Genomic DNA, 57,671 nt, shown 5'->3' with positions numbered 1-57,671 from the left:
TTTAATCCGCCAGTAATATTGCCTTTTAAAGATAAATAATATTAGATTTAAACTTATAAAATACATAATTTAAGAAATTAAAATAAGGTTATTTTTATTTCTTAAATTATGCTTTAAAAATTATTATTAATTTTTTCCTCCTAACATCATAAGCTCATTAACAGCTATTTCTGTTATGTACCTTTTTTCGCCTTCTTTTGTATTGTAAGATCTGTTTGTCAATTTACCTTCAACCATTATTTCTTGGCCCTTTTTAATGTAATTTTCTACTACATTAACCAAACCTCCTTTTATTACAATATTATGCCAATAAGCACGCTCTACTTTATTGCCATCTTTGTCTTTATAACTATCATCTGTAGCCATAGAAAATTTGGCTATTTTATTACCATCTCTAAAAGTTATTATTTCTGGCTCTTGCCCCAATCTACCAATTAATTGTACTTTGTTTCTTAACGTATTCATAAGATAAGTTTTTAAGTTATTTTTATTTTTTGTCAATTCATTTTGACACTGCAAAATTGTAACATAAATTAACTTTTATTCGGTTACAAAGCAATTACTTTCGGTTGTAATTATTTGTAGTCGTTTGTAAACGAATAATTATACTTATATTTACTTTATGGAAGTAAAAAAATGCTTAGAATGTAAAGAGCCTGTAAAAGGTAGGATTGATAAGAAATTTTGTTCTGATTATTGCAGAAATGCCTATAATAATCGTATTAATAAAGACAGTAAAAACCTCATCAGAAATATTAATAATCGACTTAGAAAAAATCATAAGATTTTATCAGAATTAAATACATCGGGTAAAACTAAGGTAACAAGAACAAAATTATATGATAAAGGTTTCGATTTTCAATTTTTTACATCTATTTATAAAACAAAAAGTGGTAATACCTATTTTTATATTTATGACGAAGGTTATTTAGCTCTAGATAATGATATGTTTTTATTAATAAAAAGAGATTAATTGTCTTTTAAAATAAGTTTTTTAAGAACCTATATTTATGAATAAAGACTTAAACATTTTTATAATACCAATATTAATTATTTTTTTTGTAATACTTATAATTACTGTAAGTTACTATTTTAGTAGCAAACAAATTATAATTAGAAAACTAGCAAAACTACCTATTAAACAAGTTGGACGTTTAAAATCTGATGAATTTGCAAGATTTACAGGAAAAGCTTTAGATATAAAAGAACCTTTAGTAGCGCCTTTAAGTAATAAAAAATGTGTTTTCTATAAGATTAAAATAGAAGTTATTGGAAAACGTTGATAAACGATGAAAAAATTCAATCTTTCTTTTTAGAAAAAAATGGTGAATTTGCCATTGTAAAACCTACTAAAACTCCTAAAAACTACACAAGTTATTTGGTGGTTGATAAAAAAATAAAAACTAGTCACTTTAATAAGCCTTCATTAGAAATTAAAAGACTTTTAGATTATTATAATATAGAAAATAAAAGTTTTTTAGGCTTAAATAAATCTTTACGTTATTCTGAAGCACTTATAGAAATACGAGAACAAATTACTGTTGCAGGAGTTGCAAAATGGACTAATTTAAAAGAACCAATAGCTGGCTATTCTTACTCTAAAATAGCCGAACTACAAAGTTCTGATAATCAAAAAATAATTATCACAGATTTACCAAATATTAGATCTAAAAAAAGGCTATAATAAAACTACCACGTTGTTCCTTTTATACTAATTGCTGCTTTAAGTACATCTTTTTGGCTAATTTGTCCTATTAACTTTCCTTTTTCTACAACAGGAAACCTTCTTCTATGCGAACTAATAAACTTAAAAGCAGCATCAAAAATATTCATGTTTTTATCAATTGTATCTACATCTGTAACCATATACTTTCCTACAGTATTATTAACATCAGAAGGCATATTATAATATTTACTTTCAGATATATGTTTTATACAATCTGTTTCAGAAATAATACCAATTAGTTCGTTTTTATCATTAACAACAGGTCCTCCAGAAATTTTATTTGTAATTAACTGTGCAATTACATAATCTAAAGAATCTTCTGCTCTAAAAGTTATCAATTTTTTTGACATATAATCAGAAACTAAAATTTGTGATTCTTCTTTTGTTTGACTTACATCTCGTTTACCTTGAAAGTTTATAATCCCCATAATTAATATATTTTTAGTTGCTTTTAAATTTACTTATAATTATCTTATTTACAATATTTATGTTAAGTTTTTTTTAAGTTTATACATAAACAAACCAATACATATCATAAAAAAAATTATAACTGACATATATTGCCATATTAATAAATAGTGTTTTTTTAAAAATTTTCTATTCTAAAATTATAGGGTCAAAAAAAGAGACTATCTAAAAGATAGTCTCTTGTTAATATAGTGTGTAAGATTTTTTAATCTATTGCAGAAACTCTTAAAGTATTAACCATACCTTGTGCCTCTACTGGCATAGAAGTTAAATTTATCATTAAATCTCCTTCTTTAACAAAACCTTTTTCTTTTGTTATTTTATTTATTTCTACAACTGTATCATCCGTACTTAGTTGCTTATCATAATAAAAAGCTTTAACACCCCATAGTAAGTTTAGTTTTCCTAAAATTCTTTTTTCTGGTGAAAATGCTAATATTTTTGCTTGTGGTCTCCATGCTGAAATTTGAAATGCCGTATAACCACTTCTAGTAAATGTAGAAATTGCTCTTGCATCTATATTATTAGCCATTAAAGCTGCATGATGACAAACTGATTTTGTTATAAATCTATTTGTTCTAATATGCGGTGCTTCATGTGGTACTTTAATCATTCTAGAGTTTTCTACAGCCCCAATAATTTCTGCCATTTTTTTAATTACTCTTAATGGGTGTTTACCAACAGATGTTTCTCCAGAAAGCATTACTGCATCTGCACCATCCATAATAGAATTAGCAACATCATTTACTTCTGCTCTAGTTGGTACAGAATTGTCAATCATTGTTTCCATCATTTGCGTTGCAATAATTACAGGTATTCTTGCTTTCTTTGCACGTCTTACTAATTTTTTCTGAATTAAAGGAACATCTTGCATTGGTATTTCTACTCCTAAATCTCCACGAGCAACCATTAATCCGTCACAATAAGGAATTAAAGTATCAATATTAGCAACTGCTTCTGGTTTTTCTATTTTAGCAATAACAGGTACTCTATATTCTGAATGTTCATCAATTAAATCTCTTAACATTCTTAAGTCTTCTGGTGTTCTCACAAAAGAAAGTGCTATCCAATCTACATCTAAGCTTAAAGCAAAAACAGCATCTTCTTTATCTTTTTCTGTTAATGCTGGTAAAGATATTGCTGTATTAGGTAAGTTTACACCTTTTTTAGACTTTAAAGGTCCACCAACAATTACTTTAACAACTACTTCTTTGTCTTTATCTGTAGATAGTACTTCAAATAACAATTTACCGTCATCTACCATAATATGTTCTCCTGCTTTTACGTCTTTAGGAAAACGTTGGTAAGTCATAAATGCTTTTTCTTTAGTACCTATACATTTTTCTGTTGTAAATATAAATTTGTCGCCATCTTTTAAAATTACATCTTCTTCCATAACTCCAACACGTAATTTTGGACCCTGTAAGTCGGCTAAAATTGCAACATTAAAACCTTGTTCTTCATTAATTTCTCTTATTCTTTGTACGTTTGTTTTAACAACATCGTAATCTGCATGAGAAAAATTAATTCTAAAGACATTAACACCTGCTACGGCTAAGTCTTTCATCTTTTCTTTGGTATCTATTGCAGGACCTAAGGTTGCAACTATTTTTGTTTTTTTGTAGTCAGTCATGTTTAAAATATTAAAAAGTCTTTAGATTTTAATGTATTTTTATCTATTGAATATGCTGTAATTACATAATCAATATTTTTAATTTTATTTATTGTTTTCATCACAAATTCATACTCTAAATCTCCACTAATTTTTAAAAAAAAATCTACTTTTTTCTTTTCTGGAATTAAGTGAATTTTTGTTTCTGAATTTAGTAATAAATTTTTTGATATTGCTTGGTTTTTACTAATAAAACTGTTAGATATTAAAAAGTACTCTAAATCGTACGTTGCGTTCTCATAATTAAATAAAGAATACGTAATTTTATCTTTCTCTTTTACAAACTCTAAATCTTTTTCTGATTTACAAAAGCGTGTATCTAAAGTTTTATTAAGTAAATATGCTAATTTGTAGTCTTCTAATGTAGAATGGATGCCTATTAAAGAATATTCATCTTCACATAAATCCTTTATATCCAAAGCATAAACCTGCATAATTTATAACTAATAATAGTTCTTATGAGTTAGCTAATTTACTAAATAGTTTGTTGTTTTTGTGTTAATTTAACGAAAACGTTATCGTTATTTCAAATTAATTAATTTGATTTTGAAATGCAAAATAAACTCTTTTAGAAGCTTGCTCTTCTGCTTTTTTCTTAGATGTAGCTCTTCCTTTGGCTATTTGCTCTCCATCTATGCTAATTTTTACACTAAAATGCTTTATTGGCTCGTTACCAGTATCTTCATAAGTATCAAAACTATATTTCTTTTTACTTTTTTGACACCATTCTATAATCAATCCTTTGTAACTGGTAATTTTACCTTCTAGCTTAGCAATATCTACATAAGGCATAACTACTTTTTCGTAAATAAACTTTTGACAGTAATTATAGCCTCTATCTAAATATATAGCGCCAATTAAAGCTTCAAAAATATTTCCGTGAATATTATCGCCAACATTTGCTTGATCTATATTACTCTTAACAAAACGAATTAAATCTAGGTCTTTACCAAGCTCATTTAAATGTTCTCTACTAACAATTTTAGATCGCATTTGGGTTAAATAACCCTCGGTACCTTCTGGTACTTTTTTGTATAAATATGCTGCAATTACAGAACCTAAAATAGAATCTCCTAAAAATTCTAGCCTTTCATAATTAATAGGCATTCCCTTTTCATCTAACATTTGCACAGATCTGTGTGTAAATGCTTTTTTGTATTTATGAATTTTTCTAGGAGAAAAGCTAAGTAATGTTTTTAATTCGTTATATAATTGTTTATCCTCTTCATTATGAGGTTTAACTATTTTACGAATAAAACTCATATACTATTAATCATCTAATTTTTTAAATGCAACACAAGCATTATGCCCTCCAAAACCAAAAGTATTACTCATAGCTACTTTAATATCTCTTTTTTGAGGTTTATTTAAAGTTAAGTTTAACTCTGGGTTAATGTTTTCATCTATATTTTCATGATTAATTGTTGGCGGAACAATACCATGTTGCATTGCTAGAATAGAAGCAATAGACTCTATAGCTCCTGCAGCTCCTAACAAATGACCTGTCATAGATTTTGTAGAATTAATATTGATGTTTTTGGCATGATCACCAAAAACTTCTGAAATTGCTTTTAATTCTGCAACATCTCCTAAAGGTGTAGATGTACCGTGTGTATTAATATGATCTACATCTTCTGGATTGATACCTGCATTTTCTAAACAATTTTTCATTACCGCAATAACACCTATTCCTTCTGGGTGAGGCGCTGTCATATGGTAAGCATCAGAAGACATACCGCCTCCAATAACTTCTGCATAAATTTTTGCTCCTCTGGCTTTTGCATGTTCATATTCTTCAAGAACAATTGCACCTGCTCCTTCTCCTAACACAAAACCATCACGTTGTGCATCAAAAGGTCTAGAGGCTGTTGCAGCGCTATCATTTCTTTCAGATAAAGCTTTCATTGCGTTAAAACCACCAACACCTGCTTCTGTAACAGCAGCTTCAGAACCACCTGTTACAATAACATCACAAGTACCTAAACGAATGTAGTTTAAGGCATCTATCATTGCGTTAGCAGAAGATGCACATGCAGAAACTGTAGTATAATTTGGCCCCATAAATCCATTTTTAATAGAAATGTGTCCTGGAGCAATATCTGCAATCATTTTTGGAATAAAGAATGGGTTAAATCTTGGTGTACCATCTCCGGCACCAAAATTCATAGCTTCGTTTTGAAAAGTTTCTAAACCTCCAATACCAGCTCCCCAAATTACACCAACTCGTAATTTGTTAATTTTTTCTAGGTCTAAATTAGAGTCTGCAATTGCCTCATCAGAAGCAACTATTGCATACTGCGTAAACCTATCCATTCTTCGAGCTTCTTTTCTGTCAATAAAATCATTGACCTTGAAGTTCTTTAATTCACATGCAAAACGAGTTTTGAACTTGGCAGCATCAAAACATTCTATAGGTGCTGCCCCGCTAACTCCGTTAACTAAAGCTTTCCAATATTCTTCAATATTATTACCAATTGGCGTTAATGCGCCAAGTCCAGTGACTACAACTCGTTTTAACTGCATATAAATATTACTTTTTTGCTTCTTCTATATAGCTAACTGCTTGACCTACTGTACCGATGTTTTCAGCTTGATCATCTGGAATTTGAATATCGAATTCTTTTTCGAATTCCATAATTAACTCAACAGTATCCAAAGAATCTGCTCCTAAATCATTTGTGAAGCTAGCTTCAGTTGTTACTTCATTATCGTCTACTCCTAATTTATCAACGATAATAGCTTTTACTCTAGATGCAATATCTGACATAATTTCTGTTTTTTAAAATTTAAATCTGGGCAAAAATACGAATCTTAACAATTAAAACTAATTTTTGTCCAAAAAATGATTACTAAAAGTAAAGAAAAAATTTATTCTTCCTTTAAAAATAATCAAATTGTTAATAATTATTCTTTTTTTTGTACTCTAGATTGTTAGATATGAAGCGTATTATTGTTTTTGCTTCTGGTTCTGGTACGAACGCAGAAAATATTATTAAGTTTTTTAATCACACTAAAACTGCTAAGGTTACTAATGTATTGTGTAACAATGAGCATGCCAAAGTTTTTGACAGATGCAAAAAGCTAAATACCAATAGTTTACACTTTAAAAAAGATGATTTTTTTAAAGAAGACACTGTTTTAAACTTTTTAAAAGAACAAGCAGATTTTATTGTTTTAGCTGGCTTTTTATGGAAAATTCCTGAAAAAATTATTGATGCTTTTCCTAATAAAATCATTAATATACATCCGGCTTTGTTACCAAAATATGGAGGAAAAGGAATGTACGGAATGAATGTTCATAAAGCAGTAAAAGAGAATAAAGAAACAGAAACAGGCATTACAATTCACTACGTAAATGCTAATTATGATGAGGGTGCCATCATTTTTCAGGCAAAAACTGCTTTAAATGAAGAAGATTCTCCAGAAAAAATTGCAGAAAAAATTCATATTTTAGAACAACAATACTTTCCTAGAGTTATTGAAGATGTAATTTTAGAAATAAATGAGTAAAAAAAAGTTTTATGTTGTTTGGAACGGACGTAAAAAAGGAGTTTTTACTTCTTGGAAAGTCTGTAAAGCTCAAATAGATGGTTTTGAAGGAGCTCAATATAAATCTTTTGCTAGCTTAGACGAAGCCGAAAAAGCATCTGAAGGGAAATATGATGATTATAAAGGTAAAAATACCAAAAAACCAACATTGTCATCATCAGAAAAAGAAAAGTTTGGCAAACCTATTTTAGAAAGTATTTCTGTAGATGCTGCTTGTGCTGGTAATCCTGGTAAAATGGAATACAGAGGTGTTTTTACACACAGTAAAAAAGAAATTTTTAGAAAAGGACCTTACCAAAAAGGGACAAATAATATTGGTGAGTTTTTAGCTTTAGTACACGGTATTGCTCTACTAAAAAGTAAAAACAAAGAAAATATCCCTATTTATTCTGATTCTAGAATAGCCATGAGTTGGATAAAACAAAAAAAATGTAAAACTAATTTACATTTTGATGCTACTAATAAAGATTTATTAGAATTGATAAAAAGAGCCGAAAAATGGCTAAAAGAAAACACCTATAAAAATCCTATTTTAAAATGGGAAACCAAAGCTTGGGGAGAAATTCCTGCAGATTTTGGACGAAAGTAAAATACAAGCCCATCCCAACCTTCCCTAAGGGAAGGAGTTAGCGTGTTTGTAAAAATTATTTGTTGATAACATAAAAATAAATATTATCTAATTTATCTCTCCAATCAGAAATGATAAAACTGAACGTAGCCAAAAATATACGCACAAAAACACCCAACTTGTCATTTCTACCTTGTGGAGAAATCTCATCAAAAGGATAACTAAAAAACTAAAAAGCATTTTGAAATTTCTCCTAAAAAGTCGAAATGACAAAATTGTGCAAAAAAATTACAAATTATACCCAATACTAAACATTACAATTCTTGGTAAAATAAAAGTTTTACGGTCTGATATTAAATAATCGGAAAAACTATTGCTTTGTTTAAATTGTGCATCAAATAAATTTTGAACACTTATTTTGTAAGACCATGCAGAATCTTCATTCTTATAAGAAAGTGTTGTATTTGCAATTTCGTACACATTTTTTTGATTCAATGTTTTATTCTGATAATTGCTGCGTTTATAATCGAAATTGAAAATAAAACCTTTTAAAAAATCATAATCTACGGTTACAAAAGGCTCTGTAGTAATAAATTTAGAGGTAGAATTGCTAGATATAAATTTACCAATATCTCTACTTACACCAACTTCTATAGTAGGGAAATTATCGAACATAGTTTCGAAACCAACTTCGTAATTGTAATTATTATTTTTATTGGTTTGTAAAACAGCTTCTATTTCTTGAATGTAACTTGAGCTGTTAAAACCAACATCAAACTTATATTTTATGTTTTTTATACTTTTTTCTAAATGCATACTTCCTCTAATATCTTCGGATGGATTGTCGAACATTTTTACAGTTAAAAATTGATTTACATCATTAAAATCTACGGTGTTTCTAACTCCTTTTATCTGTTTACTATAGTTAAAATTTGCAAAAAACATTAAACCTCTGTACAAACTAAAACGGCTGTAATAAATACGCGCTGCGTGATACAGATTATTTTCTAACTGTTCATTTCCTCTAAAAACGGAATTATAAGATTGTAGATAAAAACGATTGGCAAGTTTTTCTACATCAGAAAAAGAGGTTTTTAAATTATAATTAATGGTGATTTTTTTAGATTTATTAAACTCAATTTTTGCTAAAAAATCGGGTAAAACAATCCATTTGTTGTTTTCTAATTGAGTTTGTTTGTTTAAATTCCATTTGTAATTGTGCAATTCAACACCTTGTTTTAGGGTGAAAATTCCTGCTCTAAATTTATAATGCATTCCTACAAAGAAATCGTTTAGCTTTAAATTTAAATCGTTGCCAAAATCATCTGAAGAAAAATTATTTATAGTTCCGTTATCTAAGGTCTGAAAATCATCACTTAAAAAATCTTCGTTTAAAAATTTATTACCCAACGTTGTGTAAATATGATTGCTGTTGTTAATTTCCCAGAAATGCTTAAAAACCACATCTATATTTTGTTCTTGGGTATTTTTTAGTTGATGAATTCTTAACAAATCTTGATCTGCATCTGCAGGTATTAAGCCTTGTAAAATAGCATCTTGCGTTTGCCAATAATTTGTTTTATCACTTTTATCTAACACATAATTAAAAACCGAAGAAAAGGTGTGTTTATCATTTTGTCTTTTGTGCCATTCTATATTTTGATTGATGTACGTTGCTGTTAAATCTCTATCGGTTACAATGGTATTGGTATTAGCATTTATTAAAGAGGCAACTGTATTTGTGTTGGTATTATTGGTTCTTTTTACTTGGGTTCTTGCATACCATTTTTCTTTATTGTTTGGTGTGTATTCTATATTTAAATTACCAATACCTAATAAATTATCTGTAGCCGTTTTGTTGGTTTTTTGTTCTGTAAACGTGGTATATTCGTTTTGGTTTTCTACAAAACTACTGGTATTTGTATTAGAAAAAATAGCATAACCTGCAATATCTAAAGTTGATGTTGCCGTTTTTGTAATATTTAATGCGCCAAATTTTTGCTTGCTGGATAGCAAATCTCTACTTTCCATAAACTGAGAAAAATCGCCACCTTTAAAATTAAAATTACTACTAAAAATAGCATTTACGCCACCAGAAAAACTCATATAATCTCTAAACGTAAATGTTTTTTCACCAATATTATTTATGTTACCAATAAAATTAACATTGGTTTTAGGCGAATAATAAAATAAATTGGCGCTGGTTTTATAAAACTCTTTATTGCCTTTACCAGCTTCTATATCACCAAAAACAAAACGTTTTCTATCTTCTTTTAACTGAATATTCATGGCAGTTTCATCAGAATCTGTAAGTCCTTTTAAAAAAGCAACTTCGTTATAATTGTCAATTACTTGTACATTGCCTACTGCATTTGCAGGTATGTTTTCTACAGCTAATTTAGAATTACCGCCAAAAAATTTTTTACCATCTACCAAAACTGGAGTAATCTTTTTACCCTGTACTGTAATTCCTCCGTTTTTATCAACCTCTACTCCTGGTAATTTTTTTAAAACGTCTTTTAATTTGCGTTCTGTTCCGTTTACAAATTTATCGGTTTTATAAGTGGTTGTATCTCCTCTTACAGTAACAGGCATTTCTATAACTACTTCATCTAATTGTTCTGAAGATTGTTGTAAAACAAAATCTTTTTTAGCGGATTTTAAAGCGATAAATTGATAGTTTAAAGGCTTATACCCTAAATAAGAAATACTAATAGTAATGGTATCTCCTTTTTCTAATAACAACTTATAATAACCTTCGTTATCTGTAATGGCAAATTGTAAGTTTTTAGAAACATCTTTGGGTTTTGCAATTACATTTGCATACGGCATTGGTGTTTGTAAACTGTCTTTTACAGAACCTGAAAGGGTTACTTTTTGCGAAAAACAAAAAGTTGTAACACTAAATAGTAATAGAAATAAGAGTTTGTTTTTCATATAACTTTTTTATTTTTAATTTCTCGGTTTACCGTTTCTTTCATAAAATAGTTTTTAGTCATTAATTTAAACTCAACATCTAACTGTTTTCTTTTTTTTATCTTTTAATATTATCTATGCCTTGTAAAATTTTATCAAACTCTTCTTCTGACACTAATGTTTAAAAATTTTTTGCTCTTATTTCCATAATTTTATCATCATATTGTTTTTTAGACAAGATCTCTCCTTTTGTAGGTTTTTCAATATTTGATTGTCCCTTTAGAAAATTAACTTTCGTTAATCTTAAAATAAGAATGTTATTATTTTTGACCTCTACAACTAATCCAGGAAATCCACCGTATCCCATTGGTCCAAAAGGTACTGGAATATCTGGGGTAAACCAAACTTCTTCTGCAACAGAACAAGATTTACAAATTCTTATCGCTTTAAAACATAGTAGTTTTCCTATTTTTTTTTGCTCATTAGTTATCCTCCATTCATTTTCTTTTTTTAATTTACTTTTAATTAAAAAGTCTTTTCCAAATGTTTGCTTTTCTAACAAACTTATATTCTCTTTCTTATTTTGATAATAAACACCTGTACCAATAAAAGAATTTGCGATACCTAATACATAGGTATTTTCTTTATCATTATTCATTTTTTTTTCTTTCAAAAAAATACTCTCATTTTCATTAAATCTTAATGAGTACGTAAATTTTTTCGAAATTTCTAGTGCTTGTTTTAGTATTTTTTTTGAGTCTTTACTTGTTGTAGTTTCGTCTCTCTTTTCTTTAAGTGAATCCTGAATCTCAGCAACTTGATATAAACAAATTGTATTTGTTTGTGAAAAACTAAATTGGATTATAAAGTAAAAAATTAAAAATGTTCTCATTGTATATTATTTTTATCTTTTAATATTATCTATGCCTTGTAAAATTTTACCTCCCTCTGATTCTAAATTTTCTATTAAATTATAATTAGATTCTTTGTCTTTTAAAGATAATTGATATTTTATTTTACTCTTACTTTGCTTTAAGTTTGTATTGAACTTGTTAATTATATTTTGATCTACTTCATTTTGTTTTTTAAAGCTAATTTTTATAAAATTCTGAATAAGCTTCTTTAGTTATTTTAATCCCTTTAATAGTATCAAAAACTATTTTATCTTTTGGGTTTAAAGTAATTTCTTTAGCTTTAAAAATTACTGCAGCTTCTTCTAGCTCTAAAATTAAACCAGGTAAACCAAAATATTGCTTAGGCCCAAAACTCACTGGTATTATCGGAGTAAACCAAACCACAGGTTTCAATTTATTATTTCTTAAAAATTAACCTCTAATTTTTCGATATTTTTTAGTTGCGTCAATTGCCAAATCTCTAAACTCTTCAAGTGTAATACTTTTACCCTTTTTAGGTTTATCAACTTTAACAAATTTCTTTGGGTTAAATTCTATATTTGTTACGTAATAAACTATCTTATTTTTTTTTAACTCTAAAATTAAACCTGGTAAGTTAGAATAACCTATTGGACCATATTGTATATTAATTTCAGGTGTGTACCAAGCTGTTATTTTATAGTTAATAAAACCATTATCAGTTTTTATTTTTTCTACAGCAGTAGCTTTATATGCTAAATATTTACCTATTTTTTTTGACTCTTTTGATAATGTCCATTTCGTATAGTCAACTGGGTATTTTACTGAAAAAATATCACCAAAAGTTTCAACTACTTTTATTCTTTCAGTTTTAGAATTATAATACACTCCTTTACCAAAAGGTAAAAGAGCCAAATTTTTTAATCTATTATTTGGCGTATCCATAAAACTATTTACTTTAAAAACTGCTTTATTAGCATTATATTTTAATGTAAACGAGAGTGAATTTGATACTTTTTCAGCTTCTTTTTCAAGTGCAGCAAACCTATCAAACTTTTTTTTACCTATTTTTTTTTTCTTTTCATCAGTAAAAGTTTTTTTTGTTTTTGTTTTTTTATAAGTTACAATTGCAGAATTAGTCTGTGCGTTTAAATTGAAAAAAACAAAAAATAAAAAACTTAATTTAAGTATTTGTTTCATATTAAATTTTTATAAAACTGTTTAAAAATTATTATTTTTAAACAGTTTCGATTAATTTCTATTCTACTTCCGATAATTCATTTTTATAAGAGCCATCTTCACTACAATGTAATTCAAAATATTGATTAGTATATTCATATTCTAACGTTGGGTTACCTTCGCCTTCTTGAGTACCATATTCCCATGCATCAGATGTACAATCTTCAAAAAAGATAATTTCTTCTCTAATTGAATTAATTACACTTGCATTCATTATTGTTCCTGTAGCAAAAACAAAAACCATTGCTAAAATTAATTTTTTCATAATATAAAATTTGTAACCTATTTTTTTTAGGTTCATTGATTTAAAAATATTTAGAGTTTTATATGAATTAACAAGTTTAAAATTCTCTAAAAACTTGTAGAAAAAGGGTTACTTTTTAGATTCCTCTTCGTTCTTCTTTTCGGAATGACACTCTTTATTTTTAGTAGGGTTTAGAGCTATTAATCCCTTTTTTTATCAATTTTTCTAAACATGTTAGAAAATTCTTCTTCAGAAATTATCTTCCCTTTTTGGGGTGGATTAATAACAATATTTTTTTTATTATTTAATTCTATTTTTTCTACATAATAAACAACTCCTCCTTGTTCTAACTCCAAAATTAAACCTGGTAAATTACCATAACCCTTAGGACCAAAATTTGCTGGTATTTCTGGTGTATACCAAACTTGAGTAATAAAATTACTTTTTTTGTTATTAAATCCTTTTGTTTCCTTTTCTAAAAAAGCTTTAAAACAATTATATTTCCCTATTTTCTTTGTTTGTTGTGTTAATTTCCAATCTTCTTTAAATTTGCTATTTACTAGAAAAAAATCTCCAAAAACATCAATTTTTTTTATTTTTAGGTTCTTATTTTTGTTTGTATAAATTTCTTCTTTTCCACCCGTGTAGAGTTTTGCAAAATCTATTCCTTTGTCAGTGTCAGGGTTTAGCTTTTTAATTAGTTTATAATAAGAACTATTATTATTAAATATTAATTCATAAGATATTTGGTCTTTATTATTTTCAAGATTTTTATTGAAGTTGTTAAAAACGGATTTTGCGTTCTCACTTTCTTTTTCACTTTTAAAAACCTGTTGTTTAACTCTGTACTTATAAATAACCTTCCCTGAAATTTTTTTTTGTGAAAAAGAAAAGAAAGGAATTATAAAAAAAAATAAGAATACTTTTTGAATCTTCATCTTTTAAATTATTATAATTATGTAAAACATACATCAAACCCAACAAATTACTAGGTTTGATGTATTTTAGTTATTTTGTTTAATTAATTATTTCTATCTCGTCTTCCATACAAGCATTTTCTGAAGCTATAGTTGCAGAAATACCTATGTATTCACTTCCTGACATTGAAGTTACCATATCTCTAACCGCATAATACAAATCTTCACAATCATTTTGTAAAACTTCTTTTTTATTTGATACACTTGCATTCATCATTGTTGTTCCTGTAGCAAAAACAAAAAGTTATGACACTCAACATTGATAGAAAAAAATATTCACAAGTTTTTAATTATTTTTTCCAAAAACTCTTTTCATCATTTTATTATATTCATTTAAAGTAACTTTTGTTCCTTTTTTAGGTTTTTCTAAATTTTTAAAAACTAAACTATTTAATTTAATTTTTTGAGCAAAAAATGATAAACTACCTTCCTGAAGTTCTATTATTAAACCCGGTAAACCGTGATAATCTTTTGGCCCTAAGCTTAACGGAATTTCTAATGTAAACCAAGCTGTTATTTTTTTTGTGAACACACCTTTACTATTTTCTCCTTTTTTTTCTGTAGTTGCCTTAAAACATGTATAACTACCTATTTTTTTCTTTTCTTGGGTAATTATCCATTCTATATTAGGCATAGAAATTAAAAATTCTTTTCCTAAAGAATGTTTTTGATGTAAAATATTCTGATGATTACTATAATAAACTCCATTACCTAATAAAACATCTGTTGTATTTAATAAATTACTATTAACACTCATCCTTTCTTCTTTAAAAAATAAAGATTGTCCATCTTTAAATATTAAAGAACAGTATACATCTTTTGATTCGTTAATTGATTTCAAAATCATAGATCTATATTTTTTAGGTATATCTTTTATATCTTTTATCTTATTTATCGATGCTCTATATAGAACCTCGCCTTCATAGTTCTTTTTATTCTGTGCATAAGAAATAGAGAAAATTAGCAATAGCAATAATGTTATTTTTTTCATATTATTTTTAAAAAAAACTCATATACTAAAATAATATATGAGTTTTATTATTAATTCTTTTATCTTTTACTCATGCATTTTTCAAAATATACGTTTGCTTCTTCATATGATAAGTCCAGCATTTCTGCGTATGCATTCGCATAACCATCACAATAAGCAACATCATCATTTAAAATAATTTTACTATTTATTTTTAAAGTAGTTTGTTTTTCTATCCCTGTATTCGCATTCATTATTGTTCCTGTAGCAAAAACAAAAACCATTGCTAAAATTAATTTTTTCATAATATAAAATTTGTAACCTATTTTTTTATTTAGGTTAATTGATTTAAAACATTTAGAGTTTTATATGAGTTAACAAGTTTAAAATTCTCTAAAAACTTGTAGAAAAAGGTTTACTTTTTAGATTCCTCAATCGTTCTTCTTTTCGGAATGATACCAAAAAAGATTTCTTAATTGCTTAAAAAATCTAATTTTGAAGTGACAAACCTCTATTATTAAAAATTGCTCCGTAACTATTCTTTATAAAGACCGTAAATTAAAGTGAAGAATTTTCCTTTTCATAACAATTTCCTTCTTCTCAAAGTTGGGTAATATTTTTCTGATTACCAAATAAATAGCTTTCCATTTTGGCATAGCCATTTATGGGGTTAATGCCCCCCCATTTTCAGGTATGCCAAAATGGAAGTTTTTAAAACAACAATTTTACTTACTTTTACCTATAAAAAAATTAGCTAATGAGAGAAAGAGAAAGAGAAAGAGAAAGAGAAAGAGAAAGAGAAAGAGAAAGAGAAAGAGAAAGAGAAAGAATACAAGTAACTTGCAAAAATATTTTAGAAAAATTAGAAGAAAGTAGAAAAACAAACAACCTTAGCAGGTTTGAATTGGCAAAATATTTAGGCCTAACAGAAAATGGTTATTTTAAAGTAATTAAAGGGCACACAAAACTAGATTTAGAGCGTTTATTACTTATTTTAAATAAATTAGATATTACACCCGCAGCATTTTTTAAAGATTTAAATTAAGTTTTTTTAATACTTTTCCATAAAGCCTTCATTTTTTCATTATACTTTTCTTCGGTAATTCTATCTCCTTTTATTAGTTTTTTTAATTCTATTTTTTCTTTTGGGTTTAAAACAATTTTAGAAGCGCTTATGGTTCTATTACTCATTTCTACCAAAATAACCAACCCAGGTAAACCATTATATTCTGATGGGCCAAAACTTACTGGTATTTGAGGTGTAAACCAAACTACAGGTTTCATTTTTGTATTTGTAGATTCTATATCAATAGCTTTAAAACAAATGTATTTACCTATCTGTTTAGATTCTTGAGTAATTTGCCATTTTTTCTCTTCTTTTTCAATCAATAGGTTTTCTCTTATATTTTCTTTTAAATACTCTTTTGTTTTGGTGTTTTTATAAACTTTGTTATTTCCACCAGCAAAAATTCTATTCATATTTAATATAGATTTTCCATCTAACTCCATTTTATCTTCTACATAATACATAGATTCTTCGTTAACAAAGTCTAAATAAGTATTTACATTGGGTGTATTTTTTAAAATATCATACATCCATTTTTTGCTTTTTACATTTTTAATTTTACTTTTTTTAGATATTGAATCTATCCTTTTATCAGAAATTGGAGTCATTGAAACAACATAAGTTACTTTACCACTTTTTATTTGTGTGTAAATTGCTAAAGAAAAGAATAACGTAATTAGTAATAGATTGTATTTCATAACTTTTATTTTAATATGATTTTTAATAATCAAAAAAAAATCTTAAAGTTATCATTATTTATAGTTTTTTTCTAAATAAAATATTACATCTTTTATTTAGTTATTTTTTTGGTTATCAGCAAATAGCATTCCTTTTATTAGGCCATGAAAATAGTTACTAAATTAAAATAGAAAAACCCAAAACGAAATTCGTTTTGGGTTTTTCTATTTTATATAGATTTCTCTATACTATTCTATCTTAAAATATATATGAAAATACGCTTTAAATAGACGCTTTCATTAACTCTCTATTCATACGTGCAATGTTGTCTAAAGAAATTCCTTTAGGGCATTCTACCTCACATGCACCAGTATTTGTACAGTTACCAAAACCTTCTAAATCCATTTGCGCAACCATGTTTTGTACACGGTCTGCAGCTTCTACTTGTCCTTGTGGTAATAAAGCATATTGAGATACTTTTGCACCTACAAATAACATTGCAGAAGAGTTTTTACAAGTTGCCACACAAGCACCACAACCAATACAAGTTGCAGCGTCCATAGCTTCATCTGCAGCATGTTTAGAAATAGGAATAGCATTTGCATCTTGTGTATTACCAGATGTATTTACAGATATATAACCACCTGCGTGTTGTATTCTATCAAAAGAAGTTCTATCTACAACTAAATCTTTAATTACAGGAAAAGCTGCTGCTCTAAATGGCTCTATAGTAATAGTATCACCATCGTTAAACATACGCATATGTAATTGGCAAGTTGTTATACCTCTATCTGGTCCATGAGCTTCTCCATTAATATACATAGAACACATACCACAAATACCTTCTCTACAATCATGATCAAAAGCAACTGGTTCTTCACCAGAATTTACTAATTGCTCATTCAAAACATCCATCATTTCTAAAAAAGACATATGTTCTGAAATTTCAGTCACTTTATAGTCTACCATTTGCCCCTTTGAGCTAGTGTCTTTTTGTCTCCAAATTTTAAGTGTTAAATTCATGCTGTCTTTTATTTGTATGAACGTTGTTTTAGTTCTATATCATTAAACTCTAATTCTTCTTTATGTAAAACGGCGTCTGCTGGTTCTCCTTTATATTCCCAAGCTGCAACATAAGCAAAGTTTTCGTCATCACGTTTTGCTTCACCTTTTTGTGGTCCGTCTTCTTCTGCAGATTCTTCTCTAAAGTGTCCTCCACAAGATTCTGCTCTCATTAAAGCATCTTTTGCAAATAACTCTCCTAACTCTAAGAAATCTGCAACTCTACCTGCTTTTTCTAATTCAGGATTCATTTCATCTTTACTACCAGGTACTTTTACATCTTTCCAGAATTCTTCTCTAATGGCTTTAATTTCTGCCATTGCTTCTTTTAAACCTGTTTCGTTTCTAGACATTCCTACTTTATCCCACATTACTTTCCCTAATTTCTTATGGAAATAATCTACAGATTTTGTTCCGTTATTATTGATAAAGAAATCTATTCTGTCTGTAACTTCTTTTTCTGCAGCTTCAAATTCTGGTAAGTCTGTAGATATTTTACCTGTTCTAATATCATCGGCTAAATAATCTCCAATTGTATAAGGTAAGACAAAGTAACCATCTGCTAAACCTTGCATTAATGCAGATGCACCTAATCTGTTTGCACCATGATCAGAAAAGTTAGCCTCACCAATACAGTAACAACCAGGTATTGTAGTCATTAAGTTATAATCTACCCAAACACCACCCATTGTGTAGTGTACTGCTGGATAAATCATCATTGGAGTTTCGTATGGATTTTGATCTACAATTTTCTCGTACATCTGAAATAAATTTCCATATTTTGCTTCAACAATTTTTTGCCCTAATTCGTAAATTTTAGCATCTGAAGGGTTTGTTATATTCTGAATTTTAGCTTGCTCTGTACCATATCTTGTAATTGCAGATGCAAAATCTAAATAAACAGCTTCTCCGGTAGCATTTACTCCGTAACCAGCATCACAACGCTCTTTTGCTGCTCTAGAAGCAACATCACGCGGTACTAAGTTACCAAATGCAGGGTAACGTCTTTCTAAATAGTAATCTCTTTCGTCTTCAGATAAATCTGTAGGTTTTTTCTTTCCTTCTCTAATTGCCAAAACATCTTCCATGTTTTTTGGCACCCAAATACGACCATCATTACGTAAAGACTCTGACATCAATGTTAATTTAGATTGATAATCTCCAGAACGTGGTATACATGTTGGGTGTATTTGTGTATAACAAGGGTTTGCAAAATAAGCTCCTTTTTTATGAATTTTCCAAGCAGCTGTTGCGTTAGAACCCATTGCGTTTGTAGATAAGAAATATACGTTACCGTAACCACCAGAACCAATTACAACAGCATGCGCAGAATGACGCTCAATTTCTCCTGTAATTAAATTTCTTGCAATAATTCCTCTTGCTTTACCATCAACAATAACAACATCTAACATTTCGTGTCTGTTAAACATTTCTATTTTACCACGAGCAATTTGTCTATTCATTGCAGAATAGGCTCCTAATAATAATTGTTGACCTGTTTGCCCTTTTGCATAAAAAGTTCTAGAAACTAAAACTCCACCAAAAGAACGGTTGTCTAATAACCCACCATAATCACGTGCAAAAGGTACACCTTGTGCCACACATTGGTCTATAATATTTGCAGAAACTTCTGCTAAACGATATACGTTTGCTTCACGAGAACGGTAATCTCCTCCTTTTACAGTATCATAAAATAATCTGTAAGTAGAGTCTCCGTCTCCTTGGTAATTTTTTGCAGCGTTAATACCTCCTTGTGCAGCAATTGAGTGCGCTCTTCTTGGAGAATCTTGGTATGCAAATGCTTTAACATTGTAGCCTAACTCTGCTAAAGTAGCACAAGCAGAACCACCTGCTAAACCTGTACCAACTACAATAACGTCTATATTACGTTTGTTTGCTGGGTTTACTAAATCTATATGATTTTTATAATCTGTCCATTTATCTTTAATTGGACCTTGAGGTACTTTTGAATCTAAAGCCATTGTTATTTAAGATTAATGGTTATTAAATAAGTGATGAAATAATGCAATAACTATAAATCCTAAAGGAATAGCTATTGAGTATATTTTACCAAAGTTTTGTAATGCTTTTTTGCGTCCTGCAGTAGAACCCATAGATTGAAATGCAGACGTAAAACCGTGTGCTAAGTGTAAACCTAAAAAAATAAAGGCAACAACATAAGCACCTACTCTTAATGGGTTATGAAATTTTTCTACCAACTCGTGGTAATATCTTAAACTACCATCGTGCATACCAGACATATCACCAAGTACATATTTTGTATTGATTTCTGGAATCCAGAAGTCTATAAAGTGTAATAAAATAAAAGCTAAAATAGCAATACCGCTATAAATCATATTTCTACTCATCCAAGTAGAATTTGCTGCTCCATTATTTTTAGCATAAGAAACTCCTTGTGCTTTTCTGTTTTTTAATTCTAAAATAAATCCCATCACAAAATGAAAAACAACACCAATAATTAAAACTGGTTGCAATGCAAATTGCACCACTGGATTTGTTCCCATAAAGTGAGAAGCCGTGTTAAATGCGTCTTCACTAAATAGCGATAGTAAATTAACTGATAAATGCATTATTAAGAAAAACATGAGGAAGAATGCAGAAAGCGCCATGGCTACCTTTCTCCCGATTGAAGATTTAAAAAAACCGCCCATTGTATAAAAGTATAAGTATGTTATAATTGATAATTACAAATGTACTATATAGATATTCTTTTATGAAATGAAACAGCTCTTTTTTAACTATTTAGAATCATTTTAATAAAGGATTTAAGTAGTTAAAAAAGAGCTGTTTATGCTTGTTTTTGCATTTAAAATGTTTAAATCACAACAGATTTCATAAAATTGGTTAACCAGAATAGAGCCAAAAAATAACAGTTTTTTTATCAGAAAATATTTTAATTATAAGGCCAAATCATTGGTATCATTACAATACTTACAATAAAAAATATTAGAAGTAAAAAGGCTCCACTTTTTAAATAATCTGTAAATTTATAGTTACCAGCATTCATTACCATAGTATTTGTTGGGGTACCAAAAGGTGTTAAAAATGCAGTAGAAGCACTTACTGCTAATGCCATCATAAAAGGTTGTGGAGAATAACCTAACTCTAAAGATGCTACCAAAACAATTGGTGCCATTAAAATTGCTGTTGCTGTATTACTCATTACCTGACTTAAAAAAGATGTTATTAAGAAAATACCAGCTAAAAAATAAGTTGGGTGTTGTTCTCCAACCATAGAAATCATAGAGTCTGCAATAAATTTTGCCCCACCTGTTTTTTGTAAAGCAACTCCCATTGGTATCATACCTGCCATAATGGTTATTACATTCCAGTTTATAGATCTATAAGATTGATTCATGTTTATACAACCACCGGCAATCATTATAAAAGCTGTTAACATTACTGTAATTGAAGATGAAAACGGTCCCCAAATAAACATTAACACCATAAAAACCATTGCTAAAATAGAAATAACTCCTTTTCTTGTAATTGTACCTACTTCTTTAGATAATTCTTCTGGAGAGCCAATAATTAAAAAATCTCTGCTTTCTTCTTGTATTTCTTTAATATCTTCCCATTTAGCTCTAACTAATATAGAATCTCCTTCTTGTAAATCAAATTCTCTTCCTCTAATTCTTTTATTATATCTGCTTACAGCAATTACCTGAAGGTTGTATTTTTTTCCGAATCGTCCTGTATTAATATGTTTTCCTTTATAGCTTGATTTTGGTGCTATAATTAACTCACAAATTCCTACTTCATCAGAAAGTACATTTTCTTTAATAAATTTTACATCTACACCTTCTAACTTAGTAGCTGCTACATTATACTTATCTATAAATCTATGTATACGATTTTCACTACAATTAACAATTAACTCATCTTCTGCATGAAATTCTCTATCTAAATCTGGAAATTCATCTAAATCTCCTTTTTTAATACCTACTTTTTTAAGAATAGAAGTAGCAATATCTACTTTAGAAATTATTTTAATAATGTTTACACCCATGGTAGAACCTAATTTCATTTGTTTAATAGTTTTACCTATTGCAGAAGAATTAGGTCTAATTCTTACTTTCCAAAACCCTTCATAAAGTTGGTAAGAATCTTCAATATTTTGTATTGATTCATCTATATCTTCTAATCTTCTAGATTTGTTACTTGGCAATAATTTTGTACCAAAATAACGCATATAAATTACTGTTAAGATTAGTAAAGGCACACCTATGTATGCAAACTCAAAAAAACCAAATTCTGGTACACCTGCATCAATCATTGCTTGGTTAGTTATAATATTTGTAGGCGTACCTGTTAACGTTAATAAACCTCCTGTTGCGGCTGCAAAAGATAAAGGAATTAACATTTTAGAAGCCGGGGTTTTTAATCTCCATGCTGCGGCTATAATTACAGGCATTAAAGAAGCAACGGTACCTGTATTACTCATAAATGCAGATAATATTGCAGAACCTATAATTATTAAAATTAATAGTTGATTAGAATTATTTTTAGATAAAGTAATTATTTTATTACCAAGCCAAGCTGTTAACCCTGCTCTACTCATTGCTTCACCAACAATAAATAAACCTGCAATTAAAATAATACTTGTATTACTAAAGCCAGAAAAAGTTTCGTTAACAGTTAAAACACCTGTCATACTTAATGCCATCATACTAGTAATGGCAACAATGTCTGGTCTTATTTTTCCTGACACAAATAAGATAATGCTAATTCCTAAAATAATAAAAGTAATAGTCATAATTTAGTTATTTTATGGGCGAATTTAGATTGAATTATAAACTGGTAAAATGATTTATGTCAGCTTTTATTAACATAAAAAAACATCCATCTAAATTACTGGTTATAAAATATTTATTTTAACATCCACAAGATAAATAAAAAGTAGTTTTAATTAAAAAAACAATTAGTAAAAAAGATTTTTTACACAATAATTTATAAATTATTTAATTAAAAAACGTAATTAGTAATATTTTATTAAAAGTTAGATAAAACTAGACATTTATTATTTTCCCATTTTCCTTTTAAAGAATCTTTAGTTATTAATTGCCCTGTACAGGTTAAAAAATTACCCTTTTCATCTTTTTTAATAATTTTCATTTTACCTGCTCTAATTGCTTTTACAACTGTAAATATTAAATTGTTTTTAGAAACAATATTACCTTTAGCAGAAAGTTTAATACCTTGGTTATTATTATACAGATCCATTTCGGAAGATATTTTATCTGGCAAAACACCTTCTTCTAGTTTTTTCTTTTTATATGTTTTGTAATTATCTTTTTCATAAGCTTTACCTAAAGATAGAGCTGCTCTTTTGCCTAATTTTTGTTGTAAACTAGCCATCCAAAAAGCATGTCTAAAAGCATCTACTCTTCCACCAGAAATATCACCATCTAATAAATTTGTTTTAGCAATAGAATCTGCAACTTTTTTTGCTTCATTAGAAATTTGTAAAGCTCTTTTTGCTTTAAATGGATGAAAAATTACCCATGTTTTTAATGGACATGATAGTTTTAAAAACTTTTTAAAATTAGATTGAGAAAATGTTTGTAACGATAATAATATAGTTAACAAGAGAATTATTTTTTTCATGATAGAAAAACAAATTATTTGTTGCTTAAAATATATTTTCTTTAAGATAAAACTTAACTAATTTCTTTAATATTAAAAGTTTTTCCGTTAAAGTTAATCTTATCATTTACTTTTTTACCAAGTAATAATTTACCTATTGGTGAAGACACAGAAACAACAAAATATACTTTGTTATCTAACTTAATTTGTCCAGCAGAAATAGCTAAAAAATAATTAGCAACATCTGTTTCTATTACACTTCCTAAATGTGCAATTGTAGCTTTTTTAGAGATATTAATTTTTGATAAAATTTCTTTCATTTGATTAATTCCTGCTAGTTGCTGGCTTGCTTTTTCCATTTCTAATTGCAACATTGCTCTACCTGTTTCATGCTTATCACCAGCAGAACTTTTAGTTTCTGATTGTAATGCTTTTTGGTTTGATGAAATAATCTCTTCTACGGTTTGTAAACGATTATTTACAAACTGTAAACATTGCTCAAAAAGTGCTTTTTTTACTTCCATTTTATTTTGGTAAAACTGTCTTTAAAAACAGTTTTTTGTTGTACTAATAAGCATTTATACATTTAAAAAAATGCTTATTTATAATTCTTTTTTAAAACAAATACTATTTTCCATTTCTTTATATTGGCCATAGTTTTCAATTATTTTATAATTGCATTTTTTATAAAAATGTACAGCTTCTATTTGTCTTTTTCCTGTTTCTAAAACACAATTTTTATATCCTTTTTCTTTTGCCCATTTTTCTAATTCTAGTAATGTTTTTTGTGCAATTCCCATGCCTCTATTTTGCGATAAAACAAACATTCTTTTTACCTCTACAGAAGTTTTATCAAACTCCTTTATTGCTCCACAACCAACTGGTTTATCATCAACATAACAAACCACAACATTTTTTAAAACATCTATATTATTAAACTGATTGTAAAATTCATGCTCATCGCCATCAGTAATTTTTAAATAAGCATCTAATTCTTTTACCAAATTGATAAAATCTGTACTGTCTGAATCTGTGCGTAAAACTTTAATATCCATTTTTAAATTTCTATATTAAATTGATTTTCTTCATCAAAATTTAATTTTAACTGTACCCAAACAGGTTCTGTTATTATTGTGTTTAAATTAGAAAACGATAAACCTAATAAACGTACAGAATTTTGAGGTTTTTCTTGATACAGCAACTCTTTTACAATCGGAAAAAATTCGTTTTTTTTCTGCATAAAAGTTGTTGTTGTTTTGCTTCTAGTTTGTTGTGTAAAATCTGAATATTTTATTTTTAAGGTAATTGTTTTCCCTTTTGTATCCGATTTTAGCATTCGTTTTTCTAATTCTTCCGCAATTTTTTCTAACTTTTCTATCATAAAAATTTCTGAAGAAATGTTTTCTAAAAAAGTACGTTCTGCTGCAATAGATTTTCTAATTCTATTAGGTTTTACAGGACTGTTATGAACACCTCTTACAATATTGTAATAATGTGCACCTGATTTACCAAACAGATTAGTTAACTCTTCTAACGACTTTTTTTTTAAATCGTTGCCCACAAAAATACCTAAATTATACATTTTTGCAGCAGTAACCTTACCTACACCGTAAAATTTATTAACTGGTAATTTCTCTAAAAAATCGATTACTTCTTCTGGATGAACCGTTTTTTGTCCGTTTGGTTTATTAATATCCGAAGCAACTTTTGCAATAAATTTGTTAATAGAAATTCCTGCTGAAGCTCTTAAGCCAGTTTCATTAAAAATACGTTGCCTTATTTCTCTTGCAATATCATTTGCAGACGGATTGTCTTTTTTATTATTAGTAACATCTAAATAAGCTTCATCTAAAGAAAGTGGTTCTACCAAATCTGTATACTCGTAAAAGATTTCTCTAATTTTAGCAGATATTTCTTTATAACGTGCAAAATCTGTTTTTACAAAAATTAAATGCGGACATTTTTGTTTTGCCAAAGCACCACTCATGGCAGATTTTACACCAAATTTTCTTGCTTCGTAACTTGCGGCAGAAATAACTCCTCTTCTACCATCGCCACCAACAGCAATAGCTTTTCCTCTTAAATCAGGATTATCTAATTGTGCTACAGATGCATAATATGCATCCATATCTACATGAATAATTTTTCTAAAAGGAGGTTGTAATTTCACTAAATTTTATTAGATAAATTGTTTAAAACTATAACTGCTTTCTCTGCATCTTTTGTTTGAACAAAAATATGATCATGATAAAAACCAGCCACAACATTGCAGCTAATTTTATGTTTTGTTAAGGCAGATGAAAATGCTGCTGTTAAGCCAACTGCGTCTAAAGAAGAGTGTACTTTTAGCGTAATCCAAGAATAAGTATTTTTATATTTTATCTTTAAAGTGTCTGCTTTTTCTTTTTTAAGAACTATCGTAATACCTTCTTCTTCTTTAAACTCAAACAAAGTGTCTGCCCTTACTATTCCGTCTAAATTTTTTACCGTTGCAAAAACATAATTACCTGTATTTAAAACAGGTTGCATGTTTTTTAATAGTGTTTGTAAATCTTTTTCTGCAATCATTTTTATAGTTAATAGTTACTTTAAAAAATCAATACAAATCTTAGTTACCTCTTCTAATTCTTTAGAAAGTGTTGTTGATAACCAAGGGTGAGAAGTGTTAAAAACATGGTTTGCATTTGCAATAATCTTAAACTCACTTTTAGGATTCCAATTATGTAAATTTTCTCCTTCATTTAAAAAAACTGCATCGTCTTTATCTCCATGAATTATTAATTGCGGAATTTTTAGACTTTTAGTAGCTTTAGGTATATCTAACCTTTCTTTATTAGTAATATAATCTAAGTAAAATTGATAATAATGTGGCATATTTTGCTTTGTTCTACCATTTACAACATATTTTACTCCATCTTTTTTCCATTTATCTAACTCACCAATTGTAGACGATCTTTTACCAAAATCAGACACAGCTGCCAAAGTAATTACCTTTTTAACACGTGTATCTTCTGCAGCTTTTAATAACACAATTCCGCCACCTCTACTGTGTCCTATAATAGAAATATCTTCTAAATTAACTTCATTTTTAAATTTTTCTTCGGATGAAATCCAATCAATAACACTCCCTAAATCATCTAATTCTTTAGAGTAATTATTATTACCAAAAGCTTCTAAATCTGGAAAATCTATTGGGTTTTCTGCTGTACCTCCGTTATGAGAAAAATTAAATTTGATAAAGAAAAAACCAGCATTTGCAAAGGTTTCTGCCAACAAATTCCATGGTCCCCAATCTTTAAATCCTTTATAACCATGACAAAAAATAACTACTTTTTTTGGTTGATGCGTTTCTTTATAAAAAACATCTGTTACAATTGGTTTTCCATGTTGTCCATCAACAATAGTATTTTTTATAATTTTCATATTTTTTTGATTTAAATAATAAATTTAATCACTGTAAATAAGGCAAAACCAGCAGTAATAAAACTTAAAATCAGGTTAATATTATTTGTTAAATTCCCTGTTTTTTCTTGAATTTTTAAGGCAAACTTACCATATAAATATAAGATATAATAAGTACCTAAAACGGTACCTAAAACAAAAGTTAAAACAGAAATTGTATTGAAGTTTAAAAAATTATAGGAAATTAAAAAGGCAGTTGTACCACAAAAAAACGGAATTGCAAACATATTTAAGGTGGATAAAATTATCCCCATTAAAAAAGAATTTTTTCTAACAATTACTTTCTCTTTTCTTTCTTTTTTATGCTGTTTATAAAAATAAATTGATAAAATAAGTAATACAACCACACCTGTTTTTTCTAATATTTCTATAAGATAAGGCTTACCCGAAAGGTATTTTATAATATAAATAGAAGTAAAAACTTGTAAAAAAACAATAACAGAAACACCTGTTGTAAATTTAATAAATTCTTTTTTATTACTATCTAAACGTATTTTTAGCGCAGTCATATTTAACACACTTGGCAACGTAAAACCTAAAAAAGAAAAGACAAACCCAAATAAAAAAAGAGAAATCATATATTTTTTTTTAGTAATAAATCTGTCGTATAATATTACAAAAATTACTTTTATAAAATTATATAAACATTTTTATAGTACTAAAAACAGCTACAAAACCTGTTAAACAACCTAAAATAAAATCCATTTTTAAGGCAATATATTGCAATCTATGCTCTATTTTTTTTGCTACAATTGCATACAAAGAGTACAATACAAAAGAACCAAGAGTAGAACCTATAGAAAAGTAAAATCCGTTAAAAAAAGAGTATTCAAAATAATTTAACCCTATTAAAAAAGAAATAGTAGTAAAATAAAAAGGAATGGCAATTGTATTTAAAAGAGACATTAAAATTCCATAAAAATATGCCTTAGATTTAGGTATTTCTTCTTTTTTAGTTTTTTCTTTTGATGTATAATACAATCTAAAAAAATTAAGAGACAATAATATAAGAATACCTGTACCTATTTTTTGAATTAAAGTAATATACTCTGAGTTTTCCATTAAAACATTAGCCAAATAAGCACCAATATTTGCCTGAAAAAACAATACAGTAGCATAACCACCAATTAAATAAAAAGCAGGTTTTTTACCGTTTCTTAAACTAAATTTTACAACAGTTAAGTTTAAAAAACTAGGTGTAATGCTTCCTACAATTGCAATTGAAAAACCTAAAAGTAAACAGATAAAAAAGTTCATATTATTATTTTATATGTACAAAAAAACAAAAAAACGCGTCAAAAAATTGACGCGTTTCATTTATATACTAACTCTAAAGAAACTTATTACACTACACCTTGTGCTAACATTGCATCTGCAACTTTTACAAAACCTGCAATATTTGCTCCTCTAATGTAATCTATAGAACCATCTTCATTTGTTCCGTACTCTACACAAGAATCATGAATATCTTCCATAATATCTTTTAACTTTTCATCTACTTCTTTACGAGACCAACTTAAACGTAATGAGTTTTGACTCATTTCTAATCCAGAAGTTGCAACACCTCCGGCGTTAGACGCTTTACCTGGGGCAAATAATAGTTTTGCTTTTTGAAACTCGTGAATAGCTTCTGGTGTAGAAGGCATATTTGCTCCTTCAGAAACACAAATACATCCATTTTTAATCAACTCTTTTGCTTCATCACCATTTAACTCATTTTGAGTTGCACAAGGCAAAGCAATATCACAAGCAACAGACCAAGGTCTTTGACCTGCAACATATTTTGCATTCGGATATTTTTCTAAATACTCGCTAATTCTACCACGTTTTTCATTTTTAATAAACATTACGTGTTTTAATTTATCAGAATCTATACCTTCTTCATCATAAATATAACCAGCAGAATCTGATAAAGTAACCACTTTTGCACCCAATTCTATTGCTTTTTCTGCTGCAAATTGAGCAACATTACCAGAACCAGAAATAACAACTGTTTTATTATTAAAAGAGTCGTTCTTTCTCATTAACATATTTTGTGCAAAATACACATTACCATATCCTGTTGCTTCTGGTCTAATTAAAGAACCACCCCAAGATTGCCCTTTACCGGTTAAAACACCTGTAAATTCGTTATTTAGTTTTTTATACATACCAAACATAAAGCCAATTTCTCTAGCACCTACACCAATATCACCAGCTGGTACATCTGTATTTGGACCAATATGTCTAAAAAGTTCGCTCATAAAAGCATGGCAAAAACGCATAATTTCGTTATCTGATTTTCCTTTAGGATCAAAATCAGAACCTCCTTTTCCTCCACCCATTGGTAAAGTTGTTAAAGAGTTTTTAAACACTTGCTCAAATGCTAAAAACTTTAAAATACTAGCATTTACCGTTGGATGAAAACGCAAACCACCTTTATATGGACCGATAGCAGAATTCATTTGAATTCTATATCCTCTATTTACTTGTATTTCTCCTTTATCATCAACCCAAGAAACTCTAAATGATATCAACCTTTCTGGTTCTACCATTCTTAACAAAATATTTTTACCGTGGTAAATATCATTATTAATGATATAAGGTATTACAGTTTCTGCAACTTCTTGTACAGCCTGTAAAAATTCTGGCTCGTGGTTATTTCTAGTTTTAACCAACTCCATGAATCCATCAATTTTATATTTGATATTTTTATCCATGTTTTTTTATGATATTAATAAAAATTTAACCCAACAAATATAGGTAATTTTAAATATCACAAAATTAAAAAAACTATAATATTTTGTTATACTTCTATTTACGCAATCGATTTCGCTAAATACTTTATTACCAAGCATTATTATTTAATAAAAAAGTAAATTATGTACTAATCTTGCATAAGATAAAAGGTTAATAAATATACAAAGCAATGCGGTTTCTATTTAAAAAGATTGACAACACTACTTTAATTGTCTTTAGAATTATTTTTGGTTGTGTTTTAATGCTAGAAGCTTGGGGTTCTATTTTTACCGGTTGGATTAAATTAACTTTTGTAGAACCTAAAATACATTTTAGTTTTATTGCCTTTAGTTGGTTACAACCTATAGATGGTTTTGGCATGTATTATATTTATGCTGTAATGGGAGCATTAGGTTTGTGCGTTATTCTTGGTAACTTTTATAGATTCTCTATAATTTCTTACACTATTCTTTGGACTTATTGTTATTTAATACATAAAGCATCTTATAATAATCATTATTATCTAATGATTTTGTTATGCTTAATTATGTGCTTTTTACCTGCTCATAAATCGCATTCTTTAGATGTTAAAAAAGGTAGAGTATTAAAAGAAATTGCAATGCCTTTTTGGTGTAAATTTATTTTAATGTTTCAAATTACTTGCGTCTATTTTTTTGGAGCAATGGCAAAAATTTATCCAGATTGGTTAGACGGAACTTACACAAAACTTAAATTAGGTAGAGAAATTAAAACACCTTTGGTGGGTCAGTTTTTTAAAGAAGAATGGTTTTATATGGGCGTTGCTTATGGAGGTTTTTTGTTTGATTTATTAATTATACCATTATTAATTTACAAAAGAACCAGGGTTTTTGCTTTTATAGTATCTATCGCTTTTCATAGTTTTAATTCTTTTGTTTTTCAAGTAGGTGTTTTTCCTTATCTCAGTTTGGCTTTTGCTATTTTCTTTTTTCCGGTTGATAGAATACGTAAAATATTTTTACCTAAAAAAGAACTTTATTTAGAAACTGCCTACAGTAGTAATCCTTCTAACAAAAAAACTGTGCTTTTCTTATTATCATCATATATTGTTTTGCAATTATTTTTACCATTAAGACAACATTTTTTAGAAGGGAATGTTTTTTGGACAGAAGAGGGACATAAAATGAGTTGGAGAATGATGCTTAGAACAACATCTGGAATAACTCGTTTTAAAATTTACGATGTTAAAAAAGATTCTACTTACATTCTTAAACCTACTATTTTAAGTAGAAAACAAAAAAATCTAATTAATACACGTCCAGATGTAATTTGGCAATATGCACAATATCTTAAAAAAGAAGAAGCCAAAAAAGGAAACGAAATTAAAGTTTACGCCATTAGTAATAAAAAATTAAATAACAGACGTTATCAAGAATTTATAGATCCTAATGTAGATTTAGCAAATACAAAGTGGGATTATTTTAACCATGCAAAATGGATTTATAAATTTAATGGATGGTAATTTTTTGTCTTTGGTTTACGCAAAAAGCATAATAAATAAGTCTAGTAATCCAATTTAGTTTGTTAAATTTGTCACGTAATTATCCTATAAAATGTTAGATAAAGTAAAAGAATTAATTGGTGATGTAAAAGCATTTAATGCTACTACCAAAGAAGAAGTAGAAACTTTTAGAATTAAGTATTTAGGAAGCAAAGGTTTATTAAAAGATTTATTTGCAGAATTTAAAAATGTTGATGCAGAAATGCGTAAAGATTTTGGACAAGCATTAAATAATTTAAAAAAGTCTGCAGAAGGTAAAGTTGCAGAATTAAATGATGCTTTAGAAAATGCTGTTGAAGAAAAAGGTTTTTATGGCGATTTAACTCGTCCTTCTGAACCAATTAATTTAGGTTCTCGTCATCCAATATCATTAGTAAAAAACCAAATTATAGAAGTTTTTAATAGAATTGGTTTTACAGTTTCTGAAGGTCCGGAAATAGAAGATGATTGGCATAACTTTACAGCTTTAAATTTACCAGAATATCATCCTGCAAGAGATATGCAAGATACTTTCTTTATAGAACAAGATCCAGATATTTTATTACGTACACACACATCTTCTGTGCAAGTACGTTATATGGAAGAAAATCAACCTCCTATAAGAACCATTTCTCCAGGAAGAGTTTTTAGAAATGAAGATATTTCTGCGCGTGCGCACTGTATTTTTCATCAAATAGAAGGTTTGTATATAGATACAGATGTTTCTTTTGCAGATTTAAAACAAACACTTTTATATTTTACAAAAGAAATGTTTGGTAAATCTAAAATACGTTTACGTCCTTCTTATTTTCCTTTTACAGAGCCAAGTGCAGAAGTAGATATTTACTGGGGATTAGAAACAGAAACCGATTACAGAATTACAAAAGGTACTGGTTGGTTAGAAATTATGGGATGCGGTATGGTAGACCCTAATGTTTTAAAAAACGCTAATATAGATCCTACAAAATACTCTGGTTACGCTTTTGGTATGGGTATAGAACGTATTGCAATGTTATTATACCAAATACCAGATATTAGAATGTTTTATGAAAATGATAAACGTTTTCTAGAGCAATTTAAGTCTGTTATATAATTATTAAAATTTGGTCTGTTTTTTGTATTAACTCTTATAAGTATTAAACTTAATATCTTTTTATGAAAAACACTTTTTTAATTTTACTTAGTATTATAATGGCTTCTTGTGCAAGTACAAAAGAAACAGAAAAAACAATTTGGGTTAATTACCAAAAAGTAAACTGCCAAGATGTTAGCCCTAAAAAATGCTTACAAATTCAAGAAAGTGATACTGTTGACCCTACAAAATGGACAAATTTATATTCAGATATAAAAGGTTTTAATTTTGTGCCTGGGCAACTTACCAAAATGGTAATTACAGAAAAAAAATTACCATTAAATAAAGTTCCGGCAGATGCTTCTAGCATAGAACGTAATTTTGTTAAAGTAGTAGAAGTGATTCAAAAACCAACATATCTTACTATTGATGATTTACAAGGAAAATGGCTAATTTCATCTATAACAGAAATTTCATCAGAAGAATTAAAAAATACTGCAAGACAACCTTTTTTAAAATTTGATGGTAATAGATTAAGCGGTAATAACGGATGTAATTCTATTACAACAACATTAACAGAAATAAAAGAAACATCAACTTTTAAAGTTGGACTTATTATGGAAACCAAAATATTTTGTGAAAATATGCAAGTTTCTAAAGCATTTAATACAATGCTAACTAATAGTGTATCTTTTTTATCTACACCAACAGAAATTATTTTATTAAATAAAGAGAATCAACAAACTATGGTTCTTAAAAAAGAAATCTAAACTCTTTTTTTTTAACATCAACTCTTACTAAAAAAGCATAAAATTAATTTTTTATGCTTTTTTTAAATTAACTTTTTTTTAACTTCGCTATGTTCGGTTTGTTCCGAACTAAATATATTTTTGTAGAAAACTTATAGATTATGAAAGAATCGGTTTGTAAAGAAAAAATGAATTTAGTAGAAAAACTAGGTGTGCATTTAGAAAGTAGAGAACAATTGGCTCCTGTTGCTGCACGTATTTTAGCTTACATTATTCTTACAGGAAAAAAAGGAAGCACTTTTGATGAAATGGTTTCTGTTTTATGTGCAAGTAAGAGTACAATTTCTACACATTTAAACCATTTACAAGATTTAGAAAAAATTGTGTATTTCACCAAAACAGGTGACAGAAAAAAATATTTTATAATCAATGAAAATATGATTGTTCAGCACATAGATAATATGACTCGAGAATGGAATCAAATAAAAGAATTACACTTAGAAATTAAAAACTACAAAGAAACCATTAACAATTTAAAGATTGAAAACGAAGAAGAAAAGTTTAATCTAAACTTTCATAATGACTACATCAAGTTTTTAGATGAAGCTAGCAAATCTATTAAAGAATTAAGAACCAAGTTAATACACAAAAATAATATCTTTTAAAATGAAAAAAACGAACCTTTATATTTTATCAACACTAAGTATTGTAGCAATATTTTTTACAAGTTGTGGTGATAAAACCGAAACAAAACAAGCTATACAAGCTCCACCTGCAGCAATACCTGTATCAGAAATAAAAACAAAAACAGTTATAGGGTACACAGAATATCCTGCAACAATAGAAGGAACTGTAAACAGTGATGTTAGAGCTAAAACATCTGGTTATATAGATAAAGTGTATGTAGATGAAGGACAAAAAGTACGCAAAGGGCAAATTTTATTTAAATTAGAAACACAATCTTTAAGTCAAGATGCAGATGCTGCAAAAGCACTTATAAATGTAGCTCAAGTAGAAGTAGATAAATTAATACCACTTGTAGAAAAAAATATTATTAGTCCTGTACAATTAGAAACAGCTAAAGCTAATTTAACACAAGCTAAAGCCAACTACAGTAGTATTTCTGCAAATATTGGTTACGCAACTATTAAAAGTCCGATAGACGGTTATGTTGGTGCTATTAATTTTAGAGAAGGAGCTTTAATTAGTCCTAGTGATGCAACACCTTTAACAAAGGTTAGTCAAATAGATCAAGTTTACGCTTTTTTTAGTTTTAATGAAGCTCAATACATTAATCATTTACAACGCTTTAAAGGTACAACAAAAGCAGAGCGTATTAAAAATTCGCCAGATTTAACATTAATCTTAGCAAACGGAAAAGAATACTCAGAAAAAGGACGCATTCAAACAAGTACAGGACAAATAAACCAAAGTACAGGAACTATAAAAATTAGAGCTGCTTTTAATAATCCTAATGAATTATTAACAAACGGAAATAGTGGAAAAATTAAATTCCCTGTAGAATATAAAGATGCTATTGTTGTACCACAATCTGCCACTTTTGAGCAACAAAAAGACATTATAATTTACACTTTGGCAGAAAACAATACTGTAAAAGCAACATTAATAGAAATTGCTGGTATTGTAGATAATCTTTATGTAGTAGAATCTGGTCTTAAAGAAGGTGATAAAATTATTGTTTCGGGAGCAAGTAAGTTAAAAAACGGAGCAACCATTTCTCCTCAAGAAACACCTTTTGAAAACGCAATAAAACCTATTGCAACGTTATTTAAAAACTAATATAACCCAGAAATTTTATAATTATGTTAAAAACTTTTATTGAAAGACCCGTTCTTTCAACAGTAATCTCTATTATTATAGTTTTATTAGGGGTTATTAGTATCAACACATTACCTATAGAAGAATACCCAGATATTGCACCACCTACAATTAAAGTTAGTGCAAGTTATACAGGTGCAAATGCAGAAACAGTTTTAGAAAGTGTTATTATTCCTATTGAGGAACAAATTAACGGAGTTGAGGGAATGACGTATATTACCTCTACAGCATCTAACACTGGTACAGCAGAAATTACTGTTTATTTTGATCAAGAAATGGATGCAGATATTGCAGCAGTAAACGTACAAAACCGTGTAGCAAGAGCTTCTGCTTTATTACCACAAGAAGTTACACAAACAGGTGTTATTACTCAGAAACAAGAAACAAGTGCTTTAATGTTTATTTCTATGTATTCTGAGAATGAAGATTATGATGCAACATTTATACAGAATTACTTAAAAATTAATGTAATTCCGGCAATGCAACGTATTAGTGGTGTTGGTGATGTAAGTGTATTTTCTCAGCAAGATTACGCAATGCGAATTTGGCTAAAACCAGAAAAATTAGCAGCTTATAATTTAATTCCTTCGGATATTACTGCAGCTTTAAGTGAACAAAATTTAGAAGCCGCAGCAGGATCTTTAGGGCAAAATAATGGAGAATCTTTTTCTTACACATTAACTTATAGCGGACGTTTTAAAAACGAAAGTCAATACAGTGATATTGTAATTAAAGCTTTAGGAAACGGACAATTTTTACGTTTAAAAGATGTAGCAACAATAGAATTAGATGCACAATCTTACGCATCTAACGCAATGAGTTTAGGAAATCCGGCAGTTTTTATGGGGATTTTTCAAACCAAAGGTTCTAATGCACAAGAAATTATAGAAAACATAAAAGCAACTTTAGAAGATGTAAAAGCAGATTTGCCAGATGGTTTAGACATATTTGTACCTTATGATACAAGTTTGTTCTTAAATGCATCTATAGAAAAAGTAATTCACACATTATTAGAAGCATTCTTATTAGTTTTCTTAGTTGTATTTATCTTTTTACAAGATTTTAGATCAACTTTAATTCCTGCAATAGCGGTACCAGTTTCTATTATAGGTACTTTCTTTTTCTTAAATATTTTTGGTTATTCTATTAACTTATTAACATTGTTTGCATTAGTGCTAGCAATTGGTATTGTGGTAGATGATGCTATTGTAGTTGTAGAAGCCGTTCATGCAAAAATTGATGAAGGAGAAAAAAGCCCTAAAAAGGCAACATTAACAGCAATGAACGAGATTTCTGGAGCAATTATTTCTATTACATTAGTAATGGCTGCAGTATTTATTCCGGTAACTTTTATCACAGGACCAACAGGGGTATTTTACGAACAATTTGGTGTTACTTTAATTATCGCCATTTTAATATCAGCAGTAAATGCCTTAACCTTAAGTCCGGCTTTATGTGCATTGTTATTAAAAACACATAGTGATGAAGAAGAATTAAAAAAGAAAGGTCCTTTAAAACGTTTTTACACACTATTTAATCGTGGTTTTAATGCTACAATAGATAAATATGGTAAATCACTTCAATTCTTATACAAAAACAAATTTGTATCTGTTTTATTATTGATTATTGCTGGTGTAGGAATTTATTGGGCAGCAAATACAACCCCAACTGGTTTTGTACCAAATGAAGATAGAGGAATCATCTTTGCAAATATAGAATTACCTGCCGGAGCATCATTAGACAGAACCGATGCAGTAGCAAGAAAACTATATGCCAAAATGGAAGGTATGGAAGGTATTGTTGGTGTAAACTTTATTAAAGGTAGAAGTTTAATAAACGGTACAGGTTCTAATTACGGAATGGGAATTATTAAACTAGAAGACTGGAGTAAACGTGAAGATCCATCTCTTTCTTCTACAGCAATTACTGGTAAATTATTTGGTCTTGCAGCTAGTGTTCCAGAGGCTAAAATTATATTCTTTTCGCCACCTAGTATACGTGGTTTTGGTAACTCGGCTGGTTTTGAAGTAAATTTACTAGATAAATTTGGAGGAGAATTTAAAGACTTAGATGTTGCAAATCAAGAATTTGCCGCTGCAATAATGAGTCATCCAGAAATTCAATATGCACAATCTGCTTTTAACACAAACTATCCGCAATATGAAATGAAAGTAAATGTACCTCTTGCCAAAGAAAAAGGTGTAGAAGTCTCTAGTATATTTTCTACGTTACAAGGTTATATTGGTGGTATTTATGCTTCAGATTTTTCTAGATTTGGTAAACAATTTAGAGTTTACATTCAGGCTTTACCAGAAGATAGAGCAGATGTTAATGCTTTAAATAGTATGTATGTAAGAACAAATGCAGGAGAAATGGCTCCAATTGCAGAGTTTGTAAGTTTAGAAAGAGTTTATGGGCCACAAGCAGTAACACGTTTTAATTTATTAAACTCTACAAGTATAACAGGTGCAACCAACCAAGGTTTTAGTACAGGAGATGCTATTAGAGTTATAGAAGAAGAAGTTGCAAAATTACCAAGTAATTACACAATTGCTTATTCTGGTTTAACACGTGAAGAAGTAAGTGCAGGTAACCAAACAACTTTTATATTTATTTTAAGTATTCTGTTTGTATACTTTTTATTAAGTGCACAATACGAAAGTTATTTATTACCATTTGCCGTAGTATTATCTTTACCTTTTGGTGTATTTGGAGCTTATATAAGTACCAAGTTCTTAGGTTTAGAAAATAACATTTATTTTCAGATTGCTTTAATAATGTTAATTGGTTTATTAGCAAAAAATGCCATACTTATTGTAGAAATTGCTTTACAAAAAAGACGACAAGGAGAAACTATTGTAGAAGCAGCTATAGACGGAGCAAAATCTCGTTTACGTCCAATTTTAATGACTTCATTTGCCTTTATTTTAGGATTAATGCCATTGGTATTAGCAAAAGGTGTAGGGTCTGAAGGTAACAAATCTATTGGTACAGGTGCCGTTGGTGGTTTACTTATTGGTACAATTTTAGGAGTTTTTGTAATTCCTATTCTATTTATATTATTTCAGTGGTTACAAGAAAAAATTTCTAGTAAACCAGCAATACAAACTATTGAAGAATAAAAAGATGAAATTGATTATAAAAAATAAAAACTTTAGTAAAACAATTCTTTTAGTAGCGGTTTCTCTAACACTACAAGGTTGTTTTACAGCAAAAGACTATACAAGACCAGAATTAAAAGAAACAGAAGGTTTATACAGAACAGAAAATCTACCTAAAGATAGTATTTCTATTGCAAATCTTTCTTGGAAAAACCTTTTTACTGATACATATTTACAGCAATACATAACAGAAGGATTGCAAAATAATATGGATGTTCGTATTGCGCTTCAGCAAATAATAGCAGCAGAAGCTTATGTAAAACAAGGTAAAGCAGGTTATTTTCCAACATTAAGTATTGGGCCAAATTACACGCGTCAAGAATTTTCAGAAAACAGTCAATTTGGTTCTATTTTTACCGGTGGCATAAATACATTTGATGTTACTGCAAACTTATCTTGGGAAGCCGATATTTGGGGTAAAATAAAAAGTAATAAAAGAGCAACACAAGCAGCTTATTTACAAACTGTTGCAGCACATAAAGCTGTAAAAACACAATTAATTGCCAGTATTGCAAATACTTATTATAACTTATTGTCTTTAGATGCTCAGTTAGAAGTTACTAAAAAAACAATTGCTTCTAGAGAAAGTAGTGTAAAAACTATTAAAGCTTTAAAGGATGCGGGCCAAGTAACACAAATTGCTGTAGACCAAAATATAGCACAATATAACAGCGCAAAATCTTTACAGGTAGATATTGAAACTGCTATTTTTACAGCAGAAAACACTTTAAATATTTTATTAGGTAAAACTCCACAAGAAATTAAAAGAAGTAGTTTGTATACTCAAAAAATTAATCAAGATATAAAAATTGGTGTACCAGCAAGTTTATTAAGTAATAGACCTGATGTAATAGCTGCTGAATACGGATTAATTCAATCTTTTCAATTAACAAATGTGGCAAAAAGTAGTTTATATCCATCTTTAACATTAACAGCTTCTGGTGGATTACAAAGTTTAGAGTTTGATGATTTATTTAGTACAAGCTCTCTTTTTACTACTCTTGTTGGTGGTTTAACACAACCAATTTTTAATCAAAGAAAACTAAAAACACAAAAAGAAGTAGCTATAGCGCAACAAGAACAAGCTCTTTTAAATTTTAAAAAAACAATTTTAGTTGCAGGTAGCGAAGTTTCTAACGCACTATTTTCTTATAAATCTGAAGCTAAAAAATTTGAATTCAGAAAAAATGAAGTTGAAGCTTTAAGAAAAGCAGAAGCAAATTCTGAAGAGTTACTTAAAAATGGTTATGCTAATTATTTAGATTTATTAACGGCAAGACAAAGTGCTTTAAGTGCAGAATTAAATGTTATTGATAGTCAATTACAACAATTAGTTTCTGTTGTAGATTTATATGAAGCTCTTGGTGGTGGATGGAAATAGAGAATTAATATGATTACTAAAGCAGAATTGTTAAAATACTCTATTACCAAGTTTAGTCAACATGGTGGTAAGCATGTAACTTTAGACGATTTAGCTAAAGAACTTAGTATCTCTAAAAAAACTATTTATTCTCTTTTTAAAAATAAAGAAGATTTAATAACCTCTGGCGTAGAAAGCTTAATAAATAATTACAAAAAAGACATACATAAAATTATTAGTACACATACAGATACTATTTTATGCGTAATGTTAATATATAAAGCAGGGTTTGAGTATTTAAAATACCTTAAACCCTCTTTTCTTTTTAGTTTACAAAAATATTATCCTAAAGCAGATTTATTATTTAATAATTTTATAGAAGAATTGTCTTATAAAGTTATTTATAATTTACTGATAAAAGCTAAAAAAGAAAAAAATATTAGACCTGAAGTTAATATTGAATTAATTATAAAAATCTATTTTTTTAGAATAGATAAAATACTATTTAAAGAAAATAATTTATTTGAGTTTTATTCACAAGAAGAAATATTTAAGCATTTAATCGTCTATAACCTAAAAGGAATAACAAACTCTAATTATAATAATTCTTTTTTTGATTAGTTTACTACTTTTGTAATATGAAAAAAGATATTTTAATACCAGAAGTTACCGGTGTAGAAATGGCTGTTGTTTATGAATACAATGATGTTTATAAAACAGATGATTGGAACGTTTATATTATCAACAATAAAAATGTAGATTTAGAAATGATGGTAATTGTATCTCAAGGATATTCTAACACCAAAATAACTTCTTTATTTCGTAAAAAATTAGACAAACTACCAGCCAATTCTTTTGCTAAGATTGAGCTAATTCAGCCAGAATTATTTAAATTAAACAACCGTTTTCAGGTTACTTTTTTTGAAGGAAATACTTTGTACGAAAAAACATATCTTTTTAAAGAAAACACTATTAAAGAAGGTGCTTTACGTATGATTGATGAAATTAAAAAACGTGGTGTTTTAGCAGATTAAGATACTTCTTGGTACCTTTTACTGTATACAGAAGGAGAGACTCCTTCTTTTTGCTTAAAAATTCTATAAAAACTAGCTTTAGATTTAAAACCAGCATCATAAGCTATAGAAATAATTGTATATTTTTCTGCATCTCCTTTTTCAAATCTCTTTTTAACATCATTAATACGATGTTCATTTATTAAATCATAAAAACTAGTATTTAAATGATGATTTAATAATTCTGAAAGTTTTTTATTAGAAATTTCCATTTTTTCTGAAAGCTGAGTAAGATTCAATTCATCATTAAGATAAACTTTTTGTTCAGTTAATAGAATTTGTAATTTATGTTTTAAATTTTCTATTTCTGTTGGTTTTAAACTATCTAACTGCCTAACTATAGTTTTTTCTTTTTGCTTATTTAAATTAGAATTAAGAGTAATAATTGTATTTTCTTTTTTAGTTTCATCTAATTGATCTAATAAAAAACTTGGAATGAAAATTTGAGATTGGTACAAACCTTTGTATCCTAGATACAAATACAGAAAAAATAGCATAAAAGCTATTACTGTACCAATATTCCATAAATCTACTGTAAAGAATAATTCATAAACACTTAATAGAGAATCTATGCTAACTATTATTAAAAACCCAATTATAAAATGCTTATACCATACAAGGTTTTGAGATGATATATTTGCGTAATTATTTTGTATTGATATTTTTAAACGCTTTAAAAATAAAAGTGTTTTAAAAATATAAAAAATTATAAAACTGTTTTCTAAAATATTAAAAGGTATCTCTATTTTTACATACAATTTATGATACAGACTAAAATAATCTGTTGTTATTGCTATAAACAAAGGCACATTAAAAATTACAAAAACAACTAAAAATGGTATTAAAGTTTTTAAATAAGGTTTTAAAATTTTCTCTTTAGAAAAAACCAACGATTTTACTAAGTACAAAAAAGAGGGTCCTAAAAGATAACCAACGCCATGGCCAAATAAAACAGCAATACCTGCAGTAAACCTTATTTTGTGTAAAAAAGAGTAATAATAAAGTAAAAAGAAGAAAGCATTTATAAAAAAGATATTTAAAATTACTTTAGAAAAATGAACTTTAGATTTTACTAATATTAAAATTAGAAAAGCTAAAAAAGACATTCCAGCAATTAAAAAGAAATCGATAAACATTTCCCAACTATACATGGTTCGAATATAGATAGGATATGCAGCAAAAACAAAATAATTACTGGAAAATCTTTTTTAGAAATTATCTTTTAGAAATTTTTAAAGTTTGGGTACTATTGTCTGTATTTTTAATCTGTAAAAAATACAAACCACTCTTTAAATGATTTATATTTATCTCTTTACTTTCTTTAATTATTCCTCTTAAAATAGACTTACCACTTATATCATAAACAGTATAATTTAATCCATTTATGTCTATATCACTAGAAATATAAACTATTTCTTCTGAAGGGTTTGGGTATATTTTTAAACCATTAACAAACAGGTTATCAGTAATATCAAGAACATTATTAATTTTAGTACTTAAAATATAATTATCTCTAAATCCTAAAGAAGTAATTTCTAAATTTTCTGAACTATACGGACTAATATCTACAGTTTCTCTAAAAGATCCTGCAAGTATAATGTTGTCATTTTTATCAATAACTACTACTTGACTATCGGCTGCATTAACACCTCCAAATTGGTAAGCTCCTAAGAACTCTCCAGAATCATCCATAGAAATAAGATAACTTTCTAATGCATAAGGCGTCTTTTTAGTTAAATTAAAAGATCCTGCTGTTAACGTTTCACTATAAAAACCTACTACATATATATTATTATTAGAATCTAAATCTACGTTAAAACCAAAAGAAGAATCTGTTTCTCCATCAATTTCTTTAATCCAAGTAACATTTTGGTTCGTAAAATCTACTTTTGCAATATAACTTTCGTAATTATTATTAGAATCTATTACTATTTCTTCTGCAGTATCTTCATTGGCTGTTAAAATACCTCCATAATAACCTGTTACATAAGCATAACCGTTAGTATCTACTGCTATTGATGTTCCAATACTTTCTGATTCTGCTTCTCCTACTTTTACTACATTTTTAAACTCTCCATAAGCATCTAATTTTAAAGCAAAAGTACCTTTATAACCATCTGTAGTACTTAATTGTACAGGACTTCCCATAAAAATAGGCGTATAAAAAGTAGCAATACCTTCGTATCTTCCTGTAACATAAACATCTCCTGTAGAAGTTACATCAATATTCATTCCTAAATCTCCTTCTGTTCCTCCCATGTTTTTCATCCAAGAAAAATAACCATCAGAAGTATATTTTATTACAAATACATCAGAAAAACCATTTGATGTTATAGATAAAGTTCCTGCTGCATGAATCATACTTATACTATTTTGAAAATATCCTGTTAAATAAATATCTCCATTAGCATCTACACCAATATCACTTACATTTTCAAAACCATCTTCTGAAGAACCAAATGAATTTGCCCAAATAAAGTTTCCGTTTGTATCTAGTTTTAAAACAAACATTTCATAACTATCAGAACTTAATAAGTGTGTTCCTTCTCCTGGATCAGCATCAAATTCTCCTGCATCAAAATATCCAGCAACAATAACATTTCCATCTGCATCTACAGAAATACTTTTTGTAATTACAGAATGATAAACATCTATATCATCATCATCGGGTTGACCTAATGATTTTGCCCAAATAATATTTCCTGTTGCATCTGTTTTAGTTATAAATGAATTAAAATATCCTAATGCATTTAATTCTGTTTCATTAAAAGTAGATGTTTCTGCATAATAACCTACAGAATATGTATTACCATCATTATCAATAGCTACAGAAAACAGCACATCTTCTGAGGTACCACCAAATTGGGTTAACCAATCAATTGATTGTGCTTGTACTATTGAGATTAAAAAAAAGTAAAAAAATAAAAAAGTAATGTTTTTGTTCATGTTGTGGTTTTTATGTTAATAATACACAAATGAATCGTTTTCTTTTTAAAAAAGGTTCTTATTGGAAGCATTGATACTAATTTTTAGTACATAATACTTGCAAAAACATTAATTATTGACTTTTATTAATATTATTCTAATAGAATAAAAAATCAAACTGAAAATAATAATAATTTTTAGAAGTAAGTAAATAAAGTAACAATACTAATTTCTATCGCATAGTAAAGATATACGACAGAAATTTTATTATGATGTTTATTAAAATTCTTTTTTATTAACGTTAATTACCCAATAAAACCAATAACTAAATACATAATTACTGTAATTACACCGCCTAATAAAGCATAAGGTAATTGTGTTTTTACATGGTCTATGTGGTCTGATGCAGATGCCATAGAAGATATTATAGAAGTATCTGAAATTGGCGAACAGTGATCACCAAAAATACCTCCTCCTAAAGTTGCTGCAACTACAATAGTAATATCTGCTGCATGAATATTTGCCATTGGTATAGAAATTGCCAACATAATGGCAAAAGTTCCCCAAGAGGTTCCGGTAGAAAATGCAATAAAAGAACTAATAATGAAAACAACCGCTGGTAATAACTCTGGCGATAACCAATCTTTAGTTACATTGGCAACGTATAAACCAGTTTCTAACTCTTTACAAGCATCACCAATTGCAAAAGCCAACAACATTAACAAAGCTAAAGGCATTAATTCACTAATCCCTTTTAAGGTTAAATTAACCGCTTCTTTTGGTTTCATAATTCCTTGTATAAAATACATAATCATTGCCACTAAAAGTGATGTAATTACGGCGTATAAAACAGACGATGAACCAGACCCCTCGCCTATTGCTAAAGATGCATGATTTAAAAATGATGTTGCTTCTTTTACAGCATCCCAACCTGTGTAAATTAAATTAATTGGCATCATACAAACCATAACCATTAAAGGCACAATCATATTATAAGCTTTTGCTTTAATACCTTCTTTTGGCGGGTATGATGTTACTTCATCAGAAACCATTGGTTTAGAACCTTTATTCATTAACAAACCTGTTTCTTTGGTTCTTTGTTCTGCCTTTTTCATAGCACCAAAATCTTTCTTTGTAAAAATTACAATAAAAACAATGGCAATTGCTAACAACGGATAAAAATTATAAGCTATAGAACTTATCATTACAGAAAATGGTTTGTCTATACCTTGTGTTAATAATAAACCCATTATAAAGGCTCCCCAAGCATTAAACGGAATTAAAATTGATGATGGTGCAGAACTAGAGTCTGCTATGTATGCTAATTTTTCTCTAGGAATACCTAGTTTATCAAAAATTGGTCTGTATAAAGTACCAACGGTTAAAGAACTAATACTTGTTTCTACAAACAAAAATAGTCCTGTTAAAGTTGCTAAAACTTGTACCATTACTCTACTATAACCAGATTTTTTATTTTCGAATTTTACCAATTGTTTGTTTAAAATATTGATAAAACCTTCTACTCCTCTAGAATATTGAATAAAAATTAACAGTGCACCCACCAAAGCACTAAACATAATGGTTCTTGTATTTCCTGCAGATTGAAAAACATTTACCATTCCTTCTATCATTGCTAAGGTTCCTGTTAGCGGATTCCATCCTTTTATAATCAACCAAGAAAACCAAATACCAAAAAGTAAAGCAATATATACTTGTTTAGTTCTTAATGCTAAAATGATTGCCACAATTGGTGGTATTACCGATAAAAATCCATATTCCATAAAAAAGTTTTTAAGATTGCTAAAGGTAATAATTAAAACAAAAAAATTATTGTTTAACGAGAAAATTGACGTGTTTATCTAAATTAATTTTATTTTTTTCTACATACTTCTTCATTTGTTTAATAATCTTTAAATTAGAAATTATGAAAACTAAAAGTATAATCTTATTAATTTGTACATTTTTACTAACTTCTTGCGTTGTAAAATCTTTACATCCTTTTTATACCAAAGAAACAATTTCTTTTGATGAAAGTTTTATTGGTAATTGGCAAGATTCTAAAAAAGGAACTTGGACTATTGTTTCTTTTAAAGAAGAAATGTTGAAAGAAAATCCTCTAGAAAAATTGAAAAAAGACGATGTAAAAATTTATAATGAATATAAAAATAGTTATTATATCAAAAGAAATTTTGAAGACAGAGAGGTTTTGTTTATTGCAACTCCGTTTATCATAAATAACCAAAGATACTTAGACTTTTTCCCTATTGATCATCAAGAAAATATGGACAATTTATTAGAAAGTCATTCTGTTTATACGCATAGTTTGGTAAAATATGATGTGCAAAAAAATGGACAAATAGAAATTCGTTGGTTAGATGAAGATAAAATTGAAGACCTTTTTAAAGAGCGAAAAATAAAGATACAACATGAAACATTTGGTTTGTTAAATGAAAACTACTTACTAACTGCCAGCTCTAAAGATTTGCAAAAGTTTATTACTAAGTACATGGCTTCTAAGGATGCAGAAAAATGGGAAACCTCCACAAAATTTACATTAAGTAAAATAGATGACTAAGAATAAATCCTTTATCAAAAGAACAAAATCTCATAATATTTGGGTGTTTAACACCTTATTATGGGGTTGTTCTTTTACAATACTTTTGTTTTTATTTTCGGGCAATTCTTCTCCATCAAAAATTGATTATATTTATACAGCAACTTTTATTTTTACGCTAATAATTCCAGTTTCTATCAATATTTATTGGTTGTTGCCTACTTTTCTAAAAAATGGAAAACATTTACTATTTTACACACTTATCATTGGAATCCTTATTTTATTTGCACAACTTAATGCTTGGCTTTTTAATAGGATTGTAAACATATTTTTTAGTGATTACTTTTTTATTTCTTACCACAATACAGTAGAAATTTACTTTATCTTTTTTGTATTCTTTTTAGTAAGCATTTTAATAAAATTAGCAGAAGAATGGAGTTATTTAAATCGATTAGAAAAAGAAACTTTACGGGTAGAAAAGCAGCAGATAGAAAATCAATTAACAGCATTAAAGGCACAGATAAATCCGCATTTTTTATTCAATTCTTTAAACGTTTTATATGCACTTGCAATTGATAACAAAACAGAAATAACCAATGCTATTTTGCAATTATCCGATATTTTAAGATATGTAATTTACAATGAAAAATCAGATACAATTTCTCTTAATAAAGAAATTAACTTGATTGAGAATTACATTAATTTTGAAAAAAATAGACATATTGAAAACGCTAAAATTTCTTTCCATCATCAAGTTGATAAAAGTTTAGAAATCTATCCAATGTTATTGCTTCCTTTGTTAGAAAACAGTTTTAAACACGGTTTAAAAAGTGGTGTTAAAAATCCGTATATTGATGTTCATTTAACAACCAAAAACAAAAAGTTAGAGTTTAAAATTATTAATAATTTTAAAGAAATTACAAACGATGTTTTTAAAGAATCTAAAGGAATTGGTTTACAAAATATTAAAGAAAATTTGTCTATTATTTATCCTGAAAAACATCACTTTATAATAGAAAATAAAGAAAACATTTTTACTACACACCTAACAATATATTTATAAATTATGTATGTACATTGTTTAATTATTGATGATGAACCTTCTTCGCAAAAGGTATTAAAATCTTTTATTAATAAAATTGATTATTTAAACTTAGTACATGTTTGTAATAACGCAATTGAAGCTTTAGATTATTTAAAAAATAACACTGTAGATTTGCTTTTTTTAGATATAAATATGCCACAATTATCTGGTGTTTCGTTTTATAAATCTTTACAAAATCCGCCAAAAGTAATCTTTACAACTGCGTATTCAGAATATGCTTTAGACGGTTTTAACTTAAATGCAACAGATTATTTATTAAAACCTTTTTCTTTTGAACGCTTTGTGCAAGCTGTTTCTAAAGTAAAGAATTTAAAAGATTACATAGTAGAAAATATTATTATAAAAGCTGATAAAAAATTACATCAAATTAAGTTTAATGATATATATTTTATAGAAAGTTTAGGAGATTATATTAAAGTTCACTTAGAAAATACAACTTTAATTACATACAAAACGCTTACTAAAATGTATAGCGAATTACCAAAGTCTAATTTTATACAAGTTCATAAATCTTTTATTATCAATAAAAATAAAATCAATTATATTGAGGGAAATTTGGTAATTATTAATGCAAAAAAAATACCTTTAGGTCAAAAATATAAGAAAACTTTTCTCGAATTTTTTAACTCTTAATTATGTCTAAATTTTATAAAAAAATCACATCTAGGCTTCAAAAATTTATAGAAGCTCAAAAAATATTCTTTGTAGGAACTGCACCAAATTCTGGTAGAATTAATTTATCGCCTAAAGGAATGGATTCTTTTAGAGTAATTGATGAAAACCGTGTTTTATGGTTAAATGTTACCGGAAGTGGTAATGAAACCGCAGCACATTTATTAGAAAATGAAAGAATTACCATAATGTTTTGTGCTTTTGAAGGTGCGCCAAATATTTTACGTTTGTACGGAAAAGGAAAAGAAATTAAAGAAGGAGATGCTGATTGGAATAATTTAATTACTTTGTTTCCAGAAACTCCAGGAACTCGTCAAATATTTGATATTTCTATTGAATCTGCTCAAACTTCTTGCGGAATGTCTATTCCATTTTTTGATTATAAAGGCGAAAGAAATGAGTTAAATGATTGGGCAACTAAACAAGGAAAAGAAGGAATTAAAAACTATTGGAAAGATAAAAACCAAACAAGTATAGATGGTTTACCAACAGATATTTTAAAATAAAAAAAAACCAGTGAATTAAATTCACTGGTTTTTTTATTAGTATACAACTATTTTTATTAGTATACAACTATTTTTATTTAGATATAATAATCTTTTTAGTTGCTTTTTTATTTCCTTCTTGAATACTTAATAAATAAACTCCTGAAGAAATATTTTGTGTACTTATTTCTTTGTTAAATACAGACCCAGAAGATTTATAAACAGAGTTAATTATTTTTCTTCCTTGTAAATCAAATAACGAAATAATTACATCATCTCCATTAGTGTTATTTAATTGTACATTTAAAATTCCTTTTACTGGGTTAGGCCATAAAGAAACTTCGTTTAAAGAAAATTGATCTACTGCTAAAGTACTTTCTTCTATAGTAATAGTTTGGTTAGGTAACCATCCTTTTGCAGCATTTGTTACATCAACTTTAAATGCATCTGTAAAAGAGTTTACTTCAGAATTTGTAAAAGCAATTATACCAGCAGCAACATCTGCTTGTGTAAAAGTATCTCCTAAAACTAAATCTGTACCCTCTTTTGTAAGAAATCCTATATCTGTTAGTTCTACTAAAGTATAAATTTGTTCTGCATCTGTTTCAGAAGCTGTAGAAGCACTCATATTACTTGTAGTAATCACGTAATTAGAATTACCATTTAAAACTATATTAGAGCTAGAAAAAGAAGGAATACTTGTGTTTTCTATAGTAGAACAAATTGTTACAGATGCAGAATTTATTGCTCCTCCGTTTGATTCTGCATTATCTACAACTATTAATTTCCATTCTCCATATGCATTTTCTCCTAAAAATGGATCAGTCATATTATTCTCTGGAGCAATTGTACCTGATATTGCAGGGTCTGTTGTACTACAAACTAATTCATCTGCATCATCATCAAAAGTAACATTAGAAATATTATCTGTATCATCACAAGCATTAGAAAGTAAAACAACACTTGCTCCACTTGGTGATTCTAACGATATTGTTAAATCTTGCACACTTGTATGGTTTATATCTAATGTAACAATAACTTTATTTACATATAAATTATCTGTAACATTAATTGGTACATAAGCAGTATTTGGTGCTGTAAAAGGATTTAAACTAGCTGCAGAAAAATCTGTTGCTTCGTATGTATTAGAACAATCTGTTATACCTGTTTGAAAGCTACTAGCAACTGAATAGTCTCCTTCTCCACATCTATTAATTGGTTTAATTCTCCAATAATATACAGTGTTTGTTTCTAAATCGTCTACTGTTACAGTAGTAGCTATTACTTCATCTGTAAATAATATATTACTAAAAGATGCTGAATCTGAAAATTCTACTAGATAAGTTTCTGCATTTAAGTTTTCTTCCCACTCTAAAGCTACTCTTCTAGAAATACTTTTTTCTCCATTAGCTGGAAATTCTAAAGATGATGGATTATCACTAAAATCTTCTCGATAAACTACTAATGTAATTTGTCTTGTTTGTGTTTCATTTCCATTGTCTCCAATTATATCAATATCATAAGAACCAGCAGGTACATCTTCTAAACCATCAAATGTTACATTAAAACTACCTTCTTCACTTAAAGAGTTTTCAGAAAAAACTACAGACATATTTTCATGAGAACCAGAAGATGTAAATTGAGTAGTTCCTGCAACTGCTTGTCTAAACTCAAAATTAAAAACAGCATCAGAATCTGAACAAACTTTTTGTTCAGAATTATCTGTTAAAAAGTTAAACTCACCAGAAATACCTGTTACAATTAAAGAAAAGTTTTGAGCCTCTTCTAAAGTACCTTTGTGAGTAATAGTAATTGTATATTCTCCAGATGCATCTGCAACATCTACTCTTTCAAAAGGATCTACTAAATTATCTCCTTTATCATTTGTTTCTAAACCTGTAAGTTTCCATGGCATATATTCATTTTCACCTTGTGTAATTCTAATATCTAAATCATTAACTAAAGCTGCTGTTGGGTCATTTGAAATACCTGTATTTGCAACACCTGGTTTATCTGTCCAAGAAATAGATGCTAATAAAGGATTAAAACCATCAGATTTAACAGTTAAAGAATAAGTTCCTCCATTTGTTAATGTTTCTTCAGATATCCAAGATTCAAAACCTTTTTTAGTAATTGTTTCTGCTGCCACTTTGGTATTCATTAATCCCCACCCAGTAAGAGCATCTGGACCAACCATATCTGCATCATCTGCTGTATGCATAGCTAATCCTTTTAAAGTAGCAGCTTTCATAAAACTGCCATAAGTTTCATTATAATATTGCTGTAATAATAATAAAGAACCTGTTACGTTAGGTGCTGCCATAGAAGTACCTGTAATACTAGCATATTCATCGTCTGCACTTTCGTAAGTAGAATATACACCTGTACCATTACCCATAATATCTGGTTTTATTCTAAAATCATCCGTTGGCCCTTCAGAACTACTAGAGTTTCTTACAACAGAAGCTAAACTACCATCTGCATTTATACTAGCATCTTGCCCATTTGCAACAACTAATGTATTTTTAGATACTTTATCTCCATTTAATTTATCAAATAAACTATTTCCGTTTAAAGGATCTGCGTTTGCTGTATTATTATCTCCATCATTACCTGCAGAAGCAACCTTAAGATAGTAAGGTGCATTATATAATAACTCATCCCATTCTCTAGCATCAGCACCATAAGCCCCAAAAGTCCAGTCTGAAACCGCATCTGCATCATAACCATAAGAATGATTAGATAATAACATACCTTCAGCAGCAGCTGCAGTTGCTTCAGATAAATCATTATTCCAATCACTACCTATACCTTTAGCTTGTGGAGCCATACCTTTAGCTTGTGGTTCAAAACCAGATGCTATAATAGTACCCATAACGTGTGCAGCATGAAAATTTAATTCTGTAGTACCATCACCAATAGAAAATCTATCCTCTCCTCCATCTCCATCATATTCTTGATGAGTTGTTCTTGCTAAACCACCATCCCAAACATAAGCTGTCATTCCTTGGCCTTCTATATCTAAACCTAAACCACCATCTTTATGTAAAAAATTAGCTCTTGTAGAAATTGCTGCATCAGCATTATCTGTTTTGTAATATAAAGGTTTTCCGTCTTTAGATACTTTCATTAGCTCATAATAAGATCCATCAGAATCTATATAAGAGATTTTCCATCCTTTTTGTTTTGCTATAAGGATTGCATTATCTTTTTCTAATAAAAAATTAGAAGAAAAATTTTCTTTAAGTTTTTGTAATTTTACTAAATCGTAATCTTTTATTATTATTTGTTTTTCACTAGTTTTTTGACCTACTATTGAAAAACTTATAAAAAATAAAATTAAAGACAGTTTCTTAAGGTAATTGTGTTTCATGCTTTTATTTTAAACTTTTTTTGTTTACTAGCAAATATATAGTTTTATTTATTTTTTTATAAAATTTTAACTTTTATCATGAAAAATTTTTCATATTCTAATAGAAAAGACATCAAAAAAAAATTACAATCTACAGAGTTTGATTTGTTAATAATTGGTGGTGGAATTACAGGAGCAGGAATTGCCTTAGACGCTGCGTCTAGAGGAATGAAAGTTGCTTTAATAGAAAAAAACGACTTTGCTTCTGGTACCTCAAGTAAATCTACCAAACTAATTCACGGTGGTTTGCGTTACTTAAAACAATTTGATTTTTGGTTGGTAAAAGAAGTAGGTACAGAACGTGCAATTGTGCACAAATTAGCACCACATTTAGTAGTGCCAGAAAAAATGATTTTACCTTTAATAGATGGCGGAACTTATGGTTCTTGGTTAACTTCTATCGGATTAAAAGTGTATGATATTTTAGCCTCTGTAGAAGGAGAAGATCAACGTAAAATGTTAGATAAAAAAGAAGCTTTAGATAAAGAACCTTTATTACCAAAAAACATTTTAAATGGCGCAGGTTATTATGCAGAATACAGAACAGATGATGCTCGTTTAACAATAGAAGTTTTAAAAACAGCTTTAAATTACAACGCTAAAATTATTAATTATACAGAAGCTTCAGAATTTATTTATAAAGATAATAAAGTTGCTGGTGCCTTAGTTAAAGACAATTTAACAGATGAGTATTTTGGTATAAATGCAAAATATGTAGTAAATGCAACAGGCCCTTGGGTAGATGATTTACGTAAAACAAACCATTCTAAAACAGGCAAACGTTTGCATTTAACAAAAGGAGTTCATTTAGTTGTTGCACATAAAAAATTACCTGTAAAACAATCTGTTTATTTTGATATTCCAGATGGTAGAATGATGTTTGCCATACCAAGAGGAAAAGTTACTTATTTTGGTACAACAGACACTAATTATCAAACAGATAAAAATAATGTTAATGTTGATATGGTAGATGTTATGTATTTAATTTCTGCTGTAAATAATATGTTTCCAGATATTCATCTTACTATAGAAGATATTCAATCTTCGTGGGCAGGCTTGCGACCGTTAATTCATGAAGAAGGTAAATCTGCCTCTGAATTGTCTAGAAAAGATGAAATTTTTGTTTCTGATACAGAATTAATTTCTATTGCTGGCGGAAAATTAACAGGTTATCGTAAAATGGCAGAACGTATTGTAGATTTAGTTGCTAAAAAATACGAAAGAAGATTTAACACCTCTTTTGATGAAATAAAAACCAAAGAAATTGTACTTTCTGGTGGAGATTTTAAAAATTATAGCGAAGTAAAAAGTTATACAGATGCAATTCAGAATAGAATTGCAGAAGTAGATTTTGATAGAAAAGATGCTGAATATTTAGTACATAATTACGGAAAACAAACAGATATTATTTTGCAAAAATTTGATGATTTAATGCATGAAAATATGCAAGAAAAATTAATAAAAGCAGAAGTTTGGTATGCTATAAACTACGAAATGGCTTGCACACCAACAGATTTTTTTATGCGCAGAACTGGTCGTTTATTTTTTGATTCTAAAAGTGTATTTATACACAAAGAATATGTAATACAACTATTTGAAAATCAGTTTAATTGGAGTAAAAACACTAAACAAAAATATATTGATGAATTAAATAAAAAATTAGCATCAATTTTAACATTCAATTAAAAAATAATTTATATTTGATATAACTATTTTTAATCTTAAGGCTTATGTACATATAGCTCATTTTTACCTTAAAAAAAGCACATTCTTTTAGGAAAAAAGAATAGCTATTATATGTATTAAAAAATAAACTTAAAATTAAAAATTATGAAAACAATATATGCATCAGCACTTGTGCTGTTTATGTCTCTTTCTTTGGCTGTAAATAAAATATCTGCACAAGAAAACAAAATTATAGCAACTTTTAACAGCATTACAGAAAACGGATTTTACAAATTTATAGACGATAAAAAAACCGTTCACTTATTTTATGATATATCTGATGATGTAGAAATTGCCTTGTATGATGATAGCTATTTAGGTAAAAAATTTTCTATTACCTACAGCACAAAAAAAATTGATGAGCTAGATGATGAAGGTGAAGAAACAGGAGAAAAGATAACTGTAAAAATTATCTTAACAATTAAGGAAGAAAATTAATAAATAAAAAAGACCACTTATTTAAAATAATAAGTGGTCTTTTACTTATTTAAAGAATTTTAGTTCTAATAGGTTTTGTGTTAAAAAACTCTACAACTTCTATATTAAAAACACCTTTTGATGGATATTTTCTATATTCGTTTACATAGTGATAACCACCTATTAAATATAATTTTTCATTAAAAAAATGCATTTTAGCATCCTTTAAATTCAAGTCTACTTTAAATTCTTTTAACTCTCTTGTTTTAGGTTGAAAAGTTGTTATTTTTCCATTTTCATTTAAATAAATAAATTCTTTATCTTTAGTAATTGCAGGATTTTTCATTGCTGTAAAAAGGGATCCTTCCTTTTTCCATCTTCCGGTTTTTAAATCAAAAGATTCTATATCTGTTAAATTCTTTCTATTATAACCTCCAAAAAAATATAATTTATCATCAAAAACAATACCTGTAACTTCTTTACTTTTTGGCATTTTAGTTAATAAATACCAATATCCGGTTTTTAAATCATATATATGAATGTCATCTGAATAAAGAATATTGTTATTTTTTAATTTTTTTGTAGAACCACCAAAAACTATAATTTTATCTTCATACAAAACACTACCAAAATTTACTGCTTGGTGCGGATTTGTTTGATCTTTTGTAATAGACAAATCTTTTAAAGAAAGTAACTCTATATCATTAGCCAATAACTCTCTTGTTTTCTTTTTAGACAATTTTTTACCTCCCATTAAATAAACAGTGTCTTTATAAGAAATTGCATTGCTATAAGCTCTTTTTAAAACTCTATCTTTAACAATACTCCATCTGTCTTCTGTTATATTGTACGTTTGTAAATCACCTATAAAACTTGTGTAATTAGAAAATTTTGGTTTTGTTAAAAACCTCATTATTTCGGTTTCACTACTAAATGTTAACTCACTTAAAGCTTCTTTATTCTGTTCATGATAATTTGTTATATCACCACCAAATACATAAATTTTATTATTATTTAATACAGATGCAAAAGAATAAGCTCCTCTAGGTAAGTCTTCTAATCTTTTAAATTTAATAGTATTTTGCAACTTTTTATTTGCACTAATATTAAAACCTTCTAAAGTTTCTAATTTTTCTTTAAGATAAACTATAAAAGGTTTGTCTGTTTTCTTATAAGTAATATTTTTTGTTTCATATTTAATGTGAGAAACAGAAAAATTAATACTTTTTTTACCTTTTAAATTAAAAGAAAACTCTCCTTTTTGGTTGGTGTTAATAGTTTTATCAACAAAAAAAACATGTGCTCTTTCTATTGGTTGTTTTGTTTCTAAATCTAGAACTGTAACTTTAATTTTTTGAGAAAAGCATGTTATATAAAACAGTAAAAAAGAAATTGTAAAAATTGGTTTCATAGTAGTGATTAGTTTTATTTTTTATAGCAATAATTATACCTCTTTTTCATTTTCTTTAAGATCTTCTGTTAAATCTAATTTTCTTAAAGTTGGGTTTAAAGCACCAGTTGCAACAACAGTAATTAAAGTCATACTTCCGCCAAAAATAACCGCCATTGCTGGGCCTAATAATTTTGCTGCTAAACCACTTTCAAAAGCACCAAGCTCATTAGAAGAACCTACAAACATAGAATTTACAGAAGAAACTCTACCACGCATATCATCGGGTGTTTTTAATTGTAGTATTGTTTGACGAATTACCATAGAAATACCATCTGCAGCGCCACTTATAAATAAAGCCAAAATACTTACCCAAAAAATAGAAGATAAACCAAAAGCAATAATACTTAAACCAAAAATAAAAACAGAAAATAACATTTTTTTACCTGTATTTTTATTGATAGGAATATATGTTGTTAAAAACATTGTTACAATACTTCCCATAGAAATAGAAGCGTTTAAAACCCCAAAACCTTCTGGCCCAACCTTTAAAACATCTTGTGCAAAAACAGATAAAATAGCTACAGTTCCGCCAAATAAAACAGCAATCATATCTAAAGACAAAACGCCTAAAATTGCTTTGTTTTTAAACACAAATTTTACACCAGCTTTTAAACTTTCTTTCATAGGCTCGCCAATTTTTTTGTTTAAAATTGGTTTCTTTTTTATTTGAAAAAGAAAAATAAGTGATAAAATTACCAAGACAAATACCAAACAAAGTGTTTTATCAACACCTATCCAACTAATAAAAAATCCACCAAACAGAGCTCCAGAAACAGAAGCGGTTTTCCAGGTACTTGTACTCCAAGTTGCAGCATTATGGTATATTTTTTTAGGAACTAAAAGTGCTACTAAAGAAAAAATTGTGGGTCCAAAAAAAGAACGCAAAAACCCACCAAAGAAAACCAATCCATAAATTGAATATAAGATTGATTTTGTAGACCAACTACTTACAATACTATTAGTAGTTAATAAAAATAAACCTAAACTAATTAAAGAAAAAGCAGCTGTACAAATGGCTAACAGGTTTCTTTTTTCATTTTGATCTACTATATGACCTGCAAATAAAGCCATAGTAAATGCTGGTATAATTTCCATTAAACCAATAACCCCCAAAGATAAAGGATCTTTTGTTATAGAATATACTTGCCATTCTATAACAATAAATTGCATAGACCAACCAAAAACAAGTAAAAACCTAACAAATAAAAATATATTAAACTCTTTTATTCTTAAAGCTGCATATGGATCTTGCTTTACCATTTTTATACTGTTTAAAGGTTCATTTTTTATGTAATAAAAATAGTATTAGCTTAATTTCATATCCATTAAAATGGCAAAAGTTTGGTTAATATCTTCTTCTTTTACAACAATTGTCATTTCGTTTGTAGTAGAAATTATTTCTTGTAAAGGAATATCTGCCCAAGCTAATTGTTTTAAAATAAAGTAATAAATACCAGATTGCTCTAAATTTTCTTTTGGTAATTTTATGGTAATAGATGCTAATTCTAACATACTGTTAGTTAGCGTTTCTTGTTCAAAAATTTCTTCTACAAAAGGTCTTAAATTTTTACTAGTAACAATATTGGTTTCAAAAATTCCTTGAGAAACCGTTAAAAAGTAATCAGAATTTTCTGAAGATTTTGTAAGAATTTTTGCAATTTCTCTTAATAACGAAGGAGTATTTTTAAAAGTAAAATCACACAAATCAGATCTAACTATAACATCACCTAAATCTAATGCTAGTTTTTTAATATTTCTTCTAATGCGTAACTCACTTGCAGGTGATAGTCTATTAATAGCCATCATTACGGCTCCTACTTTTATATCTTTCTTTAAAATAGCAGAAACTTCTGGTAAAATAATTCTTGCCAAAGAAGATACATTTATCAACTTTTCATTTAAAGCTTCTTCTATAAAAGGTGTTTTTCTAATAGTACTTTCTACAACTTCTTGTATTGTTTTCATTATAGATGTTTAATAAATTACATTAATGTTCAAAATTAAACATTTAATCTAATTTATCTGTCAACTTTTTAAATTCTTTTTTAGGATTTTTATTTTCATACAAAACATTATAAACAGTATCTATAATAGGTGTTTTAGTATTGTTTTCCTGTTTAATTATGTATGCACTTTTAGTAGCATAATAACCTTCTGCAATCATACTCATTTCCATTTGAGCAGATTTAACAGTGTATCCTTTACCAACCATATTACCAAATTGTCTATTTCTACTAAAAATAGAATAGCCAGTAACTAATAAATCTCCTAAATAAGCAGAGTTGTTAATGTTACGTTTCATCTTATGTACTTTTTTAATAAAACGTTTCATTTCTCTAATGGCATTACTCATTAA

The 57,671-nt window shown here is 28.0% G+C and carries 60 protein-coding genes (2 of these 60 only partly in view); 22 read left to right on the top strand and 38 right to left on the bottom strand.

Translation table 11 applies throughout. The annotated features are described in order from the left end of the window. Positions 1-39: the end of an aminopeptidase P N-terminal domain-containing protein gene (locus KI686_RS02020; RefSeq protein ID WP_237587573.1), read on the top strand. Its footprint begins 1,422 nt before the window's first position; 39 of the gene's 1,461 nt are visible here — the last part of the coding sequence; its start codon lies off the left edge, out of view; its stop codon occupies positions 37-39. 87 nt (positions 40-126) lie between these two features. Here KI686_RS02020 and KI686_RS02015 read toward each other — a convergent pair whose 3' ends face one another. After that, positions 127-465, bottom strand: a complete 339-nt coding sequence (locus KI686_RS02015; protein ID WP_237587572.1) for a single-stranded DNA-binding protein — start codon at positions 463-465, stop codon at positions 127-129. Between the two features lie 157 nt (positions 466-622). Between KI686_RS02015 and KI686_RS02010 the strand changes: the two genes are divergently transcribed. Genes KI686_RS02010 through KI686_RS02000 form a run of 3 tightly spaced genes read left to right on the top strand, consistent with a single transcriptional unit; the run spans position 623 to position 1,684 of the window. Continuing rightward, entirely contained in the window at positions 623-973 is a 351-nt protein-coding gene (locus KI686_RS02010) for a hypothetical protein (protein ID WP_237587571.1), read from the top strand. 37 nt (positions 974-1,010) lie between these two features. Continuing rightward, the gene (locus KI686_RS02005; protein ID WP_237587570.1) at positions 1,011-1,283 is read left to right on the top strand and encodes a hypothetical protein; all 273 of its coding nucleotides are present in this window, start codon (positions 1,011-1,013) and stop codon (positions 1,281-1,283) included. Further along, on the top strand, positions 1,280-1,684 hold the full coding sequence (locus KI686_RS02000) for a hypothetical protein (protein WP_237587569.1): 405 nt from the start codon (positions 1,280-1,282) through the stop codon (positions 1,682-1,684). Before KI686_RS02005 ends, KI686_RS02000 begins: the two co-directional genes overlap by 4 nt. 5 nt (positions 1,685-1,689) lie before the next feature. Here KI686_RS02000 and KI686_RS01995 read toward each other — a convergent pair whose 3' ends face one another. From KI686_RS01995 to KI686_RS01970, 6 genes are all read right to left on the bottom strand, one after another. Beyond that, positions 1,690-2,154, bottom strand: a complete 465-nt coding sequence (locus tag KI686_RS01995) for a CBS domain-containing protein (protein WP_237587568.1) — start codon at positions 2,152-2,154, stop codon at positions 1,690-1,692. A 245-nt stretch (positions 2,155-2,399) separates the two neighbouring features. After that, entirely contained in the window at positions 2,400-3,827 is a 1,428-nt protein-coding gene (pyk, locus tag KI686_RS01990; protein ID WP_237587567.1) for a pyruvate kinase, read from the bottom strand. Positions 3,828-3,829: 2 nt separating this feature from the next. Next, positions 3,830-4,300 (bottom strand): IPExxxVDY family protein, encoded by a 471-nt coding sequence (locus KI686_RS01985; protein WP_237587566.1) that lies wholly within the window; start codon positions 4,298-4,300, stop codon positions 3,830-3,832. Between the two features lie 97 nt (positions 4,301-4,397). Further along, a complete protein-coding gene (rnc, locus tag KI686_RS01980; protein ID WP_237587565.1) occupies positions 4,398-5,129 on the bottom strand; it encodes a ribonuclease III in 732 nt (243 codons plus the stop codon). Positions 5,130-5,135: 6 nt separating this feature from the next. Then, a complete protein-coding gene (gene fabF, locus KI686_RS01975; RefSeq protein ID WP_237587564.1) occupies positions 5,136-6,389 on the bottom strand; it encodes a beta-ketoacyl-ACP synthase II in 1,254 nt (417 codons plus the stop codon). 7 nt (positions 6,390-6,396) lie between these two features. Beyond that, on the bottom strand, positions 6,397-6,633 hold the full coding sequence (locus KI686_RS01970) for an acyl carrier protein (RefSeq protein ID WP_004569249.1): 237 nt from the start codon (positions 6,631-6,633) through the stop codon (positions 6,397-6,399). A 170-nt stretch (positions 6,634-6,803) separates the two neighbouring features. On the opposite strand from KI686_RS01970, the gene purN reads away from it, so the two are divergent. Both purN and KI686_RS01960 read left to right on the top strand, forming a co-directional pair. Beyond that, a complete protein-coding gene (gene purN / locus KI686_RS01965) occupies positions 6,804-7,376 on the top strand; it encodes a phosphoribosylglycinamide formyltransferase (RefSeq protein ID WP_237587563.1) in 573 nt (190 codons plus the stop codon). Continuing rightward, positions 7,369-8,004, top strand: a complete 636-nt coding sequence (locus KI686_RS01960) for a ribonuclease H1 domain-containing protein (RefSeq protein ID WP_237587562.1) — start codon at positions 7,369-7,371, stop codon at positions 8,002-8,004. Before purN ends, KI686_RS01960 begins: the two co-directional genes overlap by 8 nt. Before the next feature lie 267 nt (positions 8,005-8,271). Here KI686_RS01960 and KI686_RS01955 read toward each other — a convergent pair whose 3' ends face one another. The 9 genes from KI686_RS01955 to KI686_RS01915 all read right to left on the bottom strand — a co-directional run bounded on the left by KI686_RS01955 (position 8,272) and on the right by KI686_RS01915 (position 15,506). Continuing rightward, entirely contained in the window at positions 8,272-10,920 is a 2,649-nt protein-coding gene (locus tag KI686_RS01955; protein ID WP_237587561.1) for a carboxypeptidase-like regulatory domain-containing protein, read from the bottom strand. Positions 10,921-11,080: 160 nt separating this feature from the next. Continuing rightward, complete coding sequence (locus tag KI686_RS01950; RefSeq protein ID WP_237587560.1) at positions 11,081-11,791, bottom strand: GLPGLI family protein; 711 nt, start codon at positions 11,789-11,791, stop codon at positions 11,081-11,083. Positions 11,792-11,990: 199 nt separating this feature from the next. After that, positions 11,991-12,197, bottom strand: a complete 207-nt coding sequence (locus KI686_RS01945) for a GLPGLI family protein (protein WP_237587841.1) — start codon at positions 12,195-12,197, stop codon at positions 11,991-11,993. A 27-nt stretch (positions 12,198-12,224) separates the two neighbouring features. Then, complete coding sequence (locus tag KI686_RS01940) at positions 12,225-12,971, bottom strand: GLPGLI family protein (protein WP_237587559.1); 747 nt, start codon at positions 12,969-12,971, stop codon at positions 12,225-12,227. A 58-nt stretch (positions 12,972-13,029) separates the two neighbouring features. Beyond that, positions 13,030-13,275, bottom strand: a complete 246-nt coding sequence (locus tag KI686_RS01935) for a hypothetical protein (protein WP_237587558.1) — start codon at positions 13,273-13,275, stop codon at positions 13,030-13,032. 179 nt (positions 13,276-13,454) lie between these two features. Then, on the bottom strand, positions 13,455-14,192 hold the full coding sequence (locus tag KI686_RS01930) for a GLPGLI family protein (protein ID WP_237587557.1): 738 nt from the start codon (positions 14,190-14,192) through the stop codon (positions 13,455-13,457). A 79-nt stretch (positions 14,193-14,271) separates the two neighbouring features. Then, positions 14,272-14,448: a hypothetical protein gene (locus KI686_RS01925; protein ID WP_237587556.1), complete on the bottom strand. Its 177-nt coding sequence runs from the start codon at positions 14,446-14,448 to the stop codon at positions 14,272-14,274. A gap of 69 nt (positions 14,449-14,517) precedes the next feature. Further along, positions 14,518-15,222, bottom strand: a complete 705-nt coding sequence (locus tag KI686_RS01920) for a GLPGLI family protein (RefSeq protein ID WP_237587555.1) — start codon at positions 15,220-15,222, stop codon at positions 14,518-14,520. A 59-nt stretch (positions 15,223-15,281) separates the two neighbouring features. Next, positions 15,282-15,506 carry a hypothetical protein gene (locus KI686_RS01915; protein ID WP_237587554.1) on the bottom strand — a complete coding sequence of 75 codons (225 nt, stop codon included), beginning with the start codon at positions 15,504-15,506 and terminating at the stop codon, positions 15,282-15,284. Positions 15,507-15,958: 452 nt separating this feature from the next. Here KI686_RS01915 and KI686_RS01910 point away from each other — a divergent pair, with 452 nt between their 5' ends. Beyond that, the gene (locus KI686_RS01910; protein ID WP_237587553.1) at positions 15,959-16,246 is read left to right on the top strand and encodes a helix-turn-helix domain-containing protein; all 288 of its coding nucleotides are present in this window, start codon (positions 15,959-15,961) and stop codon (positions 16,244-16,246) included. Here KI686_RS01910 and KI686_RS01905 read toward each other — a convergent pair. The 14 genes from KI686_RS01905 to gdhA all read right to left on the bottom strand — a co-directional run bounded on the left by KI686_RS01905 (position 16,243) and on the right by gdhA (position 29,775). Then, entirely contained in the window at positions 16,243-16,965 is a 723-nt protein-coding gene (locus KI686_RS01905) for a GLPGLI family protein (RefSeq protein WP_237587552.1), read from the bottom strand. The genes KI686_RS01910 and KI686_RS01905 overlap by 4 nt on opposite strands. Positions 16,966-17,227: 262 nt before the next feature. After that, positions 17,228-17,968, bottom strand: a complete 741-nt coding sequence (locus KI686_RS01900; RefSeq protein ID WP_237587551.1) for a succinate dehydrogenase/fumarate reductase iron-sulfur subunit — start codon at positions 17,966-17,968, stop codon at positions 17,228-17,230. Positions 17,969-17,976: 8 nt separating this feature from the next. Continuing rightward, positions 17,977-19,989, bottom strand: coding sequence for a fumarate reductase/succinate dehydrogenase flavoprotein subunit (locus tag KI686_RS01895; protein ID WP_237587550.1), 2,013 nt, complete (start codon positions 19,987-19,989; stop codon positions 17,977-17,979). A gap of 12 nt (positions 19,990-20,001) precedes the next feature. Next, complete coding sequence (locus KI686_RS01890; RefSeq protein WP_237587549.1) at positions 20,002-20,679, bottom strand: succinate dehydrogenase cytochrome b subunit; 678 nt, start codon at positions 20,677-20,679, stop codon at positions 20,002-20,004. A 242-nt stretch (positions 20,680-20,921) separates the two neighbouring features. After that, the gene (locus KI686_RS01885; RefSeq protein WP_237587548.1) at positions 20,922-22,784 is read right to left on the bottom strand and encodes an SLC13 family permease; all 1,863 of its coding nucleotides are present in this window, start codon (positions 22,782-22,784) and stop codon (positions 20,922-20,924) included. Between the two features lie 236 nt (positions 22,785-23,020). After that, positions 23,021-23,617 carry a DUF6973 domain-containing protein gene (locus tag KI686_RS01880; RefSeq protein ID WP_237587547.1) on the bottom strand — a complete coding sequence of 199 codons (597 nt, stop codon included), beginning with the start codon at positions 23,615-23,617 and terminating at the stop codon, positions 23,021-23,023. Positions 23,618-23,688: 71 nt separating this feature from the next. Continuing rightward, positions 23,689-24,138, bottom strand: a complete 450-nt coding sequence (locus tag KI686_RS01875) for a GreA/GreB family elongation factor (RefSeq protein ID WP_237587546.1) — start codon at positions 24,136-24,138, stop codon at positions 23,689-23,691. A 78-nt stretch (positions 24,139-24,216) separates the two neighbouring features. Then, positions 24,217-24,669 (bottom strand): GNAT family N-acetyltransferase, encoded by a 453-nt coding sequence (locus KI686_RS01870; RefSeq protein WP_237587545.1) that lies wholly within the window; start codon positions 24,667-24,669, stop codon positions 24,217-24,219. A 2-nt stretch (positions 24,670-24,671) separates the two neighbouring features. Next, a complete protein-coding gene (gene dinB / locus KI686_RS01865) occupies positions 24,672-25,784 on the bottom strand; it encodes a DNA polymerase IV (RefSeq protein ID WP_368735864.1) in 1,113 nt (370 codons plus the stop codon). Further along, positions 25,784-26,182: an ACT domain-containing protein gene (locus KI686_RS01860; RefSeq protein ID WP_237587544.1), complete on the bottom strand. Its 399-nt coding sequence runs from the start codon at positions 26,180-26,182 to the stop codon at positions 25,784-25,786. The genes dinB and KI686_RS01860 overlap by 1 nt, the downstream gene beginning before the upstream one ends. 15 nt (positions 26,183-26,197) lie before the next feature. After that, a complete protein-coding gene (locus tag KI686_RS01855; protein ID WP_237587543.1) occupies positions 26,198-27,037 on the bottom strand; it encodes an alpha/beta hydrolase family protein in 840 nt (279 codons plus the stop codon). Between the two features lie 11 nt (positions 27,038-27,048). Next, positions 27,049-27,654, bottom strand: a complete 606-nt coding sequence (locus KI686_RS01850; RefSeq protein WP_237587542.1) for a LysE family transporter — start codon at positions 27,652-27,654, stop codon at positions 27,049-27,051. Between the two features lie 58 nt (positions 27,655-27,712). Beyond that, the gene (locus KI686_RS01845) at positions 27,713-28,333 is read right to left on the bottom strand and encodes a LysE family translocator (RefSeq protein ID WP_237587541.1); all 621 of its coding nucleotides are present in this window, start codon (positions 28,331-28,333) and stop codon (positions 27,713-27,715) included. 86 nt (positions 28,334-28,419) lie between these two features. Further along, positions 28,420-29,775, bottom strand: a complete 1,356-nt coding sequence (gene gdhA, locus KI686_RS01840; RefSeq protein WP_237587540.1) for an NADP-specific glutamate dehydrogenase — start codon at positions 29,773-29,775, stop codon at positions 28,420-28,422. Positions 29,776-29,984: 209 nt separating this feature from the next. Between gdhA and KI686_RS01835 the strand changes: the two genes are divergently transcribed. From KI686_RS01835 to KI686_RS01795, 9 genes are all read left to right on the top strand, one after another. Continuing rightward, positions 29,985-31,295 (top strand): HTTM domain-containing protein, encoded by a 1,311-nt coding sequence (locus tag KI686_RS01835; RefSeq protein WP_237587539.1) that lies wholly within the window; start codon positions 29,985-29,987, stop codon positions 31,293-31,295. Between the two features lie 91 nt (positions 31,296-31,386). Next, entirely contained in the window at positions 31,387-32,406 is a 1,020-nt protein-coding gene (gene pheS, locus KI686_RS01830; RefSeq protein ID WP_237587538.1) for a phenylalanine--tRNA ligase subunit alpha, read from the top strand. A 62-nt stretch (positions 32,407-32,468) separates the two neighbouring features. Continuing rightward, the gene (locus KI686_RS01825; RefSeq protein WP_237587537.1) at positions 32,469-33,155 is read left to right on the top strand and encodes a DUF4377 domain-containing protein; all 687 of its coding nucleotides are present in this window, start codon (positions 32,469-32,471) and stop codon (positions 33,153-33,155) included. Between the two features lie 140 nt (positions 33,156-33,295). Next, a complete protein-coding gene (locus tag KI686_RS01820) occupies positions 33,296-33,799 on the top strand; it encodes a GbsR/MarR family transcriptional regulator (protein ID WP_237587536.1) in 504 nt (167 codons plus the stop codon). A 1-nt stretch (position 33,800) separates the two neighbouring features. Next, the gene (locus tag KI686_RS01815; RefSeq protein ID WP_237587535.1) at positions 33,801-34,934 is read left to right on the top strand and encodes an efflux RND transporter periplasmic adaptor subunit; all 1,134 of its coding nucleotides are present in this window, start codon (positions 33,801-33,803) and stop codon (positions 34,932-34,934) included. Between the two features lie 23 nt (positions 34,935-34,957). After that, complete coding sequence (locus KI686_RS01810; protein ID WP_237587534.1) at positions 34,958-38,095, top strand: efflux RND transporter permease subunit; 3,138 nt, start codon at positions 34,958-34,960, stop codon at positions 38,093-38,095. A 4-nt stretch (positions 38,096-38,099) separates the two neighbouring features. Continuing rightward, complete coding sequence (locus KI686_RS01805) at positions 38,100-39,515, top strand: efflux transporter outer membrane subunit (RefSeq protein ID WP_237587533.1); 1,416 nt, start codon at positions 38,100-38,102, stop codon at positions 39,513-39,515. Positions 39,516-39,524: 9 nt separating this feature from the next. Further along, on the top strand, positions 39,525-40,115 hold the full coding sequence (locus KI686_RS01800) for a TetR/AcrR family transcriptional regulator (protein ID WP_237587532.1): 591 nt from the start codon (positions 39,525-39,527) through the stop codon (positions 40,113-40,115). Positions 40,116-40,132: 17 nt separating this feature from the next. Next, positions 40,133-40,528: a hypothetical protein gene (locus KI686_RS01795; RefSeq protein ID WP_237587531.1), complete on the top strand. Its 396-nt coding sequence runs from the start codon at positions 40,133-40,135 to the stop codon at positions 40,526-40,528. Here KI686_RS01795 and KI686_RS01790 read toward each other — a convergent pair. The 3 genes from KI686_RS01790 to KI686_RS01780 all read right to left on the bottom strand — a co-directional run bounded on the left by KI686_RS01790 (position 40,525) and on the right by KI686_RS01780 (position 45,273). Beyond that, complete coding sequence (locus tag KI686_RS01790) at positions 40,525-41,718, bottom strand: AraC family transcriptional regulator (RefSeq protein WP_237587530.1); 1,194 nt, start codon at positions 41,716-41,718, stop codon at positions 40,525-40,527. The genes KI686_RS01795 and KI686_RS01790 overlap by 4 nt on opposite strands. Before the next feature lie 64 nt (positions 41,719-41,782). Then, positions 41,783-43,513 (bottom strand): T9SS type A sorting domain-containing protein, encoded by a 1,731-nt coding sequence (locus tag KI686_RS01785; RefSeq protein ID WP_237587529.1) that lies wholly within the window; start codon positions 43,511-43,513, stop codon positions 41,783-41,785. Positions 43,514-43,797: 284 nt separating this feature from the next. After that, entirely contained in the window at positions 43,798-45,273 is a 1,476-nt protein-coding gene (locus KI686_RS01780; RefSeq protein ID WP_237587528.1) for a Na+/H+ antiporter NhaC family protein, read from the bottom strand. A gap of 143 nt (positions 45,274-45,416) precedes the next feature. Between KI686_RS01780 and KI686_RS01775 the strand changes: the two genes are divergently transcribed. The 4 genes from KI686_RS01775 to KI686_RS01760 are packed head-to-tail and all read left to right on the top strand — an operon-like array spanning position 45,417 to position 48,329. Then, the gene (locus tag KI686_RS01775; RefSeq protein ID WP_237587527.1) at positions 45,417-46,067 is read left to right on the top strand and encodes a hypothetical protein; all 651 of its coding nucleotides are present in this window, start codon (positions 45,417-45,419) and stop codon (positions 46,065-46,067) included. After that, entirely contained in the window at positions 46,060-47,109 is a 1,050-nt protein-coding gene (locus KI686_RS01770) for a sensor histidine kinase (RefSeq protein ID WP_237587526.1), read from the top strand. The genes KI686_RS01775 and KI686_RS01770 overlap by 8 nt, the downstream gene beginning before the upstream one ends. Before the next feature lie 3 nt (positions 47,110-47,112). Next, positions 47,113-47,784 (top strand): LytR/AlgR family response regulator transcription factor, encoded by a 672-nt coding sequence (locus tag KI686_RS01765; protein ID WP_237587525.1) that lies wholly within the window; start codon positions 47,113-47,115, stop codon positions 47,782-47,784. Positions 47,785-47,786: 2 nt separating this feature from the next. Beyond that, positions 47,787-48,329, top strand: a complete 543-nt coding sequence (locus KI686_RS01760) for a pyridoxamine 5'-phosphate oxidase family protein (protein WP_237587524.1) — start codon at positions 47,787-47,789, stop codon at positions 48,327-48,329. A gap of 73 nt (positions 48,330-48,402) precedes the next feature. Here KI686_RS01760 and KI686_RS01755 read toward each other — a convergent pair whose 3' ends face one another. Further along, positions 48,403-51,681 (bottom strand): S8 family serine peptidase, encoded by a 3,279-nt coding sequence (locus KI686_RS01755; protein WP_237587523.1) that lies wholly within the window; start codon positions 51,679-51,681, stop codon positions 48,403-48,405. Positions 51,682-51,759: 78 nt separating this feature from the next. Here KI686_RS01755 and KI686_RS01750 point away from each other — a divergent pair, with 78 nt between their 5' ends. Further along, a complete protein-coding gene (locus KI686_RS01750) occupies positions 51,760-53,406 on the top strand; it encodes a glycerol-3-phosphate dehydrogenase/oxidase (protein WP_237587522.1) in 1,647 nt (548 codons plus the stop codon). A 144-nt stretch (positions 53,407-53,550) separates the two neighbouring features. Then, on the top strand, positions 53,551-53,883 hold the full coding sequence (locus KI686_RS01745) for a hypothetical protein (protein ID WP_237587521.1): 333 nt from the start codon (positions 53,551-53,553) through the stop codon (positions 53,881-53,883). A gap of 49 nt (positions 53,884-53,932) precedes the next feature. Here KI686_RS01745 and KI686_RS01740 read toward each other — a convergent pair whose 3' ends face one another. The 4 genes in view from KI686_RS01740 to KI686_RS01725 are tightly spaced (at most 45 nt apart) and all read right to left on the bottom strand, a layout consistent with a single transcriptional unit that may run on beyond the window. Beyond that, positions 53,933-55,273 carry a Kelch repeat-containing protein gene (locus KI686_RS01740; RefSeq protein WP_237587520.1) on the bottom strand — a complete coding sequence of 447 codons (1,341 nt, stop codon included), beginning with the start codon at positions 55,271-55,273 and terminating at the stop codon, positions 53,933-53,935. 33 nt (positions 55,274-55,306) lie between these two features. Beyond that, positions 55,307-56,575, bottom strand: a complete 1,269-nt coding sequence (locus KI686_RS01735; RefSeq protein ID WP_237587519.1) for an MFS transporter — start codon at positions 56,573-56,575, stop codon at positions 55,307-55,309. Between the two features lie 45 nt (positions 56,576-56,620). After that, entirely contained in the window at positions 56,621-57,280 is a 660-nt protein-coding gene (locus KI686_RS01730; protein WP_237587518.1) for a hypothetical protein, read from the bottom strand. Positions 57,281-57,323: 43 nt separating this feature from the next. Beyond that, positions 57,324-57,671: the final stretch of an NAD(P)H-dependent glycerol-3-phosphate dehydrogenase gene (locus KI686_RS01725; RefSeq protein WP_237587517.1), read on the bottom strand. 648 nt of this gene lie beyond the right edge of the window; only the last 348 of its 996 coding nucleotides appear in the window; its start codon lies off the right edge, out of view; its stop codon occupies positions 57,324-57,326.

The organism is Polaribacter sargassicola (assembly GCF_021991835.1).
Taxonomy (GTDB): Bacteria; Bacteroidota; Bacteroidia; order Flavobacteriales; family Flavobacteriaceae; genus Polaribacter; species Polaribacter sargassicola.
Note: the sequence above shows the minus strand (reverse complement) of the source record. Positions and strands in the feature narration are given on the sequence as shown.

What these genes read in the sequence shown, in the direction of transcription:
- KI686_RS01850 (WP_237587542.1), bottom strand. Translation starts at nt 27,654, where the DNA reads ATGATTTCTCTTTTTTTATTTGGGTTTGTCTTTTCTTTTTTAGGTTTT.
- KI686_RS02005 (WP_237587570.1), top strand. Translation starts at nt 1,011, where the DNA reads ATGAATAAAGACTTAAACATTTTTATAATACCAATATTAATTATTTTT.
- KI686_RS01745 (WP_237587521.1), top strand. Translation starts at nt 53,551, where the DNA reads ATGAAAACAATATATGCATCAGCACTTGTGCTGTTTATGTCTCTTTCT.
- KI686_RS01900 (WP_237587551.1), bottom strand. Translation starts at nt 17,968, where the DNA reads ATGAATTTAACACTTAAAATTTGGAGACAAAAAGACACTAGCTCAAAG.
- KI686_RS01730 (WP_237587518.1), bottom strand. Translation starts at nt 57,280, where the DNA reads ATGAAAACAATACAAGAAGTTGTAGAAAGTACTATTAGAAAAACACCT.
- KI686_RS01905 (WP_237587552.1), bottom strand. Translation starts at nt 16,965, where the DNA reads ATGAAATACAATCTATTACTAATTACGTTATTCTTTTCTTTAGCAATT.
- KI686_RS01930 (WP_237587557.1), bottom strand. Translation starts at nt 14,192, where the DNA reads ATGAAGATTCAAAAAGTATTCTTATTTTTTTTTATAATTCCTTTCTTT.
- fabF (WP_237587564.1), bottom strand. Translation starts at nt 6,389, where the DNA reads ATGCAGTTAAAACGAGTTGTAGTCACTGGACTTGGCGCATTAACGCCA.
- KI686_RS01805 (WP_237587533.1), top strand. Translation starts at nt 38,100, where the DNA reads ATGAAATTGATTATAAAAAATAAAAACTTTAGTAAAACAATTCTTTTA.
- KI686_RS01870 (WP_237587545.1), bottom strand. Translation starts at nt 24,669, where the DNA reads ATGGATATTAAAGTTTTACGCACAGATTCAGACAGTACAGATTTTATC.
- KI686_RS01925 (WP_237587556.1), bottom strand. Translation starts at nt 14,448, where the DNA reads ATGATGAATGCAAGTGTATCAAATAAAAAAGAAGTTTTACAAAATGAT.
- KI686_RS01740 (WP_237587520.1), bottom strand. Translation starts at nt 55,273, where the DNA reads ATGAAACCAATTTTTACAATTTCTTTTTTACTGTTTTATATAACATGC.
- KI686_RS01910 (WP_237587553.1), top strand. Translation starts at nt 15,959, where the DNA reads ATGAGAGAAAGAGAAAGAGAAAGAGAAAGAGAAAGAGAAAGAGAAAGA.
- KI686_RS01995 (WP_237587568.1), bottom strand. Translation starts at nt 2,154, where the DNA reads ATGGGGATTATAAACTTTCAAGGTAAACGAGATGTAAGTCAAACAAAA.
- KI686_RS01940 (WP_237587559.1), bottom strand. Translation starts at nt 12,971, where the DNA reads ATGAAACAAATACTTAAATTAAGTTTTTTATTTTTTGTTTTTTTCAAT.
- KI686_RS01800 (WP_237587532.1), top strand. Translation starts at nt 39,525, where the DNA reads ATGATTACTAAAGCAGAATTGTTAAAATACTCTATTACCAAGTTTAGT.
- KI686_RS01735 (WP_237587519.1), bottom strand. Translation starts at nt 56,575, where the DNA reads ATGGTAAAGCAAGATCCATATGCAGCTTTAAGAATAAAAGAGTTTAAT.
- KI686_RS02015 (WP_237587572.1), bottom strand. Translation starts at nt 465, where the DNA reads ATGAATACGTTAAGAAACAAAGTACAATTAATTGGTAGATTGGGGCAA.
- KI686_RS01855 (WP_237587543.1), bottom strand. Translation starts at nt 27,037, where the DNA reads ATGAAAATTATAAAAAATACTATTGTTGATGGACAACATGGAAAACCA.
- KI686_RS01985 (WP_237587566.1), bottom strand. Translation starts at nt 4,300, where the DNA reads ATGCAGGTTTATGCTTTGGATATAAAGGATTTATGTGAAGATGAATAT.
- KI686_RS01835 (WP_237587539.1), top strand. Translation starts at nt 29,985, where the DNA reads ATGCGGTTTCTATTTAAAAAGATTGACAACACTACTTTAATTGTCTTT.
- KI686_RS01825 (WP_237587537.1), top strand. Translation starts at nt 32,469, where the DNA reads ATGAAAAACACTTTTTTAATTTTACTTAGTATTATAATGGCTTCTTGT.
- KI686_RS01775 (WP_237587527.1), top strand. Translation starts at nt 45,417, where the DNA reads ATGAAAACTAAAAGTATAATCTTATTAATTTGTACATTTTTACTAACT.
- rnc (WP_237587565.1), bottom strand. Translation starts at nt 5,129, where the DNA reads ATGAGTTTTATTCGTAAAATAGTTAAACCTCATAATGAAGAGGATAAA.
- KI686_RS01895 (WP_237587550.1), bottom strand. Translation starts at nt 19,989, where the DNA reads ATGGCTTTAGATTCAAAAGTACCTCAAGGTCCAATTAAAGATAAATGG.
- KI686_RS02010 (WP_237587571.1), top strand. Translation starts at nt 623, where the DNA reads ATGGAAGTAAAAAAATGCTTAGAATGTAAAGAGCCTGTAAAAGGTAGG.
- KI686_RS01755 (WP_237587523.1), bottom strand. Translation starts at nt 51,681, where the DNA reads ATGAAACACAATTACCTTAAGAAACTGTCTTTAATTTTATTTTTTATA.
- KI686_RS01790 (WP_237587530.1), bottom strand. Translation starts at nt 41,718, where the DNA reads ATGTATAGTTGGGAAATGTTTATCGATTTCTTTTTAATTGCTGGAATG.
- KI686_RS01760 (WP_237587524.1), top strand. Translation starts at nt 47,787, where the DNA reads ATGTCTAAATTTTATAAAAAAATCACATCTAGGCTTCAAAAATTTATA.
- KI686_RS01915 (WP_237587554.1), bottom strand. Translation starts at nt 15,506, where the DNA reads ATGAAAAAATTAATTTTAGCAATGGTTTTTGTTTTTGCTACAGGAACA.
- KI686_RS01885 (WP_237587548.1), bottom strand. Translation starts at nt 22,784, where the DNA reads ATGACTATTACTTTTATTATTTTAGGAATTAGCATTATCTTATTTGTG.
- KI686_RS01920 (WP_237587555.1), bottom strand. Translation starts at nt 15,222, where the DNA reads ATGAAAAAAATAACATTATTGCTATTGCTAATTTTCTCTATTTCTTAT.
- KI686_RS01845 (WP_237587541.1), bottom strand. Translation starts at nt 28,333, where the DNA reads ATGAACTTTTTTATCTGTTTACTTTTAGGTTTTTCAATTGCAATTGTA.
- KI686_RS01890 (WP_237587549.1), bottom strand. Translation starts at nt 20,679, where the DNA reads ATGGGCGGTTTTTTTAAATCTTCAATCGGGAGAAAGGTAGCCATGGCG.
- KI686_RS01815 (WP_237587535.1), top strand. Translation starts at nt 33,801, where the DNA reads ATGAAAAAAACGAACCTTTATATTTTATCAACACTAAGTATTGTAGCA.
- pyk (WP_237587567.1), bottom strand. Translation starts at nt 3,827, where the DNA reads ATGACTGACTACAAAAAAACAAAAATAGTTGCAACCTTAGGTCCTGCA.
- KI686_RS01860 (WP_237587544.1), bottom strand. Translation starts at nt 26,182, where the DNA reads ATGATTGCAGAAAAAGATTTACAAACACTATTAAAAAACATGCAACCT.
- KI686_RS01960 (WP_237587562.1), top strand. Translation starts at nt 7,369, where the DNA reads ATGAGTAAAAAAAAGTTTTATGTTGTTTGGAACGGACGTAAAAAAGGA.
- KI686_RS01935 (WP_237587558.1), bottom strand. Translation starts at nt 13,275, where the DNA reads ATGAAAAAATTAATTTTAGCAATGGTTTTTGTTTTTGCTACAGGAACA.
- KI686_RS01770 (WP_237587526.1), top strand. Translation starts at nt 46,060, where the DNA reads ATGACTAAGAATAAATCCTTTATCAAAAGAACAAAATCTCATAATATT.
- KI686_RS01750 (WP_237587522.1), top strand. Translation starts at nt 51,760, where the DNA reads ATGAAAAATTTTTCATATTCTAATAGAAAAGACATCAAAAAAAAATTA.
- KI686_RS01780 (WP_237587528.1), bottom strand. Translation starts at nt 45,273, where the DNA reads ATGGAATATGGATTTTTATCGGTAATACCACCAATTGTGGCAATCATT.
- KI686_RS01785 (WP_237587529.1), bottom strand. Translation starts at nt 43,513, where the DNA reads ATGAACAAAAACATTACTTTTTTATTTTTTTACTTTTTTTTAATCTCA.
- KI686_RS01955 (WP_237587561.1), bottom strand. Translation starts at nt 10,920, where the DNA reads ATGAAAAACAAACTCTTATTTCTATTACTATTTAGTGTTACAACTTTT.
- KI686_RS01820 (WP_237587536.1), top strand. Translation starts at nt 33,296, where the DNA reads ATGAAAGAATCGGTTTGTAAAGAAAAAATGAATTTAGTAGAAAAACTA.
- KI686_RS01765 (WP_237587525.1), top strand. Translation starts at nt 47,113, where the DNA reads ATGTATGTACATTGTTTAATTATTGATGATGAACCTTCTTCGCAAAAG.
- pheS (WP_237587538.1), top strand. Translation starts at nt 31,387, where the DNA reads ATGTTAGATAAAGTAAAAGAATTAATTGGTGATGTAAAAGCATTTAAT.
- purN (WP_237587563.1), top strand. Translation starts at nt 6,804, where the DNA reads ATGAAGCGTATTATTGTTTTTGCTTCTGGTTCTGGTACGAACGCAGAA.
- KI686_RS01875 (WP_237587546.1), bottom strand. Translation starts at nt 24,138, where the DNA reads ATGGAAGTAAAAAAAGCACTTTTTGAGCAATGTTTACAGTTTGTAAAT.
- KI686_RS01950 (WP_237587560.1), bottom strand. Translation starts at nt 11,791, where the DNA reads ATGAGAACATTTTTAATTTTTTACTTTATAATCCAATTTAGTTTTTCA.
- KI686_RS01795 (WP_237587531.1), top strand. Translation starts at nt 40,133, where the DNA reads ATGAAAAAAGATATTTTAATACCAGAAGTTACCGGTGTAGAAATGGCT.
- KI686_RS01810 (WP_237587534.1), top strand. Translation starts at nt 34,958, where the DNA reads ATGTTAAAAACTTTTATTGAAAGACCCGTTCTTTCAACAGTAATCTCT.
- gdhA (WP_237587540.1), bottom strand. Translation starts at nt 29,775, where the DNA reads ATGGATAAAAATATCAAATATAAAATTGATGGATTCATGGAGTTGGTT.
- KI686_RS01970 (WP_004569249.1), bottom strand. Translation starts at nt 6,633, where the DNA reads ATGTCAGATATTGCATCTAGAGTAAAAGCTATTATCGTTGATAAATTA.